This is a genomic window from Mycobacterium colombiense, from assembly GCF_001672755.1.
Taxonomy (GTDB): Bacteria; Actinomycetota; Actinomycetes; order Mycobacteriales; family Mycobacteriaceae; genus Mycobacterium; species Mycobacterium colombiense_C.
Genome location: NZ_LZKI01000149.1, coordinates 1 through 41,540 on the forward strand (window position 1 = coordinate 1; position 41,540 = coordinate 41,540).

General features: G+C 67.4%; 26 protein-coding genes. 14 read left to right on the forward strand and 12 right to left on the reverse strand.

What is annotated here, in order from left to right; translation table 11 throughout:
- Positions 1 to 30: 30 nt before the first annotated feature.
- From A5708_RS20360 to A5708_RS27640, 6 genes are all read right to left on the reverse strand, one after another.
- Complete coding sequence (locus tag A5708_RS20360; RefSeq protein ID WP_065030353.1) at positions 31 to 945, reverse strand: MerR family transcriptional regulator; 915 nt, start codon at positions 943 to 945, stop codon at positions 31 to 33.
- A gap of 14 nt (positions 946 to 959) precedes the next feature.
- Entirely contained in the window at positions 960 to 2,456 is a 1,497-nt protein-coding gene (locus tag A5708_RS20365; RefSeq protein ID WP_419538345.1) for a flavin-containing monooxygenase, read from the reverse strand.
- 2 nt (positions 2,457 to 2,458) lie between these two features.
- Positions 2,459 to 3,379, reverse strand: a complete 921-nt coding sequence (locus tag A5708_RS20370; RefSeq protein ID WP_065030355.1) for a reductase — start codon at positions 3,377 to 3,379, stop codon at positions 2,459 to 2,461.
- 24 nt (positions 3,380 to 3,403) lie between these two features.
- Positions 3,404 to 4,261, reverse strand: coding sequence for an SDR family NAD(P)-dependent oxidoreductase (locus tag A5708_RS20375; protein ID WP_065030356.1), 858 nt, complete (start codon positions 4,259 to 4,261; stop codon positions 3,404 to 3,406).
- Positions 4,262 to 4,263: 2 nt separating this feature from the next.
- A complete protein-coding gene (locus tag A5708_RS20380; RefSeq protein ID WP_065030357.1) occupies positions 4,264 to 5,268 on the reverse strand; it encodes an alpha/beta hydrolase in 1,005 nt (334 codons plus the stop codon).
- A 400-nt stretch (positions 5,269 to 5,668) separates the two neighbouring features.
- Entirely contained in the window at positions 5,669 to 5,926 is a 258-nt protein-coding gene (locus tag A5708_RS27640; protein ID WP_065030358.1) for a hypothetical protein, read from the reverse strand.
- On the opposite strand from A5708_RS27640, the gene A5708_RS28040 reads away from it, so the two are divergent.
- Positions 5,807 to 6,070, forward strand: a complete 264-nt coding sequence (locus A5708_RS28040; protein WP_419538346.1) for a DUF2510 domain-containing protein — start codon at positions 5,807 to 5,809, stop codon at positions 6,068 to 6,070. The genes A5708_RS27640 and A5708_RS28040 overlap by 120 nt on opposite strands.
- A gap of 50 nt (positions 6,071 to 6,120) precedes the next feature.
- On the opposite strand, the gene A5708_RS20390 is transcribed toward A5708_RS28040, so the two are convergent.
- Genes A5708_RS20390 through A5708_RS20405 form a run of 4 tightly spaced genes read right to left on the reverse strand, consistent with a single transcriptional unit; the run spans position 6,121 to position 11,782 of the window.
- A complete protein-coding gene (locus tag A5708_RS20390; RefSeq protein ID WP_065030359.1) occupies positions 6,121 to 7,368 on the reverse strand; it encodes a hypothetical protein in 1,248 nt (415 codons plus the stop codon).
- Positions 7,368 to 8,708, reverse strand: coding sequence for a hypothetical protein (locus tag A5708_RS20395; RefSeq protein WP_065030360.1), 1,341 nt, complete (start codon positions 8,706 to 8,708; stop codon positions 7,368 to 7,370). Before A5708_RS20395 ends, A5708_RS20390 begins: the two co-directional genes overlap by 1 nt.
- Positions 8,708 to 10,354, reverse strand: coding sequence for an ABC transporter permease (locus A5708_RS20400; RefSeq protein WP_065030361.1), 1,647 nt, complete (start codon positions 10,352 to 10,354; stop codon positions 8,708 to 8,710). The genes A5708_RS20395 and A5708_RS20400 overlap by 1 nt, the downstream gene beginning before the upstream one ends.
- Positions 10,355 to 10,390: 36 nt before the next feature.
- On the reverse strand, positions 10,391 to 11,782 hold the full coding sequence (locus tag A5708_RS20405) for a condensation domain-containing protein (RefSeq protein ID WP_065030362.1): 1,392 nt from the start codon (positions 11,780 to 11,782) through the stop codon (positions 10,391 to 10,393).
- Positions 11,783 to 12,739: 957 nt separating this feature from the next.
- Between A5708_RS20405 and A5708_RS20410 the strand changes: the two genes are divergently transcribed.
- From A5708_RS20410 to A5708_RS20430, 5 genes are all read left to right on the forward strand, one after another.
- Positions 12,740 to 14,404 carry an NAD-dependent malic enzyme gene (locus A5708_RS20410; RefSeq protein ID WP_065030375.1) on the forward strand — a complete coding sequence of 555 codons (1,665 nt, stop codon included), beginning with the start codon at positions 12,740 to 12,742 and terminating at the stop codon, positions 14,402 to 14,404.
- 305 nt (positions 14,405 to 14,709) lie between these two features.
- Positions 14,710 to 16,047, forward strand: coding sequence for a PPE family protein, SVP subgroup (locus A5708_RS20415; RefSeq protein ID WP_065030363.1), 1,338 nt, complete (start codon positions 14,710 to 14,712; stop codon positions 16,045 to 16,047).
- Positions 16,048 to 16,945: 898 nt separating this feature from the next.
- Complete coding sequence (locus A5708_RS20420; protein ID WP_065030364.1) at positions 16,946 to 17,599, forward strand: O-methyltransferase; 654 nt, start codon at positions 16,946 to 16,948, stop codon at positions 17,597 to 17,599.
- 179 nt (positions 17,600 to 17,778) lie between these two features.
- On the forward strand, positions 17,779 to 18,525 hold the full coding sequence (locus A5708_RS20425) for a maleylpyruvate isomerase family mycothiol-dependent enzyme (RefSeq protein WP_081293030.1): 747 nt from the start codon (positions 17,779 to 17,781) through the stop codon (positions 18,523 to 18,525).
- 93 nt (positions 18,526 to 18,618) lie between these two features.
- The gene (locus A5708_RS20430) at positions 18,619 to 19,236 is read left to right on the forward strand and encodes a TetR/AcrR family transcriptional regulator (RefSeq protein ID WP_065030366.1); all 618 of its coding nucleotides are present in this window, start codon (positions 18,619 to 18,621) and stop codon (positions 19,234 to 19,236) included.
- A gap of 31 nt (positions 19,237 to 19,267) precedes the next feature.
- Here the strand turns inward: A5708_RS20430 and A5708_RS20435 are convergent, their stop codons facing one another.
- The gene (locus A5708_RS20435) at positions 19,268 to 19,978 is read right to left on the reverse strand and encodes an SDR family oxidoreductase (RefSeq protein ID WP_065030367.1); all 711 of its coding nucleotides are present in this window, start codon (positions 19,976 to 19,978) and stop codon (positions 19,268 to 19,270) included.
- A 105-nt stretch (positions 19,979 to 20,083) separates the two neighbouring features.
- Here A5708_RS20435 and A5708_RS20440 point away from each other — a divergent pair, with 105 nt between their 5' ends.
- Positions 20,084 to 20,944 (forward strand): LysR family transcriptional regulator, encoded by an 861-nt coding sequence (locus A5708_RS20440; RefSeq protein ID WP_065030368.1) that lies wholly within the window; start codon positions 20,084 to 20,086, stop codon positions 20,942 to 20,944.
- A 304-nt stretch (positions 20,945 to 21,248) separates the two neighbouring features.
- On the forward strand, positions 21,249 to 22,310 hold the full coding sequence (locus A5708_RS20445) for a 3-deoxy-7-phosphoheptulonate synthase (RefSeq protein ID WP_065030369.1): 1,062 nt from the start codon (positions 21,249 to 21,251) through the stop codon (positions 22,308 to 22,310).
- 34 nt (positions 22,311 to 22,344) lie between these two features.
- On the opposite strand, the gene A5708_RS20450 is transcribed toward A5708_RS20445, so the two are convergent.
- Complete coding sequence (locus A5708_RS20450; RefSeq protein WP_065030370.1) at positions 22,345 to 24,003, reverse strand: (2,3-dihydroxybenzoyl)adenylate synthase; 1,659 nt, start codon at positions 24,001 to 24,003, stop codon at positions 22,345 to 22,347.
- Between the two features lie 95 nt (positions 24,004 to 24,098).
- On the opposite strand from A5708_RS20450, the gene A5708_RS20455 reads away from it, so the two are divergent.
- From A5708_RS20455 to A5708_RS20480, 6 genes are all read left to right on the forward strand, one after another.
- Positions 24,099 to 27,602, forward strand: coding sequence for a non-ribosomal peptide synthetase (locus A5708_RS20455; protein ID WP_065030371.1), 3,504 nt, complete (start codon positions 24,099 to 24,101; stop codon positions 27,600 to 27,602).
- Between the two features lie 13 nt (positions 27,603 to 27,615).
- Positions 27,616 to 28,365, forward strand: a complete 750-nt coding sequence (locus tag A5708_RS20460; protein WP_065030372.1) for a thioesterase II family protein — start codon at positions 27,616 to 27,618, stop codon at positions 28,363 to 28,365.
- Between the two features lie 5 nt (positions 28,366 to 28,370).
- The gene (locus tag A5708_RS20465; RefSeq protein WP_155766100.1) at positions 28,371 to 29,690 is read left to right on the forward strand and encodes a polyketide synthase; all 1,320 of its coding nucleotides are present in this window, start codon (positions 28,371 to 28,373) and stop codon (positions 29,688 to 29,690) included.
- Positions 29,690 to 32,728, forward strand: a complete 3,039-nt coding sequence (mbtD, locus tag A5708_RS20470; RefSeq protein WP_065030376.1) for a mycobactin polyketide synthase MbtD — start codon at positions 29,690 to 29,692, stop codon at positions 32,726 to 32,728. Before A5708_RS20465 ends, mbtD begins: the two co-directional genes overlap by 1 nt.
- Position 32,729: 1 nt before the next feature.
- Positions 32,730 to 39,311: a non-ribosomal peptide synthetase gene (locus tag A5708_RS20475; protein ID WP_065030374.1), complete on the forward strand. Its 6,582-nt coding sequence runs from the start codon at positions 32,730 to 32,732 to the stop codon at positions 39,309 to 39,311.
- A partial coding sequence (locus A5708_RS20480; protein WP_155766101.1) for a condensation domain-containing protein occupies positions 39,308 to 41,540 on the forward strand: 2,233 nt, incomplete at its 3' end. The genes A5708_RS20475 and A5708_RS20480, both read left to right, overlap by 4 nt.

A 41,540-nucleotide genomic window follows, 5' to 3' on the forward strand; every position in this document is an offset into this window, starting at 1 on the left:
CAGCCTCGGGCCGTGCGCGCTGATCCAGAATCAGACCGAAGAGCTCGATTCGAGATAGTCGGCCAAAATGCGGCCGACGAGTGACTCGATGTTCGATTCGATCGACGATGCGAGTGTCGCGGTGACGGTAGCCACGGCTTGAGTCCGGAAGCGCACCAGCATCGTGATCAGTTCGGCGATCTCGGCGTCGGCCGGCAACGGTTCGCCGGGCTTGATGCGATCCAGCACGTGTTCGGCTCCGGCGCGCACCAGCATGTCGCTGATCTTGTCGATCTCCGGGACGATCTGCTCGTGAAGGTCGATGAGCTTGTCGAATTTGACGCCGTAGCCCCGGATTTCGTTGAACGCTTCGATGAGTTTCGGGCGGGTGATGGTCGCTTGCGGCCCATCGATCCGGATCACCTGCAGCGCCACCAGGCGCTCGAATGCGTTGGGATCATCGACCAGTCGCTGGGCGTCGGCCAGCGCCACCGTCACCGGCTTTTCGGTGGTCCAGGTGCCGACGATCGCCGTTTCCAGACCCAGTACGTCGCCGAGGTTTTTGCCTTCCTCCCACGCGCCGACCATTTCTCGCACGTGTGCGATGGTGTAGCCGCGGTCGAGCATCGAGGTGATGAGCCGCAGCCGGGTCAGGTGGGTGTCGTTGAACAGCGCGATTCGCCCCACCCGCAGCGGGGGCGGTAGTAGCCCGCGGTCCCGGTAGACGCGGATATTGCGGGTGGTGGTGCCGGCCAGCCGGGCCAGGTCGTCGATTCGGTACTCACCGGAGTTCGCGTCGCCGTGCGGGTGCCGGGCGGCAGCGTCGAAAAGCTGGGACACCGCCCCCTCGATGAGTTGGCGATACTCCCGCGATTGGCGCCGAACCCGTTTGGGTGCGCGCCGCACGTTGTGCAGCACGCTGGCGATGGTGCCGGGTTCGGGCCGCGCTGCGCGCTCAGTGGCCATGTCAGTGCGGCATCTCAGGCCGACGCGGTGGCCTGCGTCTGGGCGTGATGTGCCACCGCCTGATAGTCCTCGTACCGGAAATCCCTCATCTGGCGAAGATACTGCGTGGCGAAACCGGGGTACATCGACCCGTTGAATCCGTCCTTGGTGAGGTACCAACTGCGGCAGCCCGACATCCACGTCGTCTTGGTGAGCCGGCGTTGCAGGGCCTCGTTGTGGCGACGCTGGACCTCTTCGCGCACATCGAGGTAACGCAGGTCGTCGTTCAGGACGGTGGTGATCCCGCGTACCGCGTAGTCCAGCTGGCCCTCGATGTACACCAGCAGCGAGTTGTGGCCCGGTCCCGAGTTGGGGCCGGTCATGACGAACAGGTTCGGATAGCCGTGCACGTTGATGCTCTTGTAAGCCTGTGCGCCACCGGTCCATTCGGCGGCCAGCGACCGGCCACTCAGCCCGGTGACTCCGAAGGGCGGACCGGTCAGGTGCACGTCATAACCGGTGGCGAACACGATGCAATCGAGGTGATGCTCGATGCCGTCGCTGGTGCGAATACCGGCCGGACTCAACGTGGCGATCGGCCAGTCGATCAGCTTGCAGTTGTCGCGCTGTAGCGCGGGGTAGTACTCGCTGGACACCAGCATGCGTTTGCACCCGGGCCGGAAGTCCGGCGTCAGCTGCCGCCGCAACCACGGGTCTTTCACCTGGGCGCGCAGGTGCGCCCGGCCGAGCCGGGCGACCAGCGACGTCAGCGGGGTGTCCCACACCAGCGCGGTGGCGCTGGCCTCGTGGCCCCAATACAACGCTTGGCGCGCAAGCTGTTGGGTGGCAGGGACTTTGGCGAACAGGGATTGCACGGCCGGTGGGGTGGCGACGTCGAGGCGTGGCAGCACCCAGCACGGCGTGCGCTGGAATACCTTGACGAACCCGGCCCGCTTGACCAGTTCGGGGATGATCTGGATGGCGCTGGCGCCGGTACCGATGACCGCGACGCGCTTGCCGGTGAAATCGTAGTCGTGATCCCAGCGTGCGCTGTGGATCTTGTGTCCGCGGTAGCTGTCCAGGCCCCGGATGTCGGGGAAGCTGACGTCGGACAGCGGGCCGGAGGCCAGCACGACGGTGCGGGCGCGAAACTTCTTGCGGTTCTTGGTGGTCGCCGTCCAGACACCGGCTTCCTCGTCGAAGGTCAGGTCCTTGACCTCGTGGCCGAACTTGACGCGGCTGCGGATGTCGAACCTGTTCGCCATGTCCTCGAGGTGCCGGTAGATCTCGGGCGCGGGAGAGTAGGTGCGTGACCAGGTCGGGTTCTTGACGAAGGAGTACGAGTAGAGCAGCGACGGGACGTCGCAGCTGGCGCCGGGATACGTTGTGTCGCGCCAGGTTCCGCCGACACGGTCGGCGCGCTCGAGCATCACGATGTCGTCGACTCCGGCTTCGGCCAGGCGGATCGCCGCCCCCAGTCCGGTGAAGCCGGCTCCGATGATGAGCGCCGCGTGGGCGCGGTTGTTCGCCATGGTCACGCCGCCGGCTCGTGGGTGACTTCTCGGACCCAGGTGGGTACCGATGGCAGCAGGGGCCGCGGATACCGGTCGGAAAGCCATACCATCGAATTGGCCAGCAGGTGGTAGGGATGGCGGGGATTCGTGACCACTCCGGCGTAGCGCCTCAGGAACCGGTAGGTCGGTACCCGCCTGGCGTGTTCGCCGCGGTCGCCCAGTTCCTTGAATCGCTTCACGGCCTTGTAGAGCCGCTCGGGCTCCATGCCCATGGCGGTGATCTCGTTGCGGATTCTGTTGATCAGCGGTGCGCCCATGACCGCGCCGATGATGAGGCCCGGTGTGGCGTTGTGGCCGATGAAGTCGATCAGCATTCGTCGGATCTTCGCGTGTCCAATCATGTCGAGGACTTCGAAATCGACCACTAGATGCCGTGATTCGTCATTGTTGATCTTCTCGAACACCCGATGGCACACCGGGTCGTGGACCTCGTCGAGGAGGAATTTCAGCAGTGCGCCGTCCAGCGCGACTTCCAGCATCGGGATGACCGTGCCGAGCAGAGACAGCGGCATGTCGTCGGCCCAGCGGTCCAGCCAGTCGATGGCCAGTCGGATGTTCACGTTCGGCTCGGGAACCTCACCGTCCGCGAGCATGCCCCAGCGCTTCATCAGCGCTAGTTCAGCGTTGGCGTGGCGCTGCTCCTCGGCGTGGAAGTAGCGGTAGATCTCGGCGATGGTCGGGGTGGGCGCCTTCTTCGCCAGCGCCGCGAAGCCCCTGGCGCCGATGTTCTCGATCCAGCACAGGTCGGCCATGAATGCCTTGAGCTGTGGCCGCTGTTCATCACTGATCAAGTCCGCGCCGGGCGCGTCCCAGTCGATGTCGGCGAGTGCCCACTGTCGATCCTTGATCTTGGCGAGCATGGCTTCCATGTCGATGGCCACCGTCAGCTCCTTTCGTTCGGGTGATCAGGGCAGGTTGATGCGGGATACCAGGCCGGCCGCGCGTGTATAGGTTTGCGGGGCAAGCCGTTTGATGTTCCAGCCGATCTTGGCGTCGTATTGGGGCATGCAGTACAGCTCGCCGCGGTCGTGGGCGTCCAAACAGGTGCGCGCGACTTTCTCCGCGGATAATCCCGTCCAGCGCATCAGCTTTCCGGCCAGCTCGCTGGATTGTTCACTGATCCGGCCGGATTCGAGGATGTTGGTCTTGACGAAGGTCGGGCACAGCACGGTGACGCGCACCGGCGTGCCGGCCAGTTCGGCGGCGAGGGTCTCCGAGAGCGACAGCACACCGGCCTTGCTGACGTTGTAGGCAGCCATGCCGGGAGCCGCACCGAACGCCGCCGCCGAGGCCACGTTGATGATGCCCCGCGGCGCGCGCGACCGCTCGGCCTCGCGCAGGATCGGGGTGAACACGTGGCAGCCGTGGATAGGACCCCACAGGTTGATGCCCAACGTCCACCGCCAGTCGTCCAGCGGCGCCTCGCCGATGGCGGCACCGCCCGCACCGACGCCGGCGTTGTTGATCACCAGCGTGGGTGGAGCCGCGAACCAGGCCTGCGACCGTTCGGCCAGCGCCTGCACGTCCTCGAATCGCGATACGTCGCAACGGATTGCCACCGCCTTGGCGCCGCGCTCCGTGATCGCGTCGGCGGTGCGCTGAGCGGCTGCCTCGTCGATGTCACTGCACACCACCGCGCCGCCACGCTTGCCCAGTTCGACGGCGAAGGCGGCACCGATGCCGCTTCCGGCACCAGTCACCACCGCCGACGCGCCCCGGCTGGTTTTCGGCCGGTTGAGCAGTCTGTCTACGGGGCCGAACATGGTCAGTGGACCTCCTCGGTGGCGGCGCGCGCATCCTGCAGCGCGTGGGCGATGAACCGCGCGACATAGGCCATGGCCTTGGCGGCCTCGGGTGTCATGCGTGGCAACGCCTGGAAGACGTGCACTTGGTGCGGCCAGATCTGCAGTTCGCATCGGCCGCTGGCGGTGCGGATGTCGGCGGCGAGTTGGCGCGCATCGTCTTGCAGCATCTCGGCCCCACCGGCCTGGATCAGGGTGGGGGGAAGTGCGGCGCCTCCGGCGACGTCGAGCGTCAGCCGTTGGTGGGTGGGCTCGATGCCGCTGTGGTAGAGGCCGACCAGGCGGACCGCGCTCGCCGCCCGGGTGGCGGGATCGGGGCGAATCCGTTCGCGCGCCAGCGACAGCTCGAACGTGAGGTCGTACAGGGGAGAGAGCAGCACCATCGCGGCGGGCTGATCGACCTCCGGCTGCAGCAGCAAGTCCACCGACAGGTGACCGCCCGCCGAATCACCGGCGATCACAATCTGTTTCGACGGCACCTCGCAGGTGTTGACCAGCCAGTCCCAGCCCGCGCGGACGTCGTCAGCCGCGGTGGGGAAGCGATGACGGGGGGCCAGTCGGTAATCGATGCAGAACACCGGCAGTCCGGTCAGGGCCGAAAGCCAGGATGTCAAGCGGCGGTGCGTCTTTGGTGAACACACGGCGTACCCGCTGCCGTGCACGTAGTAGATCGCACCCTCGCTGATTGAGGACCGCTCGGTCTCGCTGGTGGGCGTTCGTGGTCCATAGACCCATTCACCCTTGACGCGGCGGCCGTCGGGCAGCTTGACGTCGACCGACTCGACGCGAGTGCCCGCGAGCGAGGGCCCGAACGTCCCCATGATCCTGGCGATGATCTGGCGCGATAGCCACAGCCCCCAGGCCCGTTCGGGCGGAATCCTGCTGGTGATCGGCCGAAGGGTGTACGTACTTACCGCTGCCGCGCCGCGGGATCGCAACGACCCGCGAGCCGGAACGCCGTCCGTCATACAACGCAGTCAACACCAAATGGTGACATTGGTCAATGGCAGCTTTGGGGAGCTTGTGCTCTTACACGCCTCGCTGCCGCTGCTGAAACAGCCGGGCCGTGGGGGTCGCGCGAGTACGCCCATCGCTGTTGGTCGTCATCCGAAACGACGCTGCGCGACCGAGGGTTTGGTGACCGCCGGTCGCGAACCGCGCAGTAGGCCGAATCAGTCGAGTAGCCGACTACGCTAGGCGGCCCTTTCGCAGGAGGCCAAAACTTGGCTATCTGACCGGTGTAACGGCGCCGTGGAGAGGGGTTCGCCATGTCAGCAGTCTCATCGTCTGCCGTCAATCCGCGCGGACAGCACTGACTGCGGGTAGCGGGGAGAAAGAACACTCAATTTGGTTGGGCAACAATGCGCTTCAGCGCGCCCTTGGGGCAACCGCCTGTACGGCAAATGCAGAACCAGAAGCCGCCGGAGGGATCAGGAAGTGGACACTGGACATCAACAAGCGCACGAACGGGCAGTGCAGCGGTACCAGGAGATCAGTCAGAAGATGATGGCGCAAGATCGCCAGATCAATGAGCGAAACCGCCAGCTTAGTGAGCGAGACCGCGAAGCGCTCCAACGACAACAGAGCACCGCGTCTGAAGAAGGCCTCCAACAAAGCGATGGTCAACAGAGAGCCGAGCAGGCCGCTCGTCGGAACGCACGAACAGCATCGAGCGCCGTGCCCAGAGCGGGATGGTACGAGGACCCGTGGCGACAAGCTTTCGCGCGTTGGTGGAGCGGCACCGAATGGACTGACGACACTCGCGGTTAACCGAGACCGACGCGCTACCGGCAGCGATGCGCGCCATTCGCTTCCGCCGTCTACGCCATTAGCGGGCCGCCGAAACCCGGAACAGCGCCCACCGGGATCAGCGCGAATGCGAAAACGAGAAAAGCAAACAATCGCAGGGTTTTTGGTGGGGCGGCTTGTTCGATCTCCGGTCGACGTGCGCAGAAGAGAATGAACACGATCGCGACGTCGAACGCGATAATTGTCAGCCAGCGTGTCCAGTCGTAGCCGGTGAAAAAGACCGGGAGAACCAGCAACAGCCCGGCGGCAACCCAGGCTATCCGACCCTGCAACGCCTCGATGAACGCGCGCAGCGGTACGCCGGAAAGCTCCCCGAGGCCCCACAGCGTCACCGCTACGGCGGCGGCACCGAAGATCAACGAGACGGTGAGACCCAGTGCTCCGATATGGCCGACGCTGCGAATGGCATCCGCGATGCCGTTGTCGTAGTTCGGCGTCACGTTGCGGCACACCCAGTCGTGATAGTCCGTCTGACTGGACCGTCCGTCGAGCACGAAGCGCAGCAGCGTTTCCGGCGACGTGACTGTTGCGAATGGGTTTGGCATCGGGTGATGCGGCACGGCCGCGCACAGTTGTGACGCGACGTGGTGGCGGCCGAACGCCGCCACCACGGCCGTGCTGATGACGCCCGGAATCACGGCCACGAGCGCGCCAAGGCGCCGGGCGGAGCCCAGCGCGCCGCCGAGGATGATGATCGCCAGCACCGCACCCAAAGCGAACTGCAGCCCTATCGCCTCGTGTATCAGCGTCAGCACCGCGATCACGCTGCCGTAGATTGCGCACCAACCCATCGCGACCGCACGAGAACGTGTGAACGCCAGCGCCGAGCTGAACAGCGCGAGGGCCGCCCCGCCGAACAGGTCGGGGCGCGCCGAGAACGCCGCGAACGGAACCCCGAAGGGCAGCAACGGAATCACCATCGCAACCATCAGCCGGCGCTCAGACCGATGGCCACCCAACAGCACCACGCCCGCGACCGCGGCCAGGCCGCACAGGTAGATCGCGGTCGACAGCCAGCGCAGACCCAGCGTGGCCCCGAAGTAGTGGTTGGGGGCCAACCGAACCAGTTCACCGGCGAGGCCGCGCCGAACGAAGCCGTGCGTGTAGTCGGCGGCGTAATACGACATCCAGTACACATCGAGCGGAACGACCTTGATCGCGCACCACAGCACCAGCGCCGTCCACGCCGCGATCGCGGCGCCGATACCCACAACGCGGTTCCGGGCACGTGGCTCGGCCTTGACGCCCAGGTCCACCATCAGACCCGGCCCTCGTACACGGTGGAGGCGGACAGCTGCAGGTCGGCCAGCGCGGCGCATGCGAGCTCGCGCGTGGCTGTGGTGGCGCCGGCGCCGTTCTGATACGCAACGACGGTGAGAAACCGGCTGCCGTTGACGGTGCCTGTGCCGCAGAATAACTGGCCCTGTGCCTGCTCGATGCGGGCCTGGGTGATGCCCTGCTCGGCGAGCCGCATCGAGACCTCGGTCGCATCGGCGCCATCGATGCGGCCGACGGCGCTGTCAAGGCTCCCGAGGTTGGAACAACCCACCGGAAGCTGGCCGGACGACATGGCGATGCCTTCGGCGCGCCGCACCAGCCAGCGCGGCGTGAAGGGAATGAGCGGCAGTCCGGCGAGCATTTCGTTGGGTTCTTGCTCGAGGGCCGTCAGCGAACTCTTGACGTCGGCGCGTACGGCGCTCAAGTCGTCAGCCACCGCTGTGCCGTCGACGGTCAGCGTGATCGAGGTCAGCGCATTGGCGCGGTCGTCGTCGGGGGTGCGGTCGCTGACCGGTAGCACGACCGTCACGAAGTCCCCATCGGGCAGCACCCTGCCCATCCGGTGAGCCAGGCGAGTGGCGAACGCGACGAAAAGTGCGTTGCCGCTTCCGTTGAGGGCGCGCGCTCGCGCCTCCCACGCCGCGGCGTCGGTTTGGATCGTCACCGACGGCGAGGCGTTCGGGTCGTCAATCGCGCCAGGCCCCCGTGGCCGCCACGCGGGCGACTGACCCCGCTGACCGGACGAGGCCCTGAGCAAAATCAGCAGGGTCGCGATGAGCGCGCGGATCGCCGCCGGCAGGGCACGAACCGCATTGACCAGGTCCTCCAACAGCGCGCTTTTCCGCCCGCGTGAATTCGGCTGTGCATAACCAAGATTGCGTCGTTCTCCCTTGACCGCTTCGGCGACGGCCAACACCAGCCCGAGCCCGTCGACTACGCAGTGCGACGCCACCAGCGTGACCGCCGCACCGCCGTCGTCCAACGGCAGCACGCCGAGATGAAACGTCGGGCCGTGCTCGGGATCGACACGCACCTGGGCGCGTCGTTCGAGCCACGTCCCAATCTCACCCCGCGGTCGACGCGGTTCCCACGCGATGTCGGGCGAGCGGCTGTCGATCACCCAGCGATGACGCCCGAACGGCAGCGGCGAACGCTCGATCCGGCGTCCGAGCAAGCCGGCACCGAGATTGTCGTTGAAGGACCGCAATTCGTCGATGTCCACGTCGCGGTCGTAGATCCACGTGGACTGCACGGTGCTGCCCTGACCGGTGGCGCGCAGCCGTAGGAAGGCGGCCTGGTCCAGCAGCGCCAGCCTCGCCACTAACACCCCGCCTCGGCCGCAGCGCGATATCCGCGCACCGCCACCGGCGCGAACACCGCGACCAGCACGCCGCCCCACAGGCCCGCCTGCCACAGCGGCGACAGCACCGGACCGCCCTCCGCGAGCGCGCGCATCGCCTCGATCGTCGGGGAGATGGGCGAAAATCGCACTACCGGTTGCAGCCAGCCCGGAAACACCTCGGCGGGAGCCACGCCGGTGTTGAGGAACAGCAGCACTATGCACCCCGCGCCCAGCCAGGTCACCATCGCCTTGCCGTCCGCGCGCGCAGCGATGGCGATGACCAACGTCGCCATGCCGGCCGAAATCACCACGGGCATCAGGACGAAAGCGAGCACGGCGATCCAGCCGTAGTTGAATCGCAGGCCCAAGGCGATCCCGAAGACGGTGAGCACCAGGGCGGAGGCGACGGTTCGCGCGGCCTCGGCGACCAATCGACCCGCCACGGTGCTGGCCCGGTGAACCGGCTGCACCCACAGCCTGGTCAGCACACCGGACTCGCGTTCGGATGGCAGAGCCAGACCGGCGCCGAGGGTTCCGAACACCGCGCCGACCACCGCGCACATCGGGACCAGCCCATACAGGCTGTCGTGTCCGGTGGCGGCCAGGACGGATTTGCCCACCAGCAGTTTGTAGATGATGAGGAGAAAGGTCGGAAACAACAGCGCTTGCACCGCGACAATCGGGTCGCGGCGCCAGCGGCGCAGCAGCCGTCCCGCCTCCGAAGCGCTTTGGCTGACGAAGGCGGTCAGCGACGTAGCGCACGGAATCTCGTGCCGTGCAACGGCGCTAACGGCCACCGGCGTCTGATCTGTGGACGCATCGCGCGCCGGAGACTCATCTCGACCTGCCCTGCGGACGATCAGCGGCGCGCCCGAACTTCCCGCGCTGACGCGTCGCTGCATCCGTACCGCGAGAACGCCGAAAAGTGCCAGCAGGCCAAGGCACCACGTCAATGTCACCGACAGATCCCTGCCGGTGACGTGACCGGTGGCGAGGCCGCGGAGCGTCTCGGTGACCTGAGATACCGGTTGGTTGCGAATGAACGGTCCGAGCCATGCCGGAAACGATTCCGCCGGAGCGATTCCGGTGGACAACAAGATAAGGACCAGTTGGGGGAGAAGCAGTAATTGGCTCGACGATTCGACGGAGCCGACCCGGGAGCCGAGGGCATCCGCACCGAGACAGACCGCCATCGCGAACGCCACTACGATGATCACGAACAGAACCGTGTCACCGGGGCCGCCTTCCATCCGGAAGTCGAACAACCATCCGACCGCGATGGCCGCGATCAACGCGATGATCGCGCGCGTCAGGCAATAGAGCATCCGCGCGCCCAGCGGCACCGCCGCGGAAACCGGCAGGGTGCGAAGCCGGGAACCGAAGCCGGACAACCGGTCTCGTGCGGCGCGGTCGGCCGTTGTCATGGCCCCGAACAGCATCGCCTGCACGATGACCACCGGAACGACATACTGCGGATAGCTCATCGGGCCGGTGTGGATGAGGCCGCCGAGAACCAGGGTGAACCCCAGGAAACAGCCCACCGGTGCCAGTGCGGCGAAAAGCAGGTCAGCGTCGCGCCGAGAGGCTGACACCGTCCGCCAAGTGAGTGCCACCAGGGCACTCATACCGAGACCTCCTGCGACGCCACGACCGGAACCACATCACGCATCGATACGCAGTCCGCCATCGCAGACCCGGCTGAACTCGGCACGCATCGTCTCGACGTAGCGCAGAACGGACCCGCGGGCGACGTCGGTGCCAGGGTAGGCGACCACCAACTGCGTCTTGTCGTGCATCCGATTGACCCACATGCACACCGTCTCCGACAGCCGGTTATCGCCCCACACGCCGGCGCGCAGGCCGTCGAAGTAATCGCCGAACGGCAACTTGCGGATGTCGATGTAGGACAGCATCGGGACCGGACGGTCCGGGACCTCGATGGGGTCCGACGACGGGTCGGTGGATTCGAGCAGGTGGTAGTAGGGCACGGCGCCCAAGGCGGTGTTGCCGTCGAAAGACGCCTGGGCGGCGCTGACCACCTCATCGAACGACGCATCGGCGGTGGGAATCGCCAACGGGACGAAACTGGCCAGCCAACCGACCGCGGTGGCGTACGCGGGCTCCCGTCGGTTGTCGAATGGCGTGAGTCCGAAATACGTTGCGGCGCCGGTTAACCGGTGTTCGGTCAGCGCGGCGCAGGCGAACACGCCACCGCTGAAACGCGCACCCGCCGCACGGCAGACCGCCTCGAACCGTCGGCCCTGGTCGTCATCGATCAGATCGAATACGTCGATGGCTCCCGGCGTGTCCGCATTCGACTCACCCAGTTCCAGCGGGAATTTCGGGAGCGCCCCATCATTCGCCGCGAGAAAAGCCCGCCACGATTGGATCTCGGGCGACTCCTCGTTCAGGCCCCTGGTGTACGCGTGCTGATTCGCGCTGTATTCGCGATGGCTCGGAGCGGGCGGCAGCGGGTTTTCCGCGGTCTGCAGCGCGGCGAAGTACATCGTCTGGATGTCGAGGAAGATCACCCCCGCCGACATGCCGTCGGCGCGCAAGTGGTCGACGGCGATATAGATGGTGAACCGGTCTTCGGCCTGAATGATGCCGAAGGTAAAGCAGTCCCATTGCAGTGGGTCGGGAGTATCGAGAAGCAGTTTGCGAATCTGGTTCGGCGCCATCCGCCCGAGATCCGATGGCGCCAAGGTGATGGCCTCCGGGTCGGGAATGACATAGCGAAGGATCCCGTCGTTATCGCCGAACGCGAAGCGGTCGTGGTAGGTGTCGTGTCGCCGCAGGTGACTGTTCACGGCTTGGGTCATCGCATCGATATCGCAGACGCCGTTGATTTCCCAGGCCCCGATGCACAACCGGGGGATATCACGGCCGCGGTTGACCTGGCGTCGGTAATAGCGGAGGTGCTGCGCCTGCTGATAGCTCACCGGGGCGGGGTGATGCTGCGCTTCGGCGGCGCGCCGATAGGTGGCGGCCGTGGGGTACCAGGATACGACCGTGCCCTCGGCCGTCCAGTCCTCAACCGTGCCCAAGAACATGCGCTACCTTTCGTCCGTCAGCTGCGACGCCGGTTTGGATGACCATAACGGCACCGCGCATGAATTGCTGAGTAAGTCGGTTCCCGAAGCGGTCCAGTTCCGCATGCCCAGCAAGTCACCTGGGGCGTGCCGCGGCGGGCAATCCACGCCGGTGATTGAGCTGGTTGGGGTTCGAGTTGACGGTCCACGTGTTGGCAAGCGGCGCAAATAAATGACTCGCCGGCGATCCCGCGGCGCAATCATGAAATTCCCCTTTCGGGCCTGAGCTATCGCACGGAAAGTTCTGTCAACCAAATGGGTGCTCGTGTGAGGTAGTCGACAACGCAGGGCCATTCAATTCGCGCGTTGTTAACACGGAACTAACAGCCAAACAAGCATTTATCTCGACGAGATGACCCAACCTGTCGATCCCACCCACGGAGCAGGCGCTATGTTGAGCTGACCTCACCAGTTGCTGGTGGACCTGCCCAATCGGCGCCTCGTTTACCATAACGTGATGTATGGCCGTATTGGAATAGTGTCAGCGAAAGTTTCCTGGGCCGCTGAATCGGGCAAACGATTAAGCGACGTTCAAAAGCGCCGCGGCGCTAGGGACTACGCCTACAAATGGCAACGTCGATAGGGAAGATCGACGATATGCCGGAGTGCCGGCAGCAAACTGTGACTCAGTCGATCCCGACGTGGTGAACCAGAAAACCACGAGCGCACAACGGGTTACGCGCAGGTTAACACGGTGGAGCGCCAGAGATCCCACGCGCCAGCGGGATAGGCATCGTCGGCCGCTAACAAGCGTGTAGTTCTCGTCATGGTGAGCAGAGACTCCGCCGGCCGTGCGCAGGGCGCAACGTCCCGGAGCGGCGGCCACGCGCAGACAAAGCGTCCTCCGATGGTCGATGATGGTCGGGACAACCCGTCGTTTCTCGTCACCATGAATCTTGCAAAGAACGGATGTTGACGATGCCCGATGAGCTGCGCGGTACGGCTCGACTGTTCGATGCGGTGACCACCAAAGGCACCGCCTTTACGGAGTCCGAGCGCCGGCGGTTGGGGCTCTTGGGTCTGCTGCCGACGACGGTGAAGACGCTGGAGCAGCAAGCCGAGCACTGCTGGCACGAATTCTCCACTCGGCGCGACGATCTCGACAAACACATCTATCTGCGGGCATTGCAGGACCGCAACGAAACACTGTTCTACCGGGTGCTGCGTGATCACATCCCCGAGGCGCTGCCAATCGTCTACACCCCCACCGTGGGTGACGCCTGCCAGCGTTTCAGTGAGATCTACCGGCGGCCGCGAGGATTGTTCGTTTCCTACGCCGAGGGTGACTGCCTGGACGAGGTGCTGAACAACCGGCCGCAGCGCGACGTCGACGTGATCGTGGTGACGGACGGGCAGCGCATCCTCGGCCTGGGCGATCAGGGCATCGGCGGGATGGGTATCCCGATCGGAAAGCTCTCCCTCTACACCCTGATCGGCGGGATCGATCCCGCGCGCACCCTTCCGATCGTGCTCGACGTGGGTACCGACAACAGCGAACTTCTCGATGATCCGCAATACCTGGGCTGGCGGCACCGGCGCATCGACGACGACGATTACTACGCCTTCATCGACAAGTTCGTCACCGCGGTGCGCAAGCATCTGCCCAATGTGCTGCTGCAGTGGGAGGACTTCGCCACGGCGCATGCGCTGCCGATCCTGGCCCGTTACCGCGACAAGCTCCTCACCTTCAACGACGACATCCAGGGGACGGCCGCCGTCACCGTGGGGGCGCTGCACGGCGCCGCCAAAGTCGCCGGCCGCCCGCTCTCGCAGCAACAGGTCGTCATGCTCGGCGCCGGCTCGGCCGGTATCGGAGTGCTGGACATGATTCGCCGGCAGATGATGACCGAAGGCTTATCCGAACAGGAGGCCTCGCAGCGCATTTGGGTTGTCGACGTGGTCGGCCTGCTCACCGATGATCGCACCGATCTGTCCGACGCGCAGCGCGGATTCGCCCAGCCGGCCGGCCGCGTTGCGCAATGGGGTCTTTCAAGGCCCGCTCAGCTCGCCGACGTCGTCCACCATGTCGACGCGGGTGTGCTGCTCGGCCTGTCGACTGCGGCGGGTGCCTTCACCGAGGGCATCGTGCGCGAGCTCGCCGACAAGACCGAGCGACCGATCATCTTCCCGCTCTCCAACCCGACGAGCCGCGCCGAGGCGCACCCCGCGGAATTGGATCAGTGGACCGACGGGCGCGCCTTGATCGCCACCGGCTCACCGTTCGCGCCGCTACACCGAAACGGCGTGGAACGCCCAGTGGCCCAATGCAATAACGTCTATATTTTCCCCGCGATGGGACTGGCCGTGACCGCGGCTCAGGCGACGCGGGTCACCGACGAGATGATGCGGGTCGCCGCCGAGACCCTGGGCGAGGCGTCGCCGGCCCTCACCGACCCCGACCAGCCGCTGCTGCCCGCATGGTCGGACGTGCCCGATATCGCGGTGCGGATCGCGCACGCCGTCGCCGTGCAGGCCGTCGCGGACGGCGTCGCCCCGACGCGCAGCGACGCCGAACTCACCGAACGCATCACGCAGGTGCGTTGGCTCCCCGAATACCCCGCCTCGGGGGAGACCACCGCCTGACAGACGTCCATGGGCTCGCATGTTGGGCTATCACTTCGACTGTCGAAGCGACGTACCGCCGGCTACGGGTACCGGGCCGGGTGTGAATATGTTCACTTTCCGCTTATGCACCAGTCCTGGCCGTGGGCAATGACTTTGGAGACACATGGAAATACCAGCGCAGCTGCGCAATCGGCAAACCGTGGCGCCGAACATCGGTCCCGGCGCCGATGTTGCGCGCAGGATTGAGAATTGGGAGCGCGTGGTACCAAAGGGAACGTGAGCGGGGGTCAGATGACCATGCCCGCACGATCCAGAGGAACTCAATGCACTTCGCGGAATTGTCGCCGGAGGTCAATTCCGGCCGCATGTACGCAGGCCCCGGCGCGGGGTCGCTGCTGGCCGCAGCGACGGCGTGGGACGAGCTCGCCAATGAGCTGCACACCACGGCGGCCAACATCGAGTCGGTGATCTCGGGGCTTACCAGTGAGCCCTGGCAGGGGCCGTCCGCGGCAGCGACGGCGGTTGCGGCCGCACCGCAGCTGGCCTGGCTCAACGCCACCGCTGAGCAGGCCACGCAGGCCGGCGCTCAGGCCAAAGCCGCTGCGACAGCTTATGAGTCGGCGTATGCGGCGACGGTGCACCCGTCGGTGGTCGCGGCCAACCGTTCCCAGTTGTCGTCGCTGGTCGCCACGAATCTGCTGGGCCAGAACACGCCGGCGATCGCGGCCACTGAGGTCGCCTACGGCGAGATGTGGGCCCAGGACGTCGCCGCGATGTACGGCTATGCGGGCGCGTCGCAGGCTGCCTCGCAGGTGACGCCGTTCACCCCGCCCAAGCAGACGACCAATCAGGGCGGGCTGGCCGCGCAGACTGCCGCGACGACGCAGGCCGCGGGTACCTCGGCCGGACACGTGCAGTCGGCGCTGTCGAGCAATACGATGTCCGCGGTGCCGAACGCGCTGCAAAGCCTCACCACCTCGTCGACGGCGTCCTCGGGGCTGAGCGATCTCTCCAGCTTCATGAACCCCTACAACTTGGTGTCGCTCGGCTCTGCATTCCTCGGCAACGGCACCGGGCTGATCGGGGTATCGGGCGCCGCGGGGTTCATTTCCGACACCGAACACAAGATCGTGGAACCGGGCGCGAGGCCGAAGGCCGTGCCGGAAAAACCGGGAAAGCCCACGGTTTCGCGCCCGCCCGCAAAGGCAACAGCGGTGTCCGCGGGAATGGGGCGGGCGAACTCGTTGGGCGGCTTGTCGGTGCCGCAGGGCTGGTCGACGGCGGCACCGGAAGTGCGCCTTACCGCGCTCGAGTCGCCCGCCGCCGGCGCTGCCCCGGCGAGTCGCGCGGGTTCTGGGCTGTTCAGCGGCCAGATGCCGCTGTTCGGTGGTGCGCCATTGATGGCGATGCCCGGCCGCGGCGCAGCCGATTCCCGGGGTCGCCAACCGGCCGCAACGAGCGACGCGCCCGGACGCCCGCTCCTCACGGGGGCGGCTATGCAAGAGCGTAGACAGTCACCGCGCAGCGCGCCGACCGGAACCGCAGCCGAGGTGCGCGAAATCACTGACGTGCTAGGTAAACTCGCCGAACTGCGAGCCTCCGGCGCGCTGACCGACACCGAATTCGCCGAACAAAAGCAACGCCTGCTCGGCACCGGTTAACCACCGTCATGGTGGCATGGTGGTCGCCTCAATCAAACATGACGCGGCGACCACCATGGGTGTCGTTGCTCATCCACTGTTTGGAGCGCAGTCGTAGTGCACCCGGGTGGAGACTGGGTCGAAGTCCTTCCTTACCCAGACCGTGCGGCCCTGGGTCAGAACCGCGGTGGCGGTGGCCCCCCAAAGGGTCCCGGGTGTGGCGGCGGGCCGCCGAATGGTCCCGGACCTGGTGGCGGGCCGCCGAATGGTCCCGGACCTGGTGGCGGGCCGCCGAATGGCCCTGGAGGGCCTGGGTGTGGTGGTCCGAAGGGGCCAGGTCCGGGCGGTGGTGGGGGATCTGCACTTGCCGCCGCGGCGCCGAAGGCCGCCACGCTTAGACCCAGGGCACCCGCAATCACCGCGCCGGCGATCGCCCGCTTAGTTTTCATGCTGCAGCCAGCCTCTCGCGTTGGTAGTTACTCTTGTTAAGTAAGCAACTTACATGCAACATCACCGTCAGCAGCGGATGACACAGCGTGTCGATGTCAACCAAACGCCCTGCACTGCCGCGGGCATGGGGCGGCCCGCCGTTTATGCAGCTCCGGAACATCCATTCACCGACTGGTCCAGATGATTTCAGTGACCGGCTTCCTGGCCCGAAAGCGCCCGACCGGCAGGGAACTGCCAGGAAGAACCACCTGAGGAAGCCGCGCAATTCGGCAAGTCCTTCGCTAAGGTAATTAGGTATGGAAACTAGTGTGAGGGCGTCTCCCGATTGCCTTCGCGAAGGAGCCGATTAGCCGGCGCTGCGTCATTCGGGTATTACGCAGTCTCGCAGAGGCTTCCGTTATCAGCGATTAGACGGTGCACGTCGCGGTTGATCCGTCGATGTGACCGATGAGTGAAAGTGAGATCTTGAATGCTGTCCACGCTAGACCGTGCGCCCCTCAATAATGTCTTGGCAGACCTACGGGGTAAGGCGCGCGCACAAAGGGCCGCTGGCCGGCCCGGCGGACTTCATTTGACCGCAACAGCCAGTCCTCAGCAGCGTGCCGACGCCGCCAGTGACGCTTACATGGCGATAAGCCCGACCTCGGGCCTTCTGCTGTATTCGATGGTGCGAGCGGTCAGACCCGCGACGGTCATCGAGTTCGGGATGTCCTATGGCATCTCCACGCTGCATTTGGCGGCCGCGGCGCGCGACAACGGTTCGGGTCACATTTTCACCACGGAATTGAGCGCCAAGAAGGTCGCAGCGGGAAAGCAAACGTTTGCGGCGGCCGGTGTTGACGACCTCATCACCATCCTTGACGGCGACGCTCTGGCCACGCTCGGTGCGGTCCCTGGAGAGGTCGGTGTAGTCCTGCTCGACGGCTGGAAAGAAATGTATCTTCCGGTGTTGCAGCTCATTGAGAAGCAGCTATCCCACGGCGCACTCATTCTGGCCGACAACGCCGAGAATCCAGGCACCGCAAGCTATCTCGACTATGTCCGCGACCCGGCCAACGGCTACGTCACTATCAACTTTCCCGACAAGGAACGAAATAGCACTGAGTTAAGTTGTCGCGTCTAAAAATCCAGGCCGCCGCCCGCGCCCGTCCGGGAAATAGGGCCGCTTGGTCGCTCCTTCGTTGCAATCGCCGGTAAACCGACTGAGCGATGATGCCTGCCCGTCACCAGACTGGCCCTTGACTTCATACATACAGTGTGTATGTTCATACATATGGTATGTATCTGGAAGGTAGGGGTCTCATGAGTGCCACGCTCGACGCCATTGCGGAAGAACGCAGAATCGTGTTGGAGCTTTGCTCGCAAATGCCGGATCCATTGTGGGCGAAGGAGAGTGGTTGCTCCGGGTGGTCGGTGCAGGACCTCGTGTCGCACATGGCGTGCAGCTTCTGGTTGGCGGTCGATCCGTCGACGCTGGCCAACCCCGGCGGAATGCCCGCCGAACGCGCGGCGGACCTCTATGTCGACTCACGACGCTCGATGACCCCCAAAGAGGTTGTGGCGGATTACGAATCGGTCAGCGCGCGCGGGCTGGATGTGCTCGCGGCAATCGAAGGCCAGGACATCGACATACCCATAGGCGACGTCGGTACCTACCCGGCCTCGTTGGTGCCGACGACGTTCGTCTTCGAGGCCTTCATTCACACTCGGTACGACCTGTTTCCTCCGGATGGGCCGTTGGACGGCGATCCGCCGCCCGTCGACGAGTTGCGGCTCGCCCCCACGCTCGACTGGATCGAAGCGGCGCTGCCACAGCAGAATGTCAAGCTGCTCAACGACTTATCGGCGCGCGTGGAGATTCGCCTCGACGGTTTGTGTGCCCGGACCCTGCGTCTCGGCGCCCACTCCGACGCCGCGGCGCGCATCACGTCCGATTCCCAGGCCTTCGTGCGGTGGGTCACCCAGCGCGGCGCCTGGGAGGCCCTGGGCGTGCAGGCCGAGGGGGACCCGTCAGCGCTGGATATTGTGCGCCGGCTCAGGGTGTTCTGACGAGACACAGACCGCGACGCCACTTCGCCGGTCCCGTGATCCACGACCTGCATACGGTATGTATGACATGGGCGGTGTGAAAGGTGAGGGTTGATGGCGAAGGGCGGTCGCCGCACGCAGGCCGAACGCGCGGCCGAGACGCGTGAGGCGCTGATAGGTGCCGCGCGGCCGGTGTTCGCGTCGGTGGGATTCGCCGACGCGTCCCTGGAAACCATCGTCCGCGACGCGGGGGTGACACGCGGGGCGCTGTACCACCATTTCGCCGACAAGACAGAGCTGTTCGCCGCGGTCTTCGAGCAGGTGGAGGGGGAGATGGCCGCCCGGATGGGGGAGGCCGTCGCCGCCGCGGGGCACTCGGATCCGGTCGAGATCATGCGACTGTGCTCGGGGCTCTGGTTGGACGCGTCCGCCGAACCCGAGATCCAGCGCATCGTCTTGCTCGAGGCGCTGGCGGTGCTGGGATGGGAACGTTGGAGCGACATCGGCCACCGCTACAACATCGGGTTCGTGACCGGGCTGCTCACCGAGGCCATCGGGTCCGGCGCCATCCCCCGCCAGCCCGTCGAGGCCACAGCGCTGACGATCATGGGCGCGCTGCGCGAGGCAACGCTCTACATCGCCCGCGCCGACGATCAGCGCCAGGCGCGGGCGGACGCCGGCGCGGTGATGGACAGACTGCTCGAGGCGTTGCGCGCCAACGATATTGGCTAGGTCGTTTCCACCCGCGCGGCGACAAGGTTTATCAAGCGGCGATGCTTCCGCCGCCGTCGGCCCGAATGATCTGACCGGTGATATAGCCGGCATCCTCGTCCAGCAGCCCGCAAATGGCGTGGGCGATCTCGCGCGGTGTGCCCACACGGCGCAGCGGAATAGTTTGCAGCACACGAGCTTCCCGCTCGGATCCGGTGGGGCTGAGTTCGCGGTACATCTCCGTTTCGATGGGCCCGGGCGCCACCGCGTTGACCGTGACGCCGGACTGCGCGAGCTCACCGGCCCAGATCCGCGTACACGCTTCCAGCGCCGCCTTTGTCGCCGCATAGGGCGTGCGCTCCGCGGTGCCCAGTGTGGTCAGGCTGGTGACGTTGACGATGCGCCCCCACCCGCTGGCGAGCATGCCGGGTAGCACCGCCTGGACCACCTGTACGGCGGTGCGCACGTTCAGGTCGTACGTGCTGAACAGGTCGTCCAAATCGATCGAGCCGATGCGGCCGAACCGGGCGACAGCGACGTTGTTGACCACCGCGTCGATGCGCCCGGTCGCCAGGACGCGCTTGAGTACGGCGTCGGTCTCCGCGCGGTCGGTGAGGTCCGCCTCGTAGAACTCACCCGGGAAGTCGTTGGGCCGGGTGCGTGCGATGCCGATCGGGATGTCGCCGGACGCCGCGACTCGGTCGGCGACAGCTCGGCCGATTCCCTTCGATGCCCCGGTGATCAGTACTCGCCGTGCGGTCATGGTCCCTCCTTCGAACGCATTTGTATGATTACAGAAACATTTTGGGAGACCGAAACCGCATAACGTTGTTGATATGGCGGATTGCAGCGCTCTTATGGAGGATCGATGGCGACGGTGTCGCAGCTCAGGACGTTCATCGCGGTGGTTGATCAGGGTGGCTTCACGGCGGCGGGCCGGCGGCTCGGACTAACCCAGCCGGCGGTCAGCCGTACCGTCGCCGCACTGGAAAAGGAGCTGGGGTTGCCGCTGTTCCTGCGCCGTCCTGACGGACTCTCACTGACCGAAGCGGGTTCCATTGCGCTAACGCACGCACGAGAGGCGGTGCGGCATCTGGCGTTGATGCGTACCGAGGTCGCCGGGTTGGCGGGCGACATCACCGGAACCCTTCGTCTGGCGAGCGTGCCGACCGCCACCGCCACGCTGGTCGCTCCGCAACTACAGACGTTCGCCCAGCGGCATCCGGCCGTCACGATCCGGTTGCTCGAGGGGAGCGAACAAGAGATACGGGATTGGCTCGACCAAGGGGCTGCCGAAGCGGGTGTGGTCAGCCTGCCCAGCAAGGGGCTCGAGTCGGCGGCCATAGGTGAGCAGGAAATGGTCGCGGTGGTACCCGCCGACAGCTGGCTGGCATCCAGGAACACAGTCACCTACGCCGACTTGGCCAAGGAGCCCTTCGTCCGCGGTACCGGTGGCTGCGCGGATGTGTTCATGCCGATCGCGCGGCGCGCCGGCATCGAATTCGACTTGGCTTTCGAAGCGCGGGAGGTTGCGGCGACGCTCGAGATCGTGCGTGCCGGGCTCGGGGTGAGCATTCTGCCGAGCGCCGGCCTGCCCGACCTGCCCGGTGTCGCGGTGCGGCCGCTGCTGCCCCACACCGTGCGGCGCCTCGGCGTCGCCGTCTCGGCCAGCGCATCGGCGCCCGCGCGTGCGTTCCTCGATCAGATCGCCGCGCTCGGTTTGCACTGATTCGGTTCGGCGACCGCGGTTTTGAATCCCGGTTTTTGCGTCGCGCCGCGCGTTACCGCGACGCCGCTTTCAGCGTTAAAGCCCCGGCGTGGTATCTTCGCGGACGTGAATATCGGCGTGCGCGCGTATTGGCGCTTTATCGTGGCTCCGGGTGGAGCCAGCGATGCAGCGTCTGGTTGACGCAACCGCACGACTGATACCCGGAGCCCGGCAGTGACCACAAGGTCGCTGCTTTTCGTTTTTCAGGGCATCGGGAACCCGCGGGCGTGCCCTGGGAGCCAGCAGAGAAAGGCACACACCCTCCATGTCCATCACCAATTGCGAAACGGCGACCATCGATACGTCCGATCATCGGATCGTTTCGTTCCGGGAGCTCTCGGCCCCCGCCGTGATCCGCACCGAGCTGCCGTTGACGGCCCGGCGTGCCCAGGCCGTGCAGCGCGATCGCGAGGAGATCTCGGCGATCCTGGCCGGTGGTGACGACCGGCTGTTACTGGTGGTCGGCCCCTGCTCGGTGCACGATCCCGTCGCCGCACTCGATTACGCGCGCCGGCTGGCGCCGCTCGCCGCCGAGTACGCGGATCGGCTGAAGATCGTGATGCGGGTCTACTTCGAGAAGCCGCGCACCACCATCGGCTGGAAGGGACTCATCAACGATCCCAACATGGACGGCAGCTTCGACGTCGAACGTGGGCTACGCATCGCGCGCGGGTTGCTGCTTGACATCATCGACGTCGGCCTACCGGTGGGATGTGAATTCCTGGAGCCCACCAGTCCGCAATACATCGCCGACGCCGTCGCCTGGGGCGCGATCGGCGCCCGGACCACCGAGTCGCAGGTGCACCGCCAGTTGGCGTCCGGGCTGTCGATGCCGGTCGGGTTCAAGAACGGCACCGACGGCAACATCCAGGTCGCCATCGACGGCGTCAAAGCCGCTGCGGCACCGCACCATTTCTTCGGCACCGACAACGTCGGTCGCGCGGCCGTCGTGCAGACGATGGGCAATCCCGACTGCCACGTGATCCTTCGCGGCGGCACCGCCGGGCCCAACTACGATGCCGTGTCGGTGGCCACCGCCATCGAAAAGCTGACCAAGGCGGGGCTTTCCGCGCAGGTCATGCTCGACTGCTCGCACGCCAACTCCGCCAAAGACCATGTGCGGCAGGCCGAAGTCACGGCCGAGGTGGCCGCACGCCTGGCCACCGGCGAGCGCGGTATCTCCGGTCTGATGCTGGAGAGCTTCCTGGTGGCCGGTGCGCAATCGCTGGGCGGCGAGCTGACCTATGGCCAATCGGTGACCGATCAGTGCATGGACTTCCGGACCACGGCCGGCTTGCTCGCCGACCTCTACGCAGCGATGGCCTGATCGCGGACGACGGCTAAAGCGCGCGGCCTTGCCGTCACGCTTCTGCTCGTTGCGCCGAAACCTGGCCGGCGATCGCCTTTTTGTCGATCTTGCCGATCGGGGTGGTGGGCAGTGAGGTCATCGCGACCAGGACGTCGGGGCGGGTGTGTGCGGCCACACCACGGGAGTCCAGATAGCCGTTCAACTCCGCGAGCGTCAGTTCGGGACCGTTGAAAACGACTGCCGCACAGATTTTCTCGCCCAGGTAGGGGTCGGGCAGCGCGACCGCGGCGGCCGAGAAGATCGCGGGGTGGCTGTGCATCTGCTCCTCGAGATCGGCCGCGGAAATCGTTTCCCCGCCACGGCAAATCACGTCTTTGACCCGACCGGTGACCACCAGATAGCCGTCGCTACGCAGCCGCACCACGTCGCCGCTGCGGAAGAAGCCTTGCGCATCGAAGCTGCGTTCGTTGTCGCGGTCGGCGCGGAAGTAGCCGTTGAACGTGTACGGGCCGCGGACCAGTAGTTCGCCCTCCTCGCCCGGGCCCACCGGTTCGCCCGCCGCGTCGACGACGCGCAATTCGTCGGCGGCCGACATCGGTCGCCCCTGCGTGTATTCGGTGAGTTCCGGGGGATCGTCGGGCCGGGTGTAGTTCAGCAGCCCCTCGGCCATCCCGAAGACCTGCTGCAGCCCCGGGGTCAGGGCGGCGCGTACCAACCGGGCATCCTCGGGTTCCAGTTTGGCACCACCAACCTGTAAGAGGCGCAATGTCTTTGGTGTCACGGGTTCCCAGTCGCAGGCTTGCGCCCACAACTTGGCCAACGCCGGCACCAGGGCGGTCACCGTGACGCCGTGGCGTGCGATGGCGGCAAAGGCCGCCTCGGGGCTCGGATCGGTGCCGAAAACGGTGGTGGCGCCGACGGTCATCGCGCCGAGCAGACCCGGACAGGCGAGCGGGAAATTGTGGCCGGCCGACAGCACCGCGAAATAGACGTCGTCGGGGGTGAGCCCGCAGAGTTCGGCGCTGGCCCTCGCGTTGAAAACGTAATCGTCGTGGGTGCGAGGGATGAGCTTGGGTGTGCCCGTGGTGCCGCCTGAAACCAGCAGCAGCGCAGGCGATCCCGGGTCGGGCGGGGACGGTCGCGTGCCGTCGGTCGCCTGGTCGCACAGCTGTGTCCACGAGGTGAACGGTCCCGGGTCGCCGTCGACGATGACGTGCTTGAGCGCGGCGTGTCGCTCGGCGAGCCCCTGCGCCATCGTGCGGTAGTCGAAACCCGCTGCGGTATCGGCGATCAGCAGCGCGGTGGCCTCGCTCACCGCGGCGAAATGCCCCAGTTCGGCGGCCCGGTGGCCGGGCAGGCACATCACCGGGATCGCCCCCGCCCGCAGCAGCGCGAACAGCGCCACCGCGAACTGGCAGCCGTTCGGCAGCTGCAGCAACACGCGGTCGCCCGCCGCGACACCCGCGCCCCGCAGTCCGCTGGCCGCGCGGTTAGCCTGGTCGTCGAGGTCCGCATAGCTGAGGCCGGTGTCGCCCATGGCGTCGAGGACGGCAGTCCGGCCGGGCCATTGCCGGGCCGCGTCGCTCAGGATCGCGTCCAGGGGCCGCCCCGTCCAATAGCCGGCCGCCCGGTAGGTGGCGGCCCGGTCAGCGGGGAACGGCACGAACCCGTCGAGGACTCCGGCCGGCGGCTGCGGTGTGTTCGGGCTCATGGCTCCTTAGACGGGGGCGTAGTAGCGGGGACGCAGGCAGTAAGGATAGGGTAACCAAAAAATTAGGGCAGCCTGTGCTAATTCAGGGAGGGTCTGTGGTGCACGCCTCGGCACGCTCGGACGACATCCGGGCGGAGGTGGCCGAATTGCTCGGCGTCGACGTCGATGCAGTTCAGCCGGGTAGCAACCTCATCAGCCAGGGCCTGGACTCCATCCGCATCATGACGCTGGCCGGCCGCTGGCGCCGCCAGGGCGTCGACATCGACTTCGCGACGCTCGCCGAAAACCCGACGGTCGAGGCCTGGGCCGGGTTGGTCTCCGCCGGCGGACACGGCGCCGACCGGCAAACGGTTCCCGCCCCGGCGCCCGCCGACGTCGAGCTGTCCGGCGAGGACGAGCCGTTTTCCCTGGCCCCGATGCAGCACGCGATGTGGGTCGGTCGCCAAGACAACCAGCAGCTGGGCGGGGTTGCCGGGCATCTTTACGTGGAGTTCGACGGTGGCCTGATCGATGCCCAACGGCTGCGCGAGGCGGCCACTGCGCTGGCGCGTCGCCACCCGATGTTGCGGGTGCGGTTCCTCCCCGATGGCACGCAGCGCATCACCCCGGCCGACGAGAGCGGCGACTTCCCGGTGAGCGTCGAGGACCTCCGCTCGCTGAGCCCCGACGAGGTCGAGCAGCGGCTGGCGGCAATCCGGGTTGCCAAATCGCACCAGCAGCTGGACGGTGCGGTGTTTGAATTGGCCATGACGCTGCTACCGGCCGAGCGGTCGCGGCTACACGTCGATCTGGACATGCAGGCCGCCGACGCGATGAGCTATCGCACCCTGATGGCCGACCTTGCGGCCCTCTACGGCGGCCGCAACCTCCCGGAGTTGAGCTACACCTACCGGCAGTACCGCCAGGCCATCGAGGCCGACGACGCGCAGCCGCAACCCGCGCGCGAGGCGGACCGGGCGTGGTGGGGACAGCGCCTCCCGGAGCTGCCGGACCCGCCGGCGCTGCCGTCGACCGGTGGCCGGGGCTCGGGCGACAGCACCCGACGCTGGCACTGGCTGGACCCCCAAACCCGCGATGCGCTGTTTGCCCGCGCCCAGGCGCGCGGCATCACCCCGGCCATGGCCCTGGCCGCGGGCTTCGCCAACACCCTGGCGCGCTGGTCGACCACCTCGCGCTTTCTGCTCAACGTCCCGCTGTTCGGGCGTCAGGCTCTGCACCCCGACGTCGACTCGTTGGTCGGCGACTTCACCTCCTCGCTGCTGCTCGACATCGATCTCGTCGGCGCGGACACCGCGACCGCGCGGGCACAGGTGGTGCAGGATGCGATGCGCACGGCCGCGGCCCATTCCGCATATCCCGGGCTGTCGGTGCTGCGCGACCTCAGCCGTCATCGCGGGACCCAGGTGCTCGCGCCCGTGGTCTTCACCAGCGCGCTGGGCCTCGGCGACCTGTTCAGCCGCGACGTGACCGACCAATTCGGGCCGCCGGGATGGATCATCTCCCAGGGGCCGCAGGTGCTGCTCGACGCACAGGTCACCGAATTCAACGGCGGTGTCCTGGTGAATTGGGATGTGCGCGAAGGCATGTTCCCGCCCGGGGTCATCGACGCCATGTTCGGCTACCACATCGACGAGCTGCTCCAGTTGGCCTACGGTGACGAGTCCTGGGACGCGCCGGGCCCCACCGCGCTGCCGGAAGCGCAGCGGGCGGTGCGCGACGCCGCCAACGCCCGCGCCGCTGAACCGAGCGGAGAAGGCTTGCACGACGGTTTCTTTCGGCAAGCCGAGCGGCAGCCCGACGCCCCCGCGGTGCTCGCGAGTTCGGGTGACCTCAGCTACGCGCAACTGCGCGACCAAGCGCTGGCCGTGGCCGCGGCGTTGCGCGCCGCCGGCATCACGGCAGGCGACACCGTTGCGGTGATGGGCCCGAAGACCGCCGAGCAGATTCCGGCGTTGCTGGGCATCTTGTCCGTCGGCGCCGCGTATCTACCGATCGGCGTCGACCAGCCGCGCGATCGCGCCGAGCGCATCCTGGACACCGGTCGGGTGAGCCTGGCCCTGGTGTGCGGTGGACAACGGCTGTCGTTGCCGGTGCCCGAAGTGGTCATCGCCGAGGCGCTTCGCGACGTTCGTGTCGGAGCCGAGATCACCTCAGCGAAAGTCGATCCCGCCGAACTGGCCTACGTATTGTTCACCTCGGGATCCACCGGCGAGCCCAAAGGCGTCGAGGTCACCCACGATGCGGCCATGAACACGGTGGAGTTCATCGGCCGCCACTTCGAAATCGGCCCCGCAGATCGATGCCTGGCCCTGTCGACCCTGGAAGGCGACATCTCGGTGATGGACGTATTCGTCACCTTGCGCACCGGCGGGGCCATCGTGGTGGTCGACGAGGCGCAGCGGCGTGATCCCGACGCCTGGGCCCGGCTCATCGATGCTCACAAAGTCACGGTGCTCCACTTCATGCCCGGCTGGCTGGAGATGTTGATCGAAGTCGCCCGCGGTCGGCTGTCTTCGGTACGGGTGATCCCCACCGGAGGCGACTGGGTGCGACCCGAGGTGGTGCGCCGCCTCCAGGTCGAGGCGCCCAACCTGCGCTTCGCAGGACTCGGCGGTGCCACCGAAACCCCGGTGCACAACACCATTTTCGAAGTCACCGAAGCGGTACCGGAGCACTGGACGGCCTTGCCCTTCGGCGTCCCGCTGCCCAACAACGCCTGCCGCGTCGTCGACGACGCCGGCGCCGACTGCCCCGACTGGGTCGCCGGGGAATATTGGGTGTCCGGGCGCGGCATCGCACGCGGCTACCGCGGACGTCCCGATCTCACCGCGGAACGCTTCGTCGAGCACGACGGCCGAATCTGGTACCGCACCGGCGATCTGGTGCGCTACTGGCCGGACGGCACCCTCGAATTCGTGGGCCGTGCCGACCACCGCGTCAAGATCAGCGGATATCGTGTCGAACTCGGCGAGATCGAGACCGCGCTGCGGCGCGTGCCCGGGGTGCGGACGGCGGTGGCCGCCTTGATCGCCGTGTCCGGGGAATCCGACATGCTGGCCGCGCAGGTGTGTACCGATGACACGACTTTGACCGCCGAGCGGATTCGGCAGCGTCTTGGTGACCTCGTCCCCGCGCACATGGTCCCGCGCCACATCATGGTGGTGGAGCGGATCGGATTCACCGATGCCGGAAAGCTCGACCGCCGAGCCGCCGCACGCGAATTGGAAACCGCCGTCTCGCAAGCACAGCGGCCCGGTCACCGCTCACCATCGACGCCGGTGGAATCCGCACTGGCGAAGATCGTCGGCGACCTGCTCGGCCGGGACAACGTCGGAGTCGACGACGACTTCTTCGCCCTCGGCGGCGATTCGGTGCTCGCCACCCAGGCGGTGGCGAGGATTCGGGCCTGGCTGGACGCGCCGGACATCATGGTCGCCGACATCTTCGCCAACCGAACGGTGGCGGCGCTGGCCGCGGTGCTCAGCGCCGGTGAGAATGACCCCGACCGGCTCGACCAGGTCGCCGAGCTGTACCTGGAAGTGATCGGCATGGACGCCGAATCGGTTCTGGCCGCCTCCGAGCGAACCGCGAAATCGTAGATAGCGCAACGACATGAATAATCTGATCACCGCCACGTTCCCGTCGTGGATCAAACTGACCCCGCGACGCCACAACGGGTCATCCACCGGTGCCATCGTGGTCTTCCCGCACGCTGGCGCCGCCGCGGCGAGCTATCGGGTGCTGGCAGCGGCACTGGCCGCCGGCGGCGACACATACATCGTGCAGTACCCGCAGCGGGCGGACCGCCTCAGCGAACCCGCTCACGACAGCGTGCACGACCTGGCCGTCAGCCTCTTCCAGGCCGCGCCATGGCCCAGCGTGGCGCCGCTGAAGCTGTTCGGGCACAGCATGGGCGCCGTCGTCGCCTTCGAGTTCGCCCGCGTCGCCGAAACACACGGCTCGGCGGTGCAGAAACTGTGGGTGTCGGCCGGTCCGCCGCCGTGCGTCGTCGCCGAGATGCCCGAACTGCCGACCAGTGACGACGGGTTGCTGGCCGATATCGCCGATTTGGGTGGTACCGACCCCGAACTGCTTGCCGACGAAGAGTTCTCCGAGCTACTGACCACCGCGGTGCGCGCCGACTACCACGCCTTCAACGGGTACAGCCCCAGCCCCGATGTCCGCATCGGCGCCGACATCCACGTACTGGGCGGCCATGACGATCACCGCATCGCCACCGGGGTGCTGCGGCAGTGGGAAAGGCACACCGCCGGATCCTTCGGTATGTCGCTGTATGACGGCGGCCATTTCTACGTCTACGACCATGTCGACGCGATCGCCGCGCAGGTGAATGCCGGGTGATACCAATGTCTGAGGACGGGTTCGACGCCGAGCGTGCCGACCCGGTCGTGATCGTGGGCATGGGCGTGGAAGCGCCCGGCGGCATCGAAACCGCCGACGATTACTGGGATCTGCTGGCACACGGGCGTGAGGCGTTGGGCCCGTTTCCCACCGACCGCGGTTGGGCGGTGCGCGACCTGCTCGCCGGCTCGCGCCGCAGCGGTTTCAAGGAGATTCACGACCGCGGCGGTTTCCTCACCGGGGCAACCACATTCGATCCAGAGTTCTTCGGCATATCACCCCGCGAGGCCGTCGTGATGGATCCGCAGCAGCGGGTCGCGCTTCGGGTGGCCTGGCGTGCGTGTGAAAACAGCGGCATCAACCCCGACGACCTGGCCGGGCACGACGTGGGCTGTTTTGTCGGTGCCTCGGCCACGGGATACGGGCCCCAGATGGCCAAATTCACCGAACACAGCGGACATCTGCTGGCCGGCACCGCGCTCAGTGTGATCTCGGGCCGCATCGCTTACACCCTGGGCCTGACCGGTCCGGCGCTGACCCTGGATTCGTCGTGCGCGTCGGCCCTGGTGGCGTTCCATGTCGCGGTGCGCTCCCTGCAGAACGACGACTGCGATCTGGCCGTCGCGGGTGGTGTCAACGTGCTGGGGTCACCGGGCTTCTTCGTCGAGTTCTCCAAACAGCACGCGCTCTCCGACGACGGCTACTGCCGTCCCTACAGCGCGCAGGCCAGCGGAACCGTGTGGGCCGAGGGAGCGGCCATGTTTGTGCTGCAACGGAAGTCGGCGGCGCTGCGTGCAGGTCGCCAGATCGTGGCCGAGGTGCGGGCCACCGCCATGAATCAGGACGGCCGCAGCGCCGGTCTGAGCGCCCCCAGCGGTGACGCCCAGGTGCGGCTGTTCCAGCGGGCCATCAGCCAGGCCGGGATCAAACCCAACGAGGTGGGCATGATCGAGGGACACGGCACGGGCACCCGGCTCGGCGACCGGACCGAGTTGCGCTCGCTGGCCCAGACCTACGGCGATACCGAACCGGGCACCGGCGCGCTGCTGGGCTCGGTGAAGTCCAACGTGGGCCACTCGCTGGCCGCCGCCGGCGCGCTGGGGCTGGCCAAGGTGCTGGTCTCCGCCGAACACGGCGCCGTGCCGGCCACCCTGCACGCCGGCGACCCCAGCCCCGAAATCGAATGGGAGAAACAGGGTCTGCGGCTGGCGCAAGCCCTGACACCGTGGCCGGCCATCGACGGCCAGCGCACCGCCGCGGCGTCCGCGTTCGGGATCGCGGGCACCAACGCCCATCTGATCGTCTCCGTCCCCGAGGTCGCATGATGCTGAACCATGGGCTGCCGGACGGGCGCGTCCCGGTGCTGCTCAGCGCCCACGACCCCGAGCTGATCCGCCGAGACGCCGCGGCGATCGCCGCCTACCTGGGCCGCATCGACGACGCGGCGGACCCGACCGTTGCAGTCGCCTCCACCCTGCTGCGGTTGCGCCGGGTGCGGCGTCACCGCGCGGTGTTGCGAGCCGCCGACAGCACCGAACTCGTGGCGGGGCTGTCCGCGATCGCTCAAGGCGACGAGCACGAGCTGGTCTCGCACTCCGCCAAGGCGACGCCGCCGCGCATCGCGTTCGTGTTCCCGGGCCAGGGCAATCAGTGGCAGGCCATGGGAGCCGACGCCTACCGGCGACTGCCGGCCTACCGCGAGGCGGCCGACCGGTGCACGCAAGCGTTCTCATCCGGCGGATTCCCTTCTCCGCTGCCCTATCTGGCGGGCGACGAGGAGCGCGACTGGTCGCGCCCCGAGATCCAGGGCGCACAGTTCACCCACGCGGTGAGCCTGGCCGAAGCGTGGCGATCCTGCGGGGTGCTGCCCGACATCACCATCGGGCACAGCCTCGGCGAGGTGGCGGCTGCCTATGTGGCGGAAGCGATCTCGCTGCCGGACGCGGTCGCTCTGGTGGTGGCCCGCGCCACCGTCGTCGACCAGCTGTCCGGCCGCTATGCGATGGCGGTGCTCGGCACCGGCCTCGACATCGCGGAGGCGCTGCTGGCCGAGACACCGGGCTGGCTGGAAGTGTCGGCGGTCAACGGACCGTCGTCGACTGTGGTCGCCGGCGATCACGAGGCGGTGGCCGCCGCGGTGGGGCTGGCCCAACAGCGGGGGATCTTCAGCCAGCAACTGTCCGTCGACTATCCCGGCCACACCAGCGCGCTACGACCGTTGCGGGCGAGCCTGGCCGAGCTGACCCCGCAGTCGGCGTTCCGCGACGGCCCGGTGAGGTTCATCGGCTCCACGCTGGGCACCGAATTGGCCGGAACCACCGACTTCTCCGACTACTGGTATGAAAACCTCTGCGGCACAGTACGATTCGACCTCGCCGTGCGGCACGCCCGTGCCTGTGGAGCCGACGCGTTCGTGGAGCTCTCCGCGCACCCGTCATTGCTCTACCCGCTGGGCGACATCGTCGACGACGAGTCGACCCTCATCGTCGGCTCGGGGCACCGCGACCGATCCATCATCGATTCGGTGTCCGAGAGCATCGCCGCCATCGCGACCGCTGACCCCGGCTGCAGGTGGGCCGACGCGGTCCCGATGGCCGACCGGCCTGCGCTGCGGGGATTCCCGAACGCGCCGATGCGGGCGGTGCACCTGTGGGCGGCGCCCGAACAACCGACCGAGGCGGCGCCGACGCCTGTGCCCACCGTGGCCGTCGAGGACTGGCAGCCGGCGACTATCACACCGAGCGCGAGCGCCGCGGACATCGGCTTCGTCGGTGCGGGCGCGCTGACGCAGCGGCTCGTCGATGCCGTTGCGGCACAGGGCGGCTGCCGGGCGGTGTCGCCCGATGAGGCGGAAATCCTGGTGGTGATTGCCCCGGAGTTCGATCGGCTCGACGTCACCGCCGCGATCGAGCAGATCGCGGACCGGCCCGACGCGGGCCTACCCGATTACCCCGCGCTCATCGGCCCGCGATGCCGCGCCGTCTGGTTGCTCACCGCCGGTGCCGAACAGGTCGACCGCAATGACGCCAACGTCTCTCCGGCACAGGCGGCGCTGGCGGCCATGCATCGTAGCCTCGGCTTCGAATTCCCGGACCAGGCATTCGGGCATCTCGACCTCGCGCATCGCGATGTCGATGCCGCCACGACACACGCCGCCGTCGAGGTGTTGCTCGGCGAGGCGGCCGAGGTCGCGTTGCGCGGCACCGAATCGCCGCGACGCCACGTCCGGACGTTCCGCGTGTGCCGCGAACCGGCGGTCCCGCGGCCGCTCGATGCCGCCGCCGTGGACGACGTGGTGATCACCGGTGGCAGCGGAGCCATCGGGCTGCAGTACGCCCGGTACTGCCTGGAACGCGGCGCCAGGAAGGTGACCCTGTTGAGCCGCAACGGCGTTGACCCGACCGCGCTGCGTGAGCTCTCCGACCGGTACGACGCCGAAGTGCATGCTCCGCAATGCGACATCACCGATCGCGCCGCGCTAACCGCCGTGGCCGCCGAACATGGATCGGGGGCGTCCTTGCTGATCCACACTGCGGGCATTGCGCGGGCGCGCTCGCGTGCGGAGCTCACCGGCTCCGACGTGGCGGCGGTCTGCGCGGCCAAGGTCCGCGGACTGGCGATGATGGCCGACGTGTGGCCGCTGCGGCCGGACTGCCGGATCCTGGCCTGCTCCTCGGTATTCGGCGTCTGGGGCGGCTACACCCACGCGGCGTACGCGGCGTCCAACCGGATGCTCGACGTGTTGGCCGGGCAGTTGCGTGCCACCGGCCGCGACTGCACGGCGATTCGATGGGGCCTGTGGCACGGCGCCGGGGTAGTGGTCGGCAACGAGATCACCCGCACCGAGCGTTCCGGTCTGGTGGCGATGGAGCCGGAACAGGCCATCGAAGCCGGCCTGTATCGCTACGAGGGCGATCCATTGATTTTCGACGCGGACTTCGAGCGGCTGCAGGTGTTCTTCGAAAGCCAGGGAATGCCAATGCCGTTCACCGCCTCACGCGCCCGCGTGAACGACGACCGCGCGGCCGCGGCGGAGAAGCCCCTCGGCGAGATCGTGCGGGCCGAATTGGCCGCGACATTGCACCTGGCTGATTCGCTGTCGATCGACCCGGGCACGCCGCTCATCGACCTGGGCGTGGACTCCTTGCTGGCACTCGATTTACGTAAGCGGCTGCGCCGCACGGTAGGCAACGCGGTTCCGGTGTCCCGCATGCTCGGCGGCATCACGATGACCGAGCTGATCGAGGCGCTGCGTGCCGACTCAACCGGGGGCCCCGCGGCGTCGCCGTCATTCGAGCGCGCCGGAGCCGCCAACGGTGCGCCCCACTCAACGCTCGCGATGCTAGAAAGGTTGGACTCCTAGCGTGACAGACACCACCGGCGTCGGCGCCCGTCTCGACGATGAGCGGCTGGAATTACTGCGCCGCAAGCTCGCTGAACGCGGCCTGGCCAAGACGACGGGCGCGGCGCCCGCCGCGGCCGACGGCGAACCACGCATGTCGGTCGGCCAGCACCGGATGTGGTTCGTGCAGTCCGTCGACCCCGACGGCGCGCTGCTCAACATCTGCGTCTCGTACCGCCTGTCCGGCACCGTCGACGCCGCGCAGCTGCACCGTGCGGTCGATGCCGTCGCCGCGCGACACCCGGTGCTGCATACGACGTACGCCACCGACGGTGAGGGCGACCCGTACCCGGTGATACACGAGGACCTGCGGCCCGAATGGGCCGAGCACGACCTGACCGGATTGACCGATCAAGCGCGCCGGCTACGGCTGGATGTACTGGCGCAGCGGGACTTTCGCCGGCCATTCGACCTGAGCAAGGATTCACCGCTGCGAGTCACGGCGGCACGCCTGGCCGACGACGAACTGATGCTGCTGATCACCGCGCATCACATCGCCTGGGACGACGGCTCATGGGCACCCTTCTTCGCCGATCTGACCCGCGCATACACCGACCCCGCCGAGTTCGCCGATGGCCGCGTGCTCAGGGACCTTGCCGCGGATGCCACCGCCGTTCGTCAGGCGGACCTGGACTACTGGCGGCCGCGGATGGCCGACCTCCCGGAACCCCTCGAGCTGCCCGGGGCCAACGGTTCGGTGGTACCCAGCACCTGGCGCGCGCAGCGCGCCGTCGCGCAGTTGGCGTCGGACACCGTCGAGCGGGCGGCCGGGCTGGCCCGCGAGACCGGCGCCACCCCGTACATGGTGTTGATGGCCGCGTTCGCCGCGCTCGTGCACCGGTACACGCAGTCGACCGACTTCTTGGTGGCGGCCCCGGTGCTCAACCGCGGCGTGGGCACCGAGGATGTCATCGGGTATTACGGCAACACCGTGGTGATCCGGCTGCGGCCACAGTCGCACCAGACGTTCCGCGAGTTGCTGGCCCAAACCCGTGAGGACGCGGTGGGCGCCTTCGCTCATTCGCGAGCCGACCTGGACTGGCTGGTGCGCGAGTCGAATCCCGATCGACGGCATGGCGCGGACCGCATGACCCGAGTGAGCTTCGGGCAACGGGAGCCCGACGGCGCCGGTTTCCGCCCGCCCGGCGTGCGCTGCGAGCGAGGCGAATTGCGCGGTCATTTCAACCAATTGCCGTTGAGCCTGATGGTCGAGCTGGACCGGGGACCGGACGGCTCAGGCGGCGGAATAGTCGAGGCCGAGTACCTGGTCGAGGTGATGGACCAGGAGTTGGTCGAGCAACTGCTGCGCCACTACGCCGCCCTGCTGGACGGCCTGCTGTCCGATCCCGACGTGACGCTGTCGGCGTGCGCGTTGATGAGCGACGACGACGCCGAGTGGCTGCGCGCGGTGTCGACCGGCGCGGAATTCGTCACCCCGGCAAGCACGTTGCCCGAGCTGGTCTGCCGGAGGGCGGGGCTCACCCCCGATGCTGTCGCCGTGGTCTACGAGGGGCGCGCCTTTTCCTACCGGGAAATCGACGAAGAGTCGAACCGGTTGGCGCACTGGCTCATCGAGCAGGGGATCGGCACCGAGGATCGCGTCGCGGTGCTGCTGGACAAGTCCCCCGAATTGGTCATCACCGCCCTCGGCATCCTCAAAGCGGGCGGGGTCTATCTGCCGGTGGATCCCACCTACCCGGAGGACCGGCTGAGCTTCATCCTCGAGGACGCGGACGCGAAACTGGTGCTGCGCGAACCGGTTACCGACGCCGCGCGCTATCCGACCAGCGCACCCGCCAAGCTGCTCCGATCGCTGAGCCCGCAAAACACCGCCTACCTGATCTACACCTCGGGCTCCACCGGGCTGCCCAAGGGCGTTCCGGTGCCGCACGCACCCATCGCCGAGTACTTCGTCTGGTTCGGCGACGAGTACCGGATCGACGACACCGACAGGCTGCTGCAGGTCGCCTCGCCCAGCTTCGACGTGTCGATGGGCGAGATCTTCGGCACGCTGATCATGGGTGCCCGCTTGGTGATTCCCCGGCCCGACGGGTTGCGCGACATCGGCTACCTCACCGACCTGCTGGCACGCGAGGGCATCACGTCGATGCACTTCGTGCCGTCGCTGCTGGGGCTCTTCCTGTCGTTGCCCGGCGTCAGCCAGTGGCGGACCCTGCGGCGCGTGCCCATCGGCGGGGAGGCCCTGCCCGGCGAGATCGCCGACAAGTTCCACGCCACCTTCGACGCGTTGCTGCACAACTTCTACGGACCGACCGAAACGGTGGTGAACTGCACCAGCTACCCGGTCGAGGGCACCCAGGGCACCCGGGTGGTGCCGATCGGCCGGCCCAAGATCAACACGCAGGTGTATCTGCTCGACAACGCGCTGCAGCCGGTCCCCGTCGGTGTGATCGGTGAGATCTACATCGCCGGAACACATGTCGCGCACGGGTATCACCGCAGGCCGCAGTTGACCGCCGAGCGCTTCGTCGCCGACCCGTTCACGCCCGGTGGCCGGATGTACCGTTCCGGTGACCTGGCCCGCCGCAACGCGGACGGTGACATCGAGTTCGTCGGCCGCGCCGACGAGCAGGTGAAGATCCGCGGTTTCCGCATCGAGCTGGGCGAAATCGCGGCCGCCATCTCGGTCGACCCCAGCGTCGGGCAAGCGGTCGTGCTGGCCATGGACCTGCCCCAGTTGGGCAAGAGCCTGGTCGGATACGTGACGCCGGCCCAGGGCGCCGACACGGAAACGGTTGACGTCGAGCGCATCCGGGCCCGGGTGGCCGCCGCGCTGCCGGACTACATGACCCCCGCCGCTTACGTAGTGCTCGACGAGATCCCGATCACCGCGCACCAGAAGATCGACCGCGCCGCGCTGCCGCAACCGCAGATCGCGGCCGCCACCGAATACCGCGATCCCACCACCCCCACCGAACAGCGTGTCGCGCAACTGTTTTCCGGGTTGCTCGGCCACGAACGCGTGGGCATCGACGACTCGTTCTTCGATCTGGGCGGCCACTCGCTGGTCGCCACCAAGCTGGTCACCGCGATCCGCGCGGAGTGTGGCGTGGAAATCGGCATCCGCGACGTGTTCGAACTCGCGACGGTCGGGGGGTTGGCCGAGCGGATTGACCAACTGGGTTCGGGCGGACGGGCGCAGTCGCGGCCCAGGCTGATCACCACCGCGCATGACGAACCCATGCCGCTGTCGGCGTCGCAGCTGCGCAGCTGGTTCGCCTACCGCGTGGACGGGCCCAGCCGGGTCAACAACATTCCCTTTGCGGCGAAGCTGACGGGACCCTGGGACATCGATGCGTTGATCGCCGCCGTCGGCGACGTCGTTGCCCGGCACGAAATCTTGCGCACCAGCTACGTCGAGCTGGACGGCGTGCCCTATCAAGTCGTTGAACCGGCCGGCGTCGAGGTTCCGGTGCGCCGCGAGGAGGGACCCGACGAGGCCTGGCTGCAACAGCAGCTGGACCTCGAGCGGTGCCACTGCTTCGAATTGGACGCTGAACTGCCGATCCGGGTCGCGGTGCTGCGCACCGAGCACACCGCGGAGCATGTGCTGTCGCTGGTTGTGCACCACATCGCCTCCGACCATTGGTCGGCGGGCGTGCTTTTCTCCGACGTGATGGCGGCCTACCGGGCCCGGCGCGGCGGAGAGGCGCCGTCCTGGGCCCCGCTGCGTGTGCAGTACGCCGACTACGCGGCCTGGCAGCGCAAGTTCCTGGGTGACGTGAACGGCCAGGAGTCCGCCGTGGCCGGCGGCCAGCGGGAGTACTGGACCCGGCAGCTGGCCGGGATGCCGGAGGACACCGGGCTGCGCCCGGACTTCCCGCGCCAGCCGGTGCCCAGCGGCGAAGGGGAGTCCGTCGACTTCCAGATCGACTCGGCCACCCGCGCCAAGCTCGGCGAGCTGTGCCGCGAGCTCGGCATCACCGAATTCATGCTGTTGCAAACGGCCGTCGCCGTGGTCTTGCACAAAGCCGGTGGGGGAGTGGATATTCCGCTGGGCACCCCGGTCGCCGGCCGCACCGAAGCCGAGTTGGACCAGCTGATCGGATTCTTCGTCAACATCCTGGTGCTGCGCAACGACATGGACGGCAACCCGACGCTGCGCGAACTGCTCAAGCGGGCCCGGGAGACCGCCCTGGCCGCCTACGCCCACCAGGACCTGCCGTTCGACCGTGTCGTCGACAGCGTCAGCCCGGTGCGCTCGCTGTCACGCAACCCGCTGTTCCAGGTCGTCGTGCACGTCCGGGATCACCTGTCCGCCACCCGGGTCATCGAGGCCGCGGCCCCGGGCAGCGGCGAGCAGGACACCGTGTGCACCTCGCTGGACCCCATCTTCGACATGGCGCACGCCGACCTGAGCGTCAACTTCTTCGGGACCGACGGCTCCGGCGATATCGGCTACAACTGCAATGTCATCTACCGCACCGAGCTTTACGCCAGGACGACCATCAAGCGGCTGGCCGACTGGCTGGCCCGGGCACTCACCGAGTTCGCCGATGACATCGATCAGACTCTGCGTGACGTCCGGCTGATCGATGCCGCGGAAGAGGACCGCATTCTGCACGACTGGAGCCGCGGGCAGCAGCCGCCGCATGACCGGCCGCTCACCATTCCGGAACTGCTGGAACCCAGCCGGGCGTGGGGCAGCGACCGCGTCGCGGTGCGCTGCGGCGAGCAGAGCATCGATTATGCTGCGCTGCATCGCCGTTCGGACAACCTGGCCGCGCTGCTCGTCAAGAGCGGAGTGGGCCCCGGGTCGCTGGTCGGGCTGTCGACCCGGCGGAGCATCGAGCTGGTGGTGGCGTTAGTGGCCATCATGAAAGCCGGCGCCGGTTACTTCCCCATCGATCCCGGATATCCGCTGGCGCGAAAGCAATTCATGCTCGACGACGTGCAACCGCCGGTCGTGGTCGGCACGGTCGAAGCCGTGGACACCATGCCACAGGTGCCCGGGGTCGAGCTGATCTCGCTGGACGATCCACAAGTACGCGCCCTGGTCGACAGTGAGGACGTGGATCCGCTGTCGGGGGAGGTGCGACCGCCGCACCCCGATGACCCGATGTACCTGGTGTTCACCTCCGGGTCCACCGGCAAGCCGAAAGGTGCGGTGGGAACGCATCGCTCGATGGCCGCGCGGCTCGACTGGCAGCTGCGGAACTACCCGCCGCGGACCGACGACGTTCGACTGGCGCAGGCCTCGATCACCTTCCTCGAAGGCGGCATGGAGATGCTGGCCGGCCTGGCGGCCGGCGCGACGATGATCCTGGCCGACGACGCCGAGCACCGCGACCCGGAGGCCCTCGGGGACCTGATGAACCGGTATTCGGTCGCCCAGGTGACCGCGGTACCCAGCCTGGTGTCGGCGCTGGTGGACAGCCGGCCCGACGCCGTGCGCTCGCTGTCGCGGCTGGTGTGCGGCGGGGAACCGGTGAGCGCTGCGCTGCTGCAGCGGCTGGTATCGGCGTGCGCCGACCGGGACGGCGCGGGCACCGAACTGCTGAACAACATCGGTTCCACCGAGACCTCCGGCGCTGTGTCCCGCGGGCGGCTGGGCCTGCCGAATCCGCTTGTCGGAAAGCCGGTCCCGGGGGCGCAGGCCTACCTGCTCGACGACGGGCTGCGCCCCGTGCCGGTCGGCGTCGTGGGCGAGTTGTACTACGCCGGTGACCAGCTCGCTCGAGGATATTGGAAGCGCCCAGGCCTGACCGCGACGCGGTTCATCGCCAATCCGTTTGGCGCCGAGCCCGGTTCGCGATTGTATCGCAGCGGCGACCTGGCCCGGTGGACCGAGGACGGCCGACTGGAATTCGCCGGACGTTCCGACCACCAGGTGCAGGTCCGCGGTTTCCGCGTCGAGTTGGCCGAGGTCGAGGCGGCGCTGGCCGGCGTCGATGGCGTCGCCGCAGCAGCGGCCCGCACCTGGGAGGTGCACGGCGGCACCTCGCTGGCCGGATACGTTGTGCCGCAACGCGCGATCACCGATGACGCCGCGAAGGCGACATTCGCGGGCGAGGTGCGCGCGGCTATCGCCACGACCCTGCCGGGCTACATGCTGCCGTCGTCGCTGACCGTGCTCGACGTCCTGCCCAAAACCGAATCGGGCAAGCTGAACCGGCCCGGGCTGCCGCGGCCCGCGGTCAGCACCGGCGGGCAGACCGAACCGGCACGCACCGACACCGAACGGGCGCTGGCAAAGGTGTTCGCGGAACTGCTGTCCACCCCGGACGTCGGGCGCTTCGACGACTTCTTCGCCCTCGGCGGCGACAGCATCCTGTCCGTACAGCTCGCCTCCCGGGCCCGGGCGGCCGGGCTGGCCGTGAGCCCGCGGATGATCTTCGAGAACCCGACGGTGCAGCAGCTGGCCGCCGCACTCGATGCGCTGGGCGAGGAAGGGACCGTCATCGAGCAGAACGAGCAGCCGACCGACACCCGTTTCGAGCCGATGAGCACTTCCGGACTGTCGCCCTCGGATCTGGCTGCCGTGACGCACCTCTTCTCGTCGTCGCGCGAAGGCACGACATGACAGCTGCCAAAACCGATGTCGCGCCCGACATCGAGGACGTGATGGCGCTGAGCCCGCTGCAGGAGGGCTTGTACTCGCTGACCACGCTCGCCGAATTCGCCGACGGTGAAGCGGCGGACGACCCGTACGTCATCGGGATAGCGGCGGACATCTCCGGCGAACTCGATGTCGCACTGTTACGTGAGTGCGCGGAACAGATGTTGGTGCGGCACCCGAATCTGCGGGCCAGCTTCTTCAGCCGGGGAATCCCGCGACCGGTACAGATCGTCCCGTCCCGTGTCGAGCTGCCCTGGCGACTGGTCGCCGCCACACCCGCGGACGTGCCGGCGCTGGAAACCGCCGAACGTCAGCGACCGTTCGATTTGGAACGCGGGCCGGCGATCCGCTTCCTGCTGATCGAATTGCCGGGTGCGCGATGGCGTTTGGTGCTCACCGCCCATCACATCGTGATCGACGGATGGTCGTTGCCGGTGTTCGTCAACGAGATGATGATCCTCTATCGGGCCGGCGGCGACCCGTCGGCGCTGCCCGTGGCGCCCCGGCCCTACCGCGACTACATCGGCTGGCTGGCGAGCCGCGACCCGGAAACCAGCCAACGGGTTTGGCGCGAGCACCTGGCCGGACTGCCGGGCCCCACCCTGCTCGCCGCCGCGCTGGGGTCCATCGAGACGACCGACGGGCAGCAGACGGCGCTGCCCCGCACCACCCGGCTGCGACTGCCGGCCGACACCACCAGGCGGTTGGTCGAGGACACGCGATCGCGCGGCATCACCGTCAACACCCTGATGCAAATGGCGTGGGCGCTGGTGTTGTCGCGGCTTACCGACAGCCGCGACGTGGTTTTCGGGGTCACGGTTTCGGGTCGGCCGCCCGAACTGACCGGTGTCGAGACCATGGTCGGTCTGTTCATCAACACCTTGCCGCTGCGGGTGCGGCTCGACCCGGCGGCGACGGCGGGCGAGCAGTGCCGCGCCGTACAACGCGATGCGGCGCTGCTGCGCGAGCACAGCCATCTCGGGCATGCCCAGCTTCGCGCCCTCGGCGGGGTCGGGGAGATGTTCGACACCCTGCTGGTCTACGAGAACTTCCCGATGGACGGGCTGACCGCGGGTGGCGAATTGACCGCCGGCGGTGCGACTTTCCGGCCGTCCGCCCTGCAAACCCTGTCGCATTTCCCGGTCGCGATCGCCGCCCACATGGAAGGCGGCGAGCTGGTGGTATTGATCGAAGCGATCGACGGAGCGCTGGGCGCCATTCCCGCCGCCACCTTCGGGCAGCGGGTGCTCACCGCCGCCGAGAGGCTGCTGCAGGGCTGGGAGCGTCCGCTGCGCGACATCAGCGTCCTGCTGGGCGACGAGGCCGACCCGCTGCCGGCCGCTGCGCCAACGTCGTTGTCGCCGTTGAGCATTCACGCCCGGTTTGCCGACGCCGTGGCCAGGACACCGGACAGCACGGCGGTCAGCTGGGCGGGTGGCGCACTGAGCTATCGCGAGCTGGATCTTCACGCCACCCGGCTGGCGGCCCGACTGGTCGACAAGGGGGTCAAGCCCGAATCTCCGGTCGGCCTCCGGCTTTCCCGCGGTCCGCAGTACATCATCGCGATATTCGCCGTGCTCAAGGCCGGCGGCGTGTGCGTGCCGATGGAGCCGGCAATGCCCCCCGAACGGGTGAACTCGATTCTGCGCCAATCGGGCGCGTCGATCGTGTTGGACGACGAGCTGACCGAGGAGCTGCTGGACGCCTGCGAACCGCACGATGACGACTTCAACCCCGTCGACGTCGCCCCCGCGCAGGCCGCGTATGTCGTGTTCACTTCCGGCACGACGGGAGAGCCCAAGGGCGTCATCGGAACCCACGGCGCGGTGGGCGCGTACGCCGACGATCATCTGGACCGCGTATTGCGGCCCGCGGCAGGCAAACTCGGGCGGCCGCTACGCATCGCCCACGCCTGGTCGTTCGCCTTCGACGCGGCGTGGCAGCCGTTGGTCGGCCTGCTCGACGGGCACGGCGTGCATGTCGTCGACGAGCAGACCCAGACCGACGCCGAGGCGCTCGTCGCACTGATCGCCGCGCACGGGATCGACATGATCGACACCACGCCGTCAATGTTCGCCCAACTGCATGCTTTCGGGTTGCTGACCGAGGCACCGCTGACCGTGCTTGCGCTGGGCGGCGAGGCGGTCGGCAGCGCGGCCTGGGCCCGGATAAGCAACACCTGCAGCACCTCGT

Excerpts from the sequence above, each read along its gene's own strand:
- A5708_RS20450 (WP_065030370.1), bottom strand. The coding sequence starts at position 24,003 with ATGAGCCCGAACACACCGCAGCCGCCGGCCGGAGTCCTCGACGGGTTC.
- mbtD (WP_065030376.1), top strand. The coding sequence starts at position 29,690 with ATGCTGAACCATGGGCTGCCGGACGGGCGCGTCCCGGTGCTGCTCAGC.
- A5708_RS20390 (WP_065030359.1), bottom strand. The coding sequence starts at position 7,368 with ATGGTGGACCTGGGCGTCAAGGCCGAGCCACGTGCCCGGAACCGCGTT.
- A5708_RS20435 (WP_065030367.1), bottom strand. The coding sequence starts at position 19,978 with ATGACCGCACGGCGAGTACTGATCACCGGGGCATCGAAGGGAATCGGC.
- A5708_RS20415 (WP_065030363.1), top strand. The coding sequence starts at position 14,710 with ATGCACTTCGCGGAATTGTCGCCGGAGGTCAATTCCGGCCGCATGTAC.
- A5708_RS20400 (WP_065030361.1), bottom strand. The coding sequence starts at position 10,354 with ATGAGTGCCCTGGTGGCACTCACTTGGCGGACGGTGTCAGCCTCTCGG.
- A5708_RS20460 (WP_065030372.1), top strand. The coding sequence starts at position 27,616 with ATGAATAATCTGATCACCGCCACGTTCCCGTCGTGGATCAAACTGACC.
- A5708_RS20445 (WP_065030369.1), top strand. The coding sequence starts at position 21,249 with ATGTCCATCACCAATTGCGAAACGGCGACCATCGATACGTCCGATCAT.
- A5708_RS20380 (WP_065030357.1), bottom strand. The coding sequence starts at position 5,268 with ATGACGGACGGCGTTCCGGCTCGCGGGTCGTTGCGATCCCGCGGCGCG.
- A5708_RS20430 (WP_065030366.1), top strand. The coding sequence starts at position 18,619 with ATGGCGAAGGGCGGTCGCCGCACGCAGGCCGAACGCGCGGCCGAGACG.
- A5708_RS20360 (WP_065030353.1), bottom strand. The coding sequence starts at position 945 with ATGGCCACTGAGCGCGCAGCGCGGCCCGAACCCGGCACCATCGCCAGC.
- A5708_RS20410 (WP_065030375.1), top strand. The coding sequence starts at position 12,740 with ATGCCCGATGAGCTGCGCGGTACGGCTCGACTGTTCGATGCGGTGACC.
- A5708_RS20440 (WP_065030368.1), top strand. The coding sequence starts at position 20,084 with ATGGCGACGGTGTCGCAGCTCAGGACGTTCATCGCGGTGGTTGATCAG.
- A5708_RS20375 (WP_065030356.1), bottom strand. The coding sequence starts at position 4,261 with ATGTTCGGCCCCGTAGACAGACTGCTCAACCGGCCGAAAACCAGCCGG.
- A5708_RS20420 (WP_065030364.1), top strand. The coding sequence starts at position 16,946 with ATGCTGTCCACGCTAGACCGTGCGCCCCTCAATAATGTCTTGGCAGAC.
- A5708_RS20425 (WP_081293030.1), top strand. The coding sequence starts at position 17,779 with ATGAGTGCCACGCTCGACGCCATTGCGGAAGAACGCAGAATCGTGTTG.
- A5708_RS20465 (WP_155766100.1), top strand. The coding sequence starts at position 28,371 with ATGTCTGAGGACGGGTTCGACGCCGAGCGTGCCGACCCGGTCGTGATC.
- A5708_RS20405 (WP_065030362.1), bottom strand. The coding sequence starts at position 11,782 with ATGTTCTTGGGCACGGTTGAGGACTGGACGGCCGAGGGCACGGTCGTA.
- A5708_RS20365 (WP_419538345.1), bottom strand. The coding sequence starts at position 2,456 with ATGGCGAACAACCGCGCCCACGCGGCGCTCATCATCGGAGCCGGCTTC.
- A5708_RS28040 (WP_419538346.1), top strand. The coding sequence starts at position 5,807 with ATGGCGCAAGATCGCCAGATCAATGAGCGAAACCGCCAGCTTAGTGAG.